Genomic DNA, 57,321 nt, shown 5'->3' on the forward strand with positions numbered 1-57,321 from the left:
CACGGGATAGACGGCGATGGGCTGGGTGGCCGGGAGACCGGTGGGCTCACCGGTGCGCAGGTCGAAGCGCGAGCCGTGCAGCCAGCACTCGATGGTGCAGCCGTCGACCTCGCCCTCCGCGAGCGAGACGTTCTGGTGGCTGCAGGTGTCGTCGACCGCGTGCACGACGCCGTCGTCGGTGCGCACGATCGCGACCCGGTGGCCGTCGATCTCGGCGACCGCCGCCTCGTCGTCGGGCAGCTCGTCGACCCGGCACACCCGGACGAACTGGTCGGTGGTGGGGTCGCTCATCACTCCCCCGCCTGGGCCAGCTCGTGCTCGATGGCCTCCATCAGGGTCTCGACGACCTCGGGCACGCCGATCTTGCCGATGATGTCGGCGAAGAAGCCGCGCACGACCAGGCGGCGCGCCTCCTGCTCGGGGATGCCGCGGGCCATCAGGTAGAACAGCTGCTCGTCGTCGAAACGGCCGGTCGAGGAGGCGTGCCCCGCCCCGGCGATCTCGCCGGTCTCGATCTCCAGGTTGGGGACCGAGTCGGCGCGCGCCCCGTCGGTGAGCAGCAGGTTGCGGTTGAGCTCGTAGGTCTCGATGCCCTCGGCCTCGGCGCGGATCAGCACGTCGCCGACCCACACCGTGTGCGCCGTGTCGCCCTGCAGCGCGCCCTTGTAGGTGACCAGCGAGGTCCCGCGCGGGGCGTTGTGGTCGACGAACGAGCGGTGCTCCAGGTGCTGGCCCGCGTCGGCGAAGTAGACGCCGAGCAGGGTCGCGTCGCCGCCGGCACCGGCGTAGCGGACGTTGCTGTTCAGCCGCACGATCCCGCCGCCGAGGCTCACCGCGATGTGCTTATACGTCGCGTCGCGCCCGACCAGCGCGTCGTGCTGGCCGAGGTGGTTGGCGTCGTCCTCCCAGCGCTGCAGCGACACCACGGTCAGCTGGGCGCCGTCACCGGTGACGACCTCGAGGTTGCCCGTGAGGTCGGCGCTGCCGGTGTGGTCGATGATCACCAGCGCCTGGCTGTTGACGCCCGCCTCGAGCACGACGTGGGAGTTGCTGCGCCGGCCGACGCCGTTGCCGTGCACGTTGATGCGCAGCGGCTCCGCGGCGACGTGGTTGGCCGGGATCTGCACGTGCAGCGCCTCCGGCGTGTTGGCCGAGGCCACCACGGCCGCCCGGTCGGCCGGGGTCAGCACGGTGCCGCGCGGCGCCTGCCCGGGAGCCAGCGGCGTCTGCACCAGCTGCTCGATCGCCGACACGTCGACCGACACCGCCGGGTCGCCCTCGCGGTCGTCGGCGGGCTCGTCGGCGAACAGCCCGCCGAGCCGGTCGACGGGGGTGAAGCGCCACTCCTCCTCGCGCCCGTTGGGCACGGGGAAGTCGGCGACCTCGAAGGAGGTCGCGCGCTCGGCGCGGGACTGTTCGGGCACCGAGCCGGACGCGAGGGCGGCCGGGTCGACGTGGGACTTGCTCTCCGGGGTGAGCAGGGACATCTACAGGTTTTCCTTCCGGGCAGTGGTGGGGACGCGGGGCGGCACGGGAATCAGCCGACCGCGCCCTCCATCTGCAGCTCGATGAGCCGGTTGAGCTCCAGGGCGTACTCCATCGGCAGCTCGCGCGCGATCGGCTCGACGAAGCCGCGCACGATCATCGCCATGGCCTCCTCCTCGGAGAGCCCGCGGCTGCGCAGGTAGAACAGCTGGTCCTCACTCACCTTGGAGACGGTCGCCTCGTGCCCCATCTGCACGTCGTCCTCGCGGACGTCGACGTAGGGGTAGGTGTCGGACCGGCTGATCTGGTCGACCAGCAGCGCGTCGCAGACCACGGACGACTTGCTGTGCTCGGCGCCCTCCAGCACCTGCACGAGCCCGCGGTAGGACGCGCGGCCGCCGCCGCGCGCGACCGACTTCGACACGATCGTCGAGGAGGTGTGGGGGGCGGCGTGCACCATCTTGGCGCCGGCGTCCTGGTGCTGGCCCTCGCCCGCGAACGCGACCGACAGGGTCTCGCCCTTGGCGTGCTCGCCGAGCAGGAAGACGGCGGGGTACTTCATCGTCACCTTGGAGCCGATGTTGCCGTCGATCCACTCCATCGTCGCGCCCTCCTCGCAGGTGGCGCGCTTGGTGACGAGGTTGTAGACGTTGTTCGACCAGTTCTGGATGGTCGTGTAACGCACCCGGGCGTTCTTCTTCACGACGATCTCGACGACCGCCGAGTGCAGCGAGTCGCTCTGGTAGATCGGCGCCGTGCAGCCCTCGACGTAGTGCACGTACGAGCCCTCGTCGGCGATGATCAGCGTCCGCTCGAACTGGCCCATGTTCTCGGTGTTGATGCGGAAGTACGCCTGCAGCGGGATGTCCACGTGCACGCCCTTGGGGACGTAGATGAACGACCCGCCCGACCACACGGCCGTGTTGAGCGCGGCGAACTTGTTGTCACCGCTCGGGATGACCGAGCCGAAGTACTCCTTGAAGAGCTCCTCGTGCTCGCGCAGGCCGGTGTCGGTGTCGACGAAGACGACGCCCTTCTCCTCCAGGTCCTCGCGGATCTGGTGGTAGACGACCTCCGACTCGTACTGCGCCGCGACGCCGGCGATCAGCCGCTGCTTCTCGGCCTCGGGGATGCCGAGCTTGTCGTAGGTGTTCTTGATGTCCTCGGGCAGCTCGTCCCAGGTGGTCGCCTGCTTCTCGGTGGAGCGGACGAAGTACTTGATGTTGTCGAAGTCGATGCCGGACAGGTCGCTGCCCCACGTGGGCATCGGCTTCTTGTCGAACAGGCGCAGCGCCTTGAGCCGGTTCTTCAGCATCCACTCCGGCTCGTTCTTCAGCCGGGAGATGTCGGCGGCGACCTCGTCGGAGAGACCGCGGCGGGCGGAGGCTCCGGCGACGTCGGTGTCGGCCCAGCCGTACTCGTAACGGCCGAGGTCCTTCAGACCGGGGTTGAGCTCTTCGATGGTGCTCATCTGGCGTCCCTTTCTGTCGCGGGGGAGTTCGCTCGAACGGCGCGGTCAGTGGGTGCGTCGTCGCGGGCTTGGGGGGTCAGCGGAACGAAGGTGGTGCAGACGTGGTCGCCCTGCGCCTGCGTGGCAAGTCTCTGCACGTGAACGCCGAGCAGCGCGGAGAACATTTCCGCCTCGGCGTCACAGATCTGGGGGAACTCGGCGGCGACGTCGCGCACCGGGCAGTGTCCCTGGCACAGCTGCACGCCGGCGAGCGGGGTGTCGTCGCCGACGGGGCGGGCCGAGGCGGCGTAGCCCTCGCGGCGCAGCCCGGCGGCCAGCGCCTCGGTGCGCTCGGCGAGCGGGCGGTCGTGGTCCTGCACGTGGCGACCGAGCCGGGTCGCGAGATCGGCCGCGCGGCGCTGCGCGAACGCGGCGACGGCAGCCTCTCCCCCCTGCTCGGCGAGGAAGTGCAGCACCTCGGCGGCGAGGTCGCGGTAGTCGCCGCGCAGGTCGGCGTGCCCGGCCTCGGACAGGACGTACGACCGTGCGGGCCGGCCCCGGCGGCGCACCTGGGCGCCGGCCTTCTCGTGCTCCTCGACCAGCCCCGCCTCAGCCAGGCTCTCCAGGTGGCGGCGCACCGCGGCGGGCGTGAGCCCCAGGCGCTGCGCGAGCTCGCCGGCGGTGACCGGGCCGTGCTCGGAGATGGTCTGCTTCACTCGCTCGCGGGTGCTGTCGGGCGCCGCGGCCAGGTCCTCGCGCGAGCCAGCACGCCCGCCCGGCACCGGCGGTGCCGAGGGCGCGGTGGCGTCCAGCGCAAAAATCACAACATCAGTGTGACCTAATTGTCCGGGGCTCGCATAGTCAGGTGATCCTTACCCGCGAGCGTGCCGCAGCCGCGAGCGAGGTCGTGCCGGTGCCCGCCGCCCCGAGCCCGAGACCCGAGACCCGAGACCGCGGCCGGAGGCCACCCGCTGGGAAGGTCGCGGCGCGGCCTAGAATCCTCGGTCGTGACCGAGACCGTCGTCGTGGCAGGCCTGCGCCATCGCTACGGCGACGTCGTCGCGCTGGACGACATGTCCTGGACGGCCGAGGCCGGCCGCATCACTGCGGTCCTCGGCCCCAACGGCGCCGGCAAGACCACGATGATCGAGATGGCCGAGGGGCTGCGCTGCCCCGACGCCGGCTCCGTGCGGGTGCTCGGCCGCGACCCGTGGCGCGCCGACGCCGAGCACCGCGCCCGCGTCGGCGTGATGCTGCAGGACGGCGGCCTGCCCGGCGGTACCAAGCCGCGCCGGCTGCTCACCCACCTGGCCGCCATGCACCGCCGGCCCGCCGACGTCGACGACCTCGTCGCCCGGCTGGGCATCGACGCCTTCGCCGGCACGGCCGTACGCCGGTTGTCCGGTGGTCAGCGCCAGCGGGTCGCCCTCGCGGCAGCCCTCGTCGGGCGCCCGGAGGTCGTCTTCCTCGACGAGCCCACCGCCGGGCTCGACCCGCACGCCCGGCGCGACGTGTGGCGGCTGCTGGACGAGGTGCGCGACCTCGGCGCCACGCTCGTGGTCTCCACCCACTCCTTCGGCGAGGCCGAGCGGCTGGCCGACAAGGTCGTCGTCGTGGCCCGCGGCCGGGTGGTCGCCGAGGGCACCGTCGACGAGGTGGGCGGGTCCGCCGGGCTGGAGCAGACGTACTTCACCCTCACCGAGGACGTGCGATGAGCCACGTCGCGGCCGCCCCTGCGGCACCGCTGCAGCGCATCCGCGCCCAGGCGGTGTTCGAGACCCGCACGCTGCTGTCCAACGGCGAGCAGCTGCTCGTGTCGCTGGTGCTGCCGGCGCTGGCGCTGGTCGGGCTGGTGCGCGCCTCCTTCCCCGACCTCGGGCCCGAGCCGCGCGTCGACGTGGCGACCCCCGGCGTGCTCGCGCTGGCGGTCGTCTCGACCGCGTTCACCGGGCAGGCCATCGCCACCGCGTTCGACCGGCGCTACGGCCTGCTCCGCCTGCTCGGCGTCACCCCGCTGGGGCCGCGCGGGCTGCTCGCCGGCAAGGCGGCCGCGGTCGGCGCCGTGCTGCTCGTGCAGCTGGCGGTGCTCGGCGCCCTCGGCCTCGCGCTCGGCTGGCGCCCGGCCTGGTCCGGGCTGCCCGGCGCGCTGCTGCTGGTCGCGCTCGGGGCGTACGCCTTCGTCTGCCTCGCGCTGACCCTCGCCGGCGCGGTGCGCGCCGAGGGGGTGCTCGCGCTCGCGAACCTGGTGTGGGTGCTGCTGCTCGTCGGCGGCGGCCTGCTGCTGCCGAGCCGGCTGCTGCCCGCCCCGCTGGAGCAGGTCACCCCGTGGCTGCCCTCCGGCGCGCTCGGCGACGGACTCCGCTCGGCCCTGATGCACGGCGGCCTGCCGGTCGCGGCCACCCTGGTGCTCGCGGCCTGGAGCGTCCTCGGCACGGCGCTCGTGGCGCGGCTGTTCCGCTGGAGCGACTGACCCGGCCGCTGCGCGAACGACCGACCCGGTCGCCGGGTCGCCCGAGGTCGCGACCTACCCTCGTCGGGTGCCCGACTCCCCCGCCAACCCGTGGCTGCGCCGACTGCTGATCGTCAACCTCGTCGCCGAGGTCGGCATCGTGGTCACCGGCGGCCTGGTGCGCCTCACCGGCTCGGGCCTGGGCTGCCCGACCTGGCCGCGCTGCACCGCGGACTCCTTCGTCCCGGTGGCCGGGCAGGAGGAGGGCTTCCGCAAGTTCATCGAGTTCGGCAACCGCACCCTCACCGGCGTCGTGTCGATCGCGGCGCTGCTGGTGATCGTCGCGATCTGGAAGCTGGCGCCCGAGCGAGCAGCGTTGAAGCGCTTGGCCTTCCTGCCGCTGATCGGGGTGGGGCTGCAGGCCGTCGTCGGCGGCATCACCGTGCTCACCGGGCTCAGCCCGACCACCGTCGCGCTGCACTTCCTGGCCTCGATGGTGCTGATCTGGTTGTCGACCTACCTGCTCTACCGGGTGACGCAGGAGGGTGACGAGCCGCCGACCAGCGACGTGCACCCCGCGATCCGCTCCGTCGCCTACGCCGTGAGCGCGGTGCTGGCGGTCGTGCTCGCGCTCGGCACGGTGGTCACCGGCAGCGGCCCGCACTCCGGCGACGCCGACACCCCACGCTTCGGGTTCGACCCGCGCAGCGTGTCCTGGCTGCACGCCGACGCGGTGATGCTGTTCGTCGGCCTGGTCGTCGCGGTGCTCGTGGCGACGCATGCCACCGGGGCCAGCGAGCGAGTACGCCGGGCCTGGCTGGTGGTCCTCGGCCTCACCCTGTTCCAGGGCGGGCTCGGCTACCTGCAGTACTTCACCGGCATCCCGTGGCTGCTCGTGCTGGTGCACATGCTCGCCGCGTCGCTGCTGGTCGTCGCGGTCACCTGGGCGGTCCTCACGCTGCGCAGCCGGGACCTCGTCACGGCCTGACCCGGCCGGCCCCGCACCCGGGCGGCGCTCGCCGCAGATCGTGCGTTGACGTACGGGATGCCGAGCCCGCCCGCGGAATCCTGGGCCTCGCCCGCTCAGATCGTGCGTTGACGCACGAAATGCCGAGCCCGCCCGCGGAATCCCGGGCCTCCCCCGCTCAGATCGTGCGTTGACGTACGAAGTGTGGCCGTGAGTTTGGACCGTGCCGGAGCCGCGCGGGGCTGGGTCAGCCGAGCGGCAGGTGCCACAGCGGGTCGATCGCGACCCCGAGGAAGACCAGCGTCAGGTAGCTGATCGAGAAGTGGAACAGGCGCATGGGGCGCATGCCCGCGCCCTCGGGGTGCCCGGCGGCGCGCTGCAGCCGGTGCGACTCGAGCAGGAAGACGCCGCCGCTCACGACCGCGACGACGGTGTAGACCCAGCCCATCCCGCCGACCGGGATCAGGGCGAGCGAGGTGAGCACGGTGGCCCAGGCGTACAGCACGACCTGGCGGGCGACCTGCTGCCGCTCGGCGACGACGGGCAGCATCGGGACGCCGGCGGCGGCGTAGTCGTCGCGGAAGCGCATCGACAGCGGCCAGTAGTGCGGCGGGGTCCAGAAGAAGACCACGAGGAACAGCACGACCGCCGCCCAGCTGAGCGAGTTCGTGACCGCGGACCAGCCGATCAGCACCGGCATGCAGCCGGCGACCCCGCCCCAGACGATGTTCTGGGACGTGCGGCGCTTGAGCAGCATCGTGTAGAAGCCGACGTACAGCGCGATGGCACCGAGCGAGAGCATCGCCGAGAGCCAGTTGACCAGCAGCCCGAGCCACAGCACCGACGCGACGCCGAGCACCAGCCCGAAGGTCAGCGCGGCCCGGGGGGTGATCGCGCCGGTGACCAGCGGTCGCCCCTCGGTGCGGTGCATGAGCCGGTCGATGTCGCGGTCGAGGTAGCAGTTGAGCGTGTTGGCCGACCCGGCCGACAGGCTGCCGCCGATGAGCGTGGCGAGGATCAGCCACAGGCTCGGCACCCCGCGCTCGGCGAGGAACATCACCGGGAAGGTGGTGACGAGCAGCAGCTCGATGATGCGGGGCTTGGTGAGCGAGACGTAGTCGGCAACCACCTGGCGCGCACTGCGCTGCGGGGCTCCCGGCGACGCGTGCGACGTCCCCGCGGCAGGGATCGGGCGCGGCTCGGTGGCGGTCACGGCATCCTTCGTCACGGCTCGTGTGTGGTGGGACACCCCCGGGAACACCGTCCGGTGGTCGGGTGGTTGTCCCAGTCTAGCCGGGGGCGAACGCCATTCAGCCGCCCCCGGTCCCGGGCCTCGTGCGGCGTGGACCCACGCGACTAGGCTCGGGACCGAATCAATGGCCGACCCTTGAAGGAGCCAGCACTCGTGACCAACGACCAGTCTTCCGCCGGCCGCCGCGACAGCAGCCTCGCCGACCCCATCGTGTCTCGCACCGGTTGGACCGACCTGGACGTCCGCGCGGTCGACACCGTCCGCGTCCTCGCCGCCGACGCCGTGCAGAAGGCCGGCAACGGCCACCCGGGCACCGCGATGAGCCTGGCGCCGTTGGCGTACCTGCTCTACCACAACGTGATGGAGTACGACCCGAACGACCTGGAGTGGTTCGGTCGCGACCGGTTCGTGCTCTCGGCGGGGCACAGCAGCCTGACGCAGTACATCCAGCTCTACCTGTCCGGCATGGACATGGAGCTGTCCGACCTGCAGGCGCTGCGCACGTTCAAGTCCAAGACACCGGGTCACCCCGAGGTCCACCACACCGCGGGCATCGACATCACCACCGGGCCGCTCGGCTCGGGCCTGGCCTCCGCGGTCGGCATGGCCATGGCGCAGCGTCGCCAGCGCGGCATGCTCGACCCCGACGCCGCGCCCGGCGAGAGCCCGTTCGACCACCACGTCTACGTCATCGCCTCCGACGGCGACATCATGGAGGGCGTCTCCTCCGAGGCCAGCTCGCTCGCCGGCCACCAGGAGCTCGGCAACCTCACGCTGATCTACGACGAGAACTACATCTCGATCGAGGACGACACCGACGTGTCGTTCAGCGAGGACGTCGCCAAGCGGTACGAGGCCTACGGCTGGGACGTGCGGATCGTCGACTGGCGCGCCTCCGCCGACGAGAACGGCGGCGGCTACGTCGAGGACGTCGACGCGCTGCTGCAGGCGATCGAGGAGGGCAACAAGGTCCTCGACAAGCCGAGCCTGATCGTGCTGCGCACGATCATCGCCTGGCCCGCCCCCAACAAGATGGACACCGGGAAGGCGCACGGCTCGGCCCTCGGCGACGAGGAGGTCGCCGCGACCAAGAAGATCCTCGGTTTCGACACCGACAAGACCTTCGAGGTAAGCCAGGAGGTCATCGACCACACCCGCTCCACCCGCGGCGAGCGCGGCAAGAAGGTGCACGCCGAGTGGCAGCGCAAGTACGACGCGTGGCGCCAGGCCAACCCCGAGGGCGCCAAGCTGCTCGACCGGCTGCTCGCCCGCGAGCTGCCCGAGGGCTTCGCCGAGGCCTTCCCGACCTTCCCGGCCGACGAGAAGGGCATCGCCACCCGCGCGGCGTCCGGCAAGGTGCTCACCGCCCTCGCCCCGGTCATGCCCGAGCTGTGGGGCGGCTCCGCGGACCTCGCCGAGTCGAACAACACCACCATGGAGGGCGAGCCCAGCTTCGTCCCCAAGGACAAGCAGACCGACATGTGGCAGGGCGGGCCGTACGGCCGCACGCTGCACTTCGGCATCCGCGAGAACGCCATGGGCATGGCGATGAACGGCATCGCGCTGGAGGGCCTCACCAAGGTCTACGGCGGCACCTTCCTGGTGTTCTCCGACTACATGCGCCCGGCCGTGCGCCTCGCCGCGCTGCAGGAGCTGCCGGTCACCTACGTCTGGACCCACGACTCGATCGGCCTGGGCGAGGACGGCCCCACCCACCAGCCGATCGAGCACCTGGCCGCGCTGCGCGCGATCCCGGGCCTGGACGTCGTACGTCCGGCCGACGCCAACGAGACGGCGGTCGCCTGGAAGACGATCCTGCAGTCGGTCGACCACCCGGCGGCGCTCGCGCTGACCCGCCAGGCGGTGCCGACGCTGGACCGCGACGAGTACGCCTCGGCCGACGGCGTCGCGAAGGGCGCCTACGTCCTCGCCGACGCCGAGGGCGAGACCCCCGACGTGATCCTGGTCGCCACCGGGTCCGAGGTGCAGCTCGCCGTCGAGGCGCGGAAGTTGTTGAAGGCCAAGGGCGTTGACGCTCGTGTGGTGTCCATGCCGTGCCGTGAGTGGTTCGTCATGCAGCCCGACGACTACCAGGAGTCCGTGCTGCCGAAGGCCGTGCGCGCTCGGGTCAGCGTCGAGGCGGCGACCGACTTCGGCTGGAGCGACATCATCGGTGACGCCGGCCGCAGCGTCGCGATCGACCACTTCGGCGCCAGCGCCGATGCGGCCACCCTGTTCCAGGAGTTCGGCTTCACCCCCGAGGCGGTCGTGTCGGCCGCCGAGGAGTCCATCGCAGCAGCAGGAGGGAACTGAACATGGCCACGACCAACCCCCGCATCAAGGCGCTCTCCGACGTCGGGGTCTCCATCTGGCTCGACGACCTGAACCGGCCGATGATCACCAGCGGTGACCTGCAGCGGCTCATCGACGAGCAGGACGTCGTCGGCGTGACGACCAACCCGACGATCTTCGCCACCGCGCTGTCCGACGGGACGGCCTACAACGAGCAGGTCGCCGACCTGGCCGCGAACGGCGCCGATGTCGAGCTGGCCGTCTTCGAGCTCACCACCGACGACGTGCGCAACGCGTGCGACGTCATGCGTCCGGTCTACGACGCGACCGACGGCCAGGACGGCCGGGTGTCGATCGAGGTCGACCCGCGGATGGCCAAGGACACCGACGGCACGATCGAGATGGCCCGCCGCCTGTGGCAGCAGGTCGACCGGCCGAACGTGATGATCAAGATCCCCGCGACCGAGGAGGGGCTGCCCGCCATCACCGCGGCGCTGTCCGAGGGCATCAGCGTCAACGTCACGCTGATCTTCAGCCTCGACCGCTACCGCGGCGTGATGAACGCCTTCCTCACCGGTCTGGAGCAGGCCCGCGAGAAGGGCATCGACCTGTCGACCATCCGGTCGGTGGCGTCGTTCTTCGTCTCCCGCGTCGACACCGAGATCGACAAGCGGCTAGACGAGATCGGCACCGACGAGGCCAAGGCCCTCAAGGGCAAGGCCGGCGTGGCGAACGCGCGCCTGGCGTACCAGGCCTTCCAGGAGGTCTTCGCGACCTCGCGCTGGCAGACGCTCGCCGACGACGGCGCTGCTGTGCAGCGTCCGCTGTGGGCCTCGACCGGGGTCAAGAACCCGGACTACTCCGACACGATGTACGTCGTCGACCTGGCCGTCGACGACACGGTCAACACCATGCCGCCGAAGACGCTGCAGGCGCTGGCCGACCACGGCGAGGTCAAGGGCGACCAGGTCACCGACCACTACGACGAGGCCCGCGAGGTGCTCAACGAGCTGGAGCGGGTCGGCGTCAGCTACCGCGACGTGGTCGACCTGCTCGAGGTCGAGGGGCTGCAGAAGTTCGAGGACTCCTGGGGCGAGCTGCTCGGCTCCGTCGAGAGCGAGCTGACCAAGGCCGGCGGTGCGCCGGAGAAGCAGGAGGCGGCGCGGTGACCGAGCCCGACACGATCGGCATCACGGTCACCGCCTCGGGGGCGGCCGCGGACGCGATCGACCGGCACCTGCCCGGCCTGGTCGAGGCCGGCTTCGCCGGCAAGCTGTTCGACCAGGACCCGACGCTGTGGGGCGAGGCCGCCCAGGAGGAGGCCGCCAAGCGGCTGTCCTGGGTGGGCCTGGCCCGCTCGTCGCGCCCGCTGGTCGGTGAGATCTCGGCGCTGCGCGAGGACCTGCGCGGCAAGGGCGTCGACCACGTGGTGCTGTGCGGCATGGGCGGTTCGTCGCTCGCGCCCGAGGTCATCTGCGCGACCGCCGGGGTGCCGCTCACCGTGCTCGACTCCTCCCAGCCCGACATGGTGCGCGCGGCGCTGCGCGACCGGCTCGACTCGACCGTGGTGGTCGTCTCGTCCAAGTCGGGCTCGACGGTCGAGACCGACAGCCAGCGACGGGCGTACGAGCAGGCCTTCCGCGACGCCGGGATCGACCCGGCCGAGCGGATCGTCGTCGTCACCGACCCTGGCAGCCCGCTCGACGGCGAGGCGCGCGAGGCGGGGTACCGGGTGATCAACGCCGACCCCGACGTGGGCGGGCGCTACTCCGCGCTCACCGCGTTCGGTCTGGTCCCGAGCGGGCTCGCGGGCGCCGACATCGAGCGGCTGCTCGACGAGGCCGAGGCGATCACCGACCTGCTCGCCGACGACGACACCAGCAACCCCGGGCTCCGGCTCGGGGCGGCGCTGGGCGGCACCGAGCCGCTGCGCGACAAGATCGTGCTGATCGACGCCGGCACCCAGATCACCGGCTTCGGCGACTGGGCCGAGCAGCTCATCGCCGAGAGCACCGGCAAGGACGGCACGGGTCTGCTGCCCGTCGTCGTGGGTTCGGCGGCCGACGGCCCGCAGACCGACGACGAGACCTGGGTGCTGCTGATGCCCTCGGACGACGACGAGTCCGAAGACAACGCCACGTCCGCCTCGAGCGACGGCACCGGCGGCGAGTCGACCGTCGGGGTCTCCGGCGCGCTCGGCGCCCAGCTGCTGCTGTGGGAGGTCGCGACCGCGGTCGCCGGCCGCCTGCTCGGCATCAACCCGTTCGACCAGCCCGACGTCGAGAGCGCCAAGCAGGCCGCTCGCGACCTGCTGGGCGGCGGGTCCGGCGCGGCCGACGAGCCGGCGTTCGTCGACGGCGACATCCAGGTGCGCGCCGCGGGCGGCGACTGGCTGGGCGACGCGAGCACGGTGTCCGACGCGCTGCGCCGGCTCATCGACCAGCTCGGCCCGACCGGTTACCTCGCGGTCATGGCCTACCTGGACCGGATCGCCGACAGCGCCCTCGCCGACACCCGGGTGCCGCTGGCCACGTCGCTCGGCCGCCCGGTGACGTTCGGCTGGGGACCGCGCTTCCTGCACTCCACCGGGCAGTACCACAAGGGTGGCCGCCCGGAGGGGGTCTACCTGCAGATCACCACCGAGCCACGGGAGGACCTTGCGGTGCCAGGCCGCGACTTCACCTTCGGCGAGTTCGTCTCCGCCCAGGCGGGCGGCGACGCCAAGGTGCTCGCCGACCACGGTCGCCCGGTGCTGCGCCTCCACCTCACCGCGCACGACGCCGGGCTCGCGCAGCTGACCCGCGCGATCTCCGAGGTCAGCGGGAACGGCGCGGGGGCGCGGTGAGCCCGGCACGCGTCGCCAAGGGGATCAACCCGCTCCGGGACGTCGAGGACAAGCGCCTCCCCCGCATCGCGGGGCCGTGCGCCATGGTGCTCTTCGGGGTCACCGGTGACCTGGCGAAGAAGAAGCTCATGCCGGCGATCTACGACCTGTCCAACCGCGGGCTGCTGCCGCCGGGCTTCTCGCTCGTCGGCTTCGCCCGCCGCGACTGGGCCGACCAGGACTTCGGCAAGATCGTCTACGAGGCCGTGCGCGAGCACGCCCGCACGCCGTTCCGCGAGGACGTGTGGCGCAACCTGGCCGAAGGCTTCCGGTTCGTGCCCGGCACGTTCGACGACCCGGCCGCGTTCGACCTGCTCGCCGAGACCGTCAACGAGCTCGGCGAGACGCGCGGCACCGGCGGCAACATCGCGTTCTACCTGTCGATCCCGCCCGGGTTCTTCTCGGTCGTGAGCGAGCAGCTGGAGCGCAGCGGGCTGTCGACGCCCTCGCGCGGCAGCTGGCGGCGGGTGGTCATCGAGAAGCCGTTCGGGCACGACCTGAAGAGCGCCCGCGAGCTGAACGCCATCGTCGAGAAGGTCTTCCCGGCCGACTCGGTGTTCCGGATCGACCACTACCTCGGCAAGGAGACGGTCCAGAACATCCTGGCGCTGCGCTTCGCCAACCAGATGTTCGAGCCGGTGTGGAACTCCCACTACGTCGACCACGTGCAGATCACGATGGCCGAGGACATCGGCATCGCGGGGCGCGCCGGCTACTACGACGGCATCGGCGCCGCGCGTGACGTGATCCAGAACCACCTGCTGCAGCTGCTCGCGCTCACCGCCATGGAGCAGCCCAACTCCTTCGACGCCACCGACCTGCGGATGGAGAAGGAGAAGGTGCTCGCGGCCGTGCGCACGCCCCGCGACTTCGGCAAGGCCACCGCCCGCGGGCAGTACGCCGCCGGCTGGCAGGGCAGCGAACCGGTCATCGGCTACCTGCAGGAGGAGGGCATCAGCCCCACCTCGCGCACCGAGACCTACGCCGCGCTGAAGCTCGAGGTGGCGACGCGTCGCTGGGCGGGGGTGCCGTTCTACCTGCGCACCGGCAAGCGGCTCGGCAAGCGGGTCACCGAGATCGCGGTGATCTTCAAGCGGGCGCCGCAGATGCCGTTCACCGACACCGCCACCGAGGAGCTCGGCCAGAACGCCATCGTCATCCGGGTGCAGCCCGACGAGGGCATCACCATGCGCTTCGGCTCGAAGGTGCCCGGCGCGGGCGCCATGGAGGTGCGCGACGTCACGATGGACTTCGGCTACGGCTCCTCCTTCACCGAGACCAGCCCGGAGGCGTACGAGCGGCTCATCCTCGACGTGCTGCTCGGCGACCCGCCGCTGTTCCCGCGGCACGAGGAGGTCGAGCTGTCCTGGAAGATCCTCGACCCGGTCGAGCGGTTCTGGGCGCGCACCGGGCGGCCGCAGGCCTATCCCGCGGGCACCTGGGGTCCGAAGAGTGCTGACGAGATGATGCGCCGCGACGGCCGCGTCTGGAGGATGCCGTGATCGTCGACCTGCCCAACACCAGCACGCGCGAGGTCGCCAAGCGGCTCGTCACGCTGCGCCACGACATGGGGGCCGTGGCCCTCGGTCGGGTGATGACCCTGGTCGTCGACGTCGAGGAGACCGGGGCCGACGAGGCCATCGAGGCCGCGACCGAGTCGACGCGCCAGTCGCCCAGCCGGATCATCGTGCTGGTGCACGGCACCCGGCGCGGGGTGAACCGGCTCGACGCGCAGATCCGGCTCGGCGGCGACGCGGGGGCGAGCGAGATCGTCGTGCTGCGCATGCACGGCAAGCTCACCGACCACGGCCGGGCCGTGGTCACCCCGCTGGTGCTCGCCGACTCCCCCATCGTCGTGTGGTGGCCCGGTGCGGCCCCCAAGGACGTCGGCGAGTCGCCGCTCGGCGAGCTGTCGCAGCGCCGGATCACCGACGTCCAGACCGCTCGCAACCCGCGCGCGGCCCTGACCCGGATGGCCAAGGCGTACGTCCCCGGTGACACCGACCTGTCGTGGGCGCGGATCACCCGGTGGCGGGCCCTGCTCGCGGCGGCGCTCGACCAGGCGCCGTACGAGTCGGTCACCGACGTCACGGTCAGCGGCGCCAGCGACTCGGTGAGCAGCGACCTGCTCGCCGGCTGGCTCGCAGTGCGGCTGCGCTGCCCGGTGAAGCGGGCCCGCACGGCGGCCGGCTCCGACATCGTGAGCGTGCGGATGGAGCGGGAGTCGGGCCCGATCGACGTGGTGCGCACCTCCCCCACGCTGGCGACGATGAGCCAGCCCGGGCAGCCGGTGCGCCGGGTCAGCCTGCTGCAGCCGACCACGTCGCAGGCGATGGCCGAGGAGCTGCGCCGGCTCGACCGCGACGACTCCTACGAGGAGGCGCTGATCAAGGGCCTGAAGCTGGTGTCGACCACCACGCTGAGCGGCTCCGACGCGGTGCGCACCGACGAGGCGCCCGACGTCGAGGAGGCGCGGCGCGCGGGCGAGAGCGCCCGCCGGGCCGGGGCCCAGCTCACCGGCAGCGCGATGGTCGAGGCCAAGCCCGACGACGCCGCCTCCGAGGAGCAGGTCAAGGAGGCCGCCGCCCGCAAGCTCGACGCCAAGAAGGCCGAGCGCAGCGAGGACCGGCTGCGTGCCCCGCGCACGACGGCCAAGAAGTCCGGTGCCAAGGCGGCCGCGAAGCAGTCGACCGGCAAGAAGGCCGCGGCGAAGCGATCGGCGGCCAAGAAGTCGGCCAGCAAGCGGTCGACGGCGAAGAAGTCGGCCACGCAGAAGACCGCGAAGAAGGCCTCGTCGTGAGCGCCGAGCCGCAGGTGCGCCGCCACCCCGACAAGCAGGCCGCGGCCGGGGCGGCTGCGGCGGCCCTGGTCGAGGCGCTGGCCGCCGCCCAGGCCGAGGGCCGCGAGCCGCAGGTCGCCCTGACCGGTGGCTCGATGGGCTCGGCGATCGTCCAGGCGGTGCTCGACGGGCCGCACGACCAGGTCGACTGGTCGACGGTCACGGTGTGGTGGGGCGACGAGCGCTACCTGCCGGCCGGCGACCCCGACCGCAACGACGTGCAGAACGACGAGGCCGGACTCGACCGCCTCGGGCTCCGGCCCGAGCGGGTGCACCGGGTCGCGGGGCCCGATGCGTCGGCGTCGCTCGAGGAGTCCGCGACGGCGTACGGCCACGAGATGCGGGCCGACGGGTCGGGCGAGTTCGACGTCGTGCTGCTCGGCGTCGGGCCGGACGGGCACGTCGCGTCGCTGTTCCCGCAGCACCCGGCGCAGCGCGTCGGCGACGCGGTCGCGATCCCGGTCACCGACTCCCCCAAGCCGCCGCCCGAGCGGGTGTCGCTGACGTTCGAGGCGCTGAACCGCGCGCGTCAGGTGTGGTTCCTGGTGGCCGGCGACGACAAGGCCGAGGCGGTCGCCGCCGCGCTGCGGCCGGGCGCCGATCGGTGGGACGTGCCCGCCGCGGGCGTGCGCGGCCGGCTCGCCACGACCTGGTGGCTCGACGAGCCTGCGGCGTCCGGCCTCCCGCAGGACTGACCGGCGCACGAGAACGCCCCGGGCACGAAGCCGCAGAACGCGGTTCGTGCCCGGGGCGTGCTCGATCTGCGTCGAGCGGCTGTGCTCGAGGCGCGGGCTACTTGATCAGGCCGCGCTCGCGCAGGGAGGAGAGCGCCTCGTCGAGGATGACGGCGCCCTCCTCGTCGCTGCGCCGCTCCTTCACGTAGGCCAGGTGGGTCTTGTAGGGCTCGACGCGCGGCGGCGCCGGCGGGTTCTCCTTGTCCTGGCCCGCGGGGAAGCCGCAGCGCGGGCAGTCCCACTGCTCCGGCAGGGCCAGACCCGGCTCCTCGGCGAAGCTGGGGCGGGTCTCGTGCCCGTTGGAGCACCAGTACGACACGACGACTCGGGGTGCGGCCTCGCCGCGCTCCGCCTCGCCCATCGGCCCGGCGCCGACACGGCTACCTCGGATGGCGTTCCCTCCGGCCATGCTGGGTTTCGCTCCTTCGATCAGTCACGGTGCCGGACGTGCGGGTCCGGCGTGCGGGCTCAGGACAGGGCCAGTCGGTCCAGCAGACCGAGCCCCACGATCGTCGCGGCCCACAGCAGGCCGACGACGACGGTGATGCGGTTGAGGTTGCGCTCGGCCATCGACGAGCCGCCCAGGTTGCTGGACACCCCGCCGCCGAACATGTCGGACAGGCCCCCGCCCTTGCCCTTGTGCATGAGGATGAGCAGGACCAGGAACAGGCCGCTGATGACCAACAGGGTCTGCAGGGCGATACGAACTGCGTCCACGGGGGGCGCCACCTCACGAGTGCTGAACGGACAGGTTCCGGGGTCACCACCCTTCCGGACGGCAACCGCTACAGGCTACACGCCACGGGCCCCGATCCCGTGGCCGCCGCGCTCAGGCGTCGGCGCCGTGGTGACTGCGGTAGCGGCAGATCGACGCGAACTCGTTCGGGTCGATCGAGGCGCCGCCGACGAGCGCGCCGTCGACGTCGGTCTGGGCCATGATCGCGGCGACGTTCGCGGCCTTGACGCTGCCGCCGTACAGCACGCGCACGCCGTCGGCCAGCTGCTGGTCGTAGCGCTCCGCGAGCCGCGCCCGGATCGCCGCGCAGACCTCCTGCGCGTCCTCGGGCGTCGCGACCTCGCCGGTGCCGATCGCCCAGACCGGCTCGTAGGCGATGACGATCGACCCGGCCTGCTCGGGGGTCAGCCCCTCGATCGCGGCGTCGAGCTGGCCGAGCACGTGCGGCACCTGCTCGCCACTCTGCCGGACCTCCAGCGGCTCCCCCACGCACAGGATCGGCGTCAGGTCGTGCCGGTAGGCCGCCTGCACCTTGTCGCGCACGACCTCGTCGGTCTCGCCGTAGAGCTCACGCCGCTCGCTGTGGCCGACGACGACGTACGTGCAGCCCAGGCGGGCCAGGAACCCGCCGGAGATCTCCCCGGTGTAGGCGCCGGAGTCGTGCTGCGACAGGTCCTGGGCGCCCAGCTTCAGCTGCAGCTTGTCGCCGTCGATCAGCGTCTGCACGGTGCGCAGGTCGGTGAACGGCGGGAGCACGGCCACCTCGACGGCCGAGAAGTCGTGGCGTCCGTCGCGCAGCGTCCAGTCCAGCTTCTGCACCAGGTGCGCGGCCTGGAGGTGGTCCAGGTTCATCTTCCAGTTGCCCGCCATGAGCGGGGTGCGCCCGGAGGTCTTGCTCGCGCTGTCGGCCATCGTCACTTCTCCAGGACGGCAAGACCCGGCAGCGTCTTGCCCTCGAGGTACTCCAGGCTTGCGCCGCCGCCGGTGGAGATGTGGGTGAAGTCGTCCTCGGCGAAGCCGAGCTCGCGCACGGCCGCGGCGGAGTCGCCGCCACCGACCACCGTTGTGGCGCCGGCCTCGGTCGCCGCGACGAGCGCCTCGGCGACCGCCTTGGTGCCGGCGGCGTAGGGAGCCATCTCGAAGGCGCCCATCGGCCCGTTCCAGAAGACCGTCCGGGCGTCCTCGATCTTGCTCGCGAACAGCGCGGCCGACTCGGGGCCGATGTCCAGACCCATCCGGTCGGCCGGGATCTGGTCGGCCGGGACGACCTCGTGGTCGGCGTCGGCGCTGAACGCCGTGGCCGCGACGATGTCGACCGGGAGCACGATCTCGACGCCGCGCTGCTCGGCCTCCTCGAGGTAGCCGCGCACGGTGTCGACCTGGTCCTCCTCCAGCAGGCTGGAGCCGACCTCGTGGCCCTGGGCCTTGAGGAAGGTGAAGACCATGCCGCCGCCGATGAGCAGCCGGTCGGCCGTCGTCAGCAGGTTGGCGATCACGCCGAGCTTGTCGCTCACCTTGGCGCCGCCGAGGGCGACGACGTACGGCCGCTGCGGGTCGGTCAGCCGCTGCAGCACCTCGACCTCGGTGACCACGAGACCACCCGCGGCGTGCGGCAGTCGCTCGGCGACGTCGTACACGCTGGCCTGCTCGCGGTGCACCACGCCGAAGCCGTCGCTGACGAACACGTCGGCGAGGCCGGCGAGCCGGTCGGCGAAGTCGGCGCGCTCCTGCGGGGTCTTGCCGGTCTCGCCGGGCTCGAAGCGCAGGTTCTCCAGCACCGCGACCTGACCGTCCTGCAGGCTGGAGACCACGCTGCGGGCCGACTCGCCGACGGTGTCCTGGGCGACGGTGACCGGGGCCCCGAGCAGCTCGCCCAGGCGCTCGGCCACCGGGCGCAGCGAGAACTGCGGGTCCGGCTTGCCCTTCGGCCGCCCGAGGTGGGCGACCACGACCACGCGCGCCCCGCGCTCGGTCAGCACCTGGATGGTCGGCACCGACGCGCGGATGCGCCCGTCGTCGGTGATCCGGCCGCCGTCCATCGGCACGTTGAGGTCGCTGCGCAGCAGCACGGTCTTGCCGCGCAGGTCCCCCAGGTCGTCGATCGTGCGCAGGGTCACTGCTTCGACCCGACGAAGGCGACGAGGTCGACCAGGCGGTTGGAGTAGCCCCACTCGTTGTCGTACCAGCCGACGACCTTGACCTGGTTGCCGATGACGCGGGTCAGGCCCGCGTCGAAGATGCACGAGTGCGGGTCGGTGACGATGTCGGAGGAGACGATCTCGTCCTCGGTGTACTTCAGGATGCCCTTGAGCGGGCCCTCCGCCGCCTTCTTCATCGCGGCGTTGACCTCCTCGACGGTGGTGTCGCGGGGGGCCTCGAAGGTGAGGTCGGTGGCCGAGCCGGTCGGGACCGGGACGCGCAGCGCGAAGCCGTCGAGCTTGCCCTTCAGCTCGGGCAGCACCAGGCCGATGGCCTTCGCGGCGCCGGTGGAGGTCGGCACGATGTTGATCGCGGCGGCGCGGGCGCGGCGCAGGTCCTTGTGCGGGCCGTCCTGCAGGTTCTGGTCCTGGGTGTAGGCGTGCACCGTGGTCATCAGACCGCGCTCGATGCCCAGCTCGTCGTTGAGCACCTTGGCCATCGGGCCGAGGCAGTTGGTGGTGCAGGAGGCGTTGCTGATGATGGTGTCGGTCGCCGGGTCGAACGCGTCCTCGTTGACGCCCATGACGATGGTGACGTCCTCGTTCTTCGCGGGCGCGGAGATGATGACCCGCTTGGCGCCGCCGTCGATGTGCGCCTTGGCCTTCTCGGCGTCGGTGAACAGACCGGTGGACTCGATCACGATGTCGACGTCGAGCTCGCCCCACGGGAGCTTGCTCGGGTCCTTCTCGGCGAAGCTCTTGATGACCTTGTCGCCGACCTTGATGCCGCCCTCGACGACCTCGACCGGCTCGTCGAGACGACCCAGGATCGTGTCGTACTTCAGCAGGTGGGCCTGCGTCTCGTCGTCGCCGAGGTCGTTGAACGCCACGACCTCGATGTCGGCGTCGGAGGCGAGCACCGCCCGGAAGAAGTTGCGGCCGATGCGGCCGAAGCCGTTGATGCCAACGCGGACAGTCACGATTCAGGGTCCTTCCGAAAGTGGGAGGCCACGCGATCGGGCGCGGCCGGAGCCGTTCCCGAGCCTAGTAGAGCCCCGGCACCGCCCGGCATCCGGCTCAACAGCCGGTAAGCGAGCGTTCACCCCCGCCCCAGCGCGCATGAAACCCGGTTACGTGGCTTTGACCTCAATGCATCGGGGTCAAAGCCACGTAACCCGGTTTCATGCGTTCGGACCCGACAGGCCGGAGCACGGCTCGGCGACGATGCCGGCAGGCCGGAGCGTGCGACGGGCGGCCGGAGCGTGCGACGGGCGGCCGGAGGAGGAGCCGAGGCAGAAAGGAATCAGTCCAGCATCTCGGGGGTGAGGTTGGCGTTGGTGCCGGGGACGCCCTGCTCCTCGGCGCGCTTGTCGGCCATGGCGAGGAGGCGGCGGATGCGTCCGGCGACGGCGTCCTTGGTCATCGGCGGGTCGGCGAGCTGGCCGAGCTCTTCGAGGCTGGCCTGCTTGTGCTCGGTGCGCAGCCGCCCGGCCTCGGCGAGGTGGTCGGGGACCTCGTCGCCGAGGATCTCCAGCGCGCGCTCGACCCGGGAGCCGGCGGCGACGGCGGCGCGGGCGGAGCGGCGCAGGTTGGCGTCGTCGAAGTTCGCGAGCCGGTTGGCGGTGGCGCGCACCTCGCGGCGCATGCGGCGCTCCTCCCACTCCAGCACGGCCTCGTGCGAACCGAGCCGGGTGAGGATCGCACTGATGGCGTCGCCGTCGCGGATCACGACGCGGTCGACCCCGCGCACCTCGCGGGCCTTGGCCTGCACGCCGAGCCGGCGCGCCGCGCCGACGAGGGCGAGGGCGACCTCGGGTCCGGGGCTGGTGACCTCGAGCGAGCTGGACCGGCCCGGCTCGGTGAGCGAACCGTGCGCCAGGAACGCGCCGCGCCAGGCGGCCTCGGCGTCGCAGGCCGCGCCCCGCACGACCTTGGCAGGGAGGCCGCGCACCGGACGTCCGCTGCCGTCGACGAGACCGGTCTGCCGGGCGAGGGTCTCACCCTCGCCGGCGACGCGGACGACGTAGCGGGTGCTCTTGCGGATGCCCGCGCCGGACAGCACCATCAGCTCGCTCTCGTGGCCGTAGACCTCGGCGATGTGGTGACGCAGCCGACGCGCGGCGCTCGCGGTGTCGAGCTCGGCCTCGACGACGATGCGCCCGCCGACGATGTGCAGGCCCCCGGCGAACCGGAGCATGGCGGCGATCTCGGCTTTGCGGCAGCAGGTCTTGGTGATCGGGAACCTGCTCAGCTCGTCCTTGACCTTCGCCGTCATGGCCATGCGGCTCATCCTCTCACTGCGGTGTGGTGGAAGTGCGTCGGCCGGACGACGCGACGAGGCAGCGTAACGCCGTCTCCTGGAAGGTCATTCCATGATGTCGCGGTAGGCCGCGGCGAGCCGGAGGGTGTCGTGCGTGCCGGGGTGGTCGGGGTCGGCGACGGCCGAGAGCGAGACCTCCGCGCCCATCTCCTGGGCCCGGGCGCGCAAACCGTCGAGACCGTCGCCGACGGCGCTCGGGTCGGCGAGGACGACGTCCAGGTGCAGGTCGGCGGCGTGCTCGGTGAGCACCTGCAGGTGGTCGGCGGGCGTGAAGCCTCGGCTCTCGCCGCTGTCGAGCACCATGTTGAGGGTGAGCAGCCGGCGGGCGCGGGTGTGCACGAGCGCCTCGCGCAGCTCGGGCACCAGCAGGTGCGGCATGACCGAGGTGAACCAGGAGCCCGGTCCGAGGATGACCCAGTCGGCGTCGTAGATCGCCTGCACGGCCTCGGCGCACGCGGCCGGCGGGTCGGGGTCGAGGTGGACGCCCAGCACCTGCCCGGGGCTGGTCGCGAGCCGCACCTGGCCGACCACCTGCTCGACCTCGTCGGGGCGCTCGGGGTCGTCGCCGCGCACGGTGCCGCCGATGCGCACCGGCTCGATGGCCATGGGCAGCACCCGGCCCCGCGCCCCCAGCAGCCGCCCGACCAGGTCGAGCCCGGCCACGGGGTCGCCGAGCAGGTCCCACAGCGAGGCGATGATCAGGTTGCCCAGCGCGTGACCGCCGAGCGGCCCGTCGCCCGGGAAGCGGTGCTGCAGGGCGTCGCGCCACTGCAGCCCCCAGTCGGTCGTGCTGCACAGCGCGGCCAGCGCCATGCGCAGGTCGCCCGGCGGGAGGATGTCGAACTCCTCGCGCAGCCGGCCGCTGGAGCCGCCGTCGTCGGCGACGGTCACGACCGCGGTGATGCCGTCGGTGACGTGCTGGAGCGCCTGGAGAGAGGCGTACAGACCGTGGCCGCCGCCGAGCGCGGCCACCTGGAGCCGGCGGGTCATTCGCGCCCCAGATCGCGGTGGACGACCACCGTGCCGATGTCGGGACTCTGGATGCGCCGGCCGAGCTCCTCGGCCATCGCCACCGAGCGGTGCTTGCCGCCGGTGCAGCCGACGGCGAGCGTGACGTAGCTGCGGCCCTCGCGCAGGTAGCCGGCGGTGACCGGCTCGAGCAGGTCCAGGACCCGGTCGACGAACTCCTGGGCGCCCGGCTGCGCGAGCACGAAGTCGGCGACCACGGCGTCCTTGCCGGTGAACGGGCGCAGCGCGGGGTCCCAGTACGGGTTGGGCAGGAACCGCATGTCGAAGACCATGTCGGCGTCGAGGGGCAGGCCGTACTTGAAGCCGAACGACATCACGGCGATGCGCAGCGGCACCCGGTCGTCGCCGCCGACCAGCTGCTGGATCTTGGCGGTGAGCTGGTGCACGTTGAGACCGCTGGTGTCGATCAGCAGGTCGGCGTTGGCGCGCAGGTCGCGCAGCATCTCGCGCTCGCGGATGATGCCGTCGAGCATCCGGCCGTCGTCCTGCAGCGGGTGCGGCCGGCGCACCGACTCGAAGCGGCGCACGAGCGACTCGTCGGTGGCGTCGACGAAGACCAGGGTCGGCAGGTAGCCGTGGTCGCGCAGCCGGTCGAGGCCGTCGCGGAAGTCGGTGAAGAACGCGCGGCTGCGCACGTCGACCACCGCGGCCAGCCGCAGGCCGTCCTCGCCGACGTCGTCGCGCTCGAGCAGCTCGGCCATGGGCACGAGCATCTGCGGGGGGAGGTTGTCGATGACGTACCAGCCGCTGTCCTCGAGCACGTTGGCCACGGTCGAGCGGCCGGCACCGCTCATCCCGGTGACGATGAGCAGCTCGCGGGTGCGCGCCTCGGGCGGCTCGGTCTCGTCCATGTGCGGTGCTCTCCCGGCTGGTTCAGTCGACGATCTCGCCGGTGGTCAGGTTGACCGCCGGGGTGGACTCGGCGTCGCCGTCGTGCAGTGCGGCGTGGATGCTCGCGGCCAGCGTAGGGCCCACGCCGCGCACCTGCGTGATGTCCTCGACGCTCGCGGCCCGCAGCTTCTTGACCGAGCCGAAGTGCTTGAGCAGCGCGGCCTGGCGCGCCTCCCCCAACCCCGGTATGCCGTCGAGGGCCGAGCGGGTCATCGCGCTGGAGCGACGCTGCCGGTGGAAGGTGATCGCGAACCGGTGCGCCTCGTCGCGCACCCGCTGCAGCAGGTAGAGGCCCTCGCTGGTGCGCGGCAGCAGCACCGGGAACTCGTCGTCGGGCAGCCAGACCTCCTCGAGGCGCTTCGCCAGGCCGACCACGGCGACGTCGTCGATGCCGACGGAGTCCAGCACCCGCCGGGCCGCCTGGACCTGGGGGCGACCGCCGTCGACGACGACCAGCTGCGGTGGGTAGGCGAAGCGCCGGGGCCGCCCGGTCGTCTCGTCGATGGGTCCGCTGCGGGTGACCTCGTCGTCGCCCTCGGCGCCGACACCCTCGACGTCGCCCGCCTGGTCGCGGTCGTCGAGGTAGCGACGGAAGCGGCGGCCGAGCACCTCGGCCATCGCCGCGGTGTCGTCGCGCCGGACCGAGCCGTCGGCCTGCACCTCGCCCTGCACGATGAACCGGCGGTACTCCCCCTTGCGGGGCAGGCCGTCCTCGAAGACCACCATCGAGGCCACCACGTTGGTGCCCTGCACGTGGCTGACGTCGAAGCACTCGATGCGCAGCGGCGCCTGGTCCAGGTCGAGGGCCTGCTGCAGCTCCTCGAGCGCCTGGCTGCGCGCGGTGAGGTCGCCCGCCCGCGCCACCTTGTGCCGGGCCAGTGCCTGCTGCGCGTTGCGCTCGACGGTGGCCATCAGGGTGCGCTTGTCGCCGCGCTGCGGCACCCGCAGGTCGACCCGCGCGCCGCGCAGCGCGCCGAGCCAGGCGGCGACGGACTCGGAGTCGGGCGGCAGCACCGGCACGAGCACCTCGCGCGGCACGCCCTCGGGCGACTCGCCGCCGTAGACCTGCTGCAGCAGGTGCTCGATGACCTCGGGCTGCCCGACGTCGCCCTCGGACTGGGTCTCGGCCACCCAGCCGCGCTGGCCGCGCACGCGTCCCCCGCGGACGTGGAACACCTGCACGGCGGCCTCGAGCTCGTCGGAGCTGACGCCGAACACGTCGGCGTCGGTCGCGTCGCCGAGCACCACCGCCGAGCGCTCGAGCGCCTTGTCGAGCGCCTGCAGGTCGTCGCGGCGCCGGGCCGCGGTCTCGAAGTCGAGGTCGGCGCTGGCGGCGCGCATCTGCCGCTCCAGCCGCTTGACGAACTTGGCGGTGGAACCGGCCATGAAGTCGCAGAAGTCCTCGGCGATCTCGCGATGCTCCTGCGGCGTCACCCGCCCGACGCAGGGCGCGGAGCACTTGTCGATGTAGCCGAGCAGGCACGGGCGGCCGACCTGCTCGGCCCGCTTGAACACACCGTTGCTGCAGGTGCGCACCGGGAAGACGCGCAGCAGCTGGTCGAGCGTCTCGCGGATGGCCCAGGCGTGGGCGTACGGCCCGAAGTAGCGGGTGCCCTTGCGCTTGCGACCGCGCATGACCTGGGCCCGCGGGAACTCCTCGCCCATCGTGACGGCGAGGTAGGGATAGGACTTGTCGTCGCGGTACTTGACGTTGAACCGCGGGTCGAACTCCTTGATCCAGGAGTACTCCAGCTGCAGGGCCTCGACCTCGTTGCGCACCACGGTCCACTCGACGCTCGCGCCGGTGAGCACCATCGTGCGGGTGCGCGGGTGCAGGGCCGCCAGGTCCTGGAAGTACGACGACAGCCGGCTGCGCAGGGACTTCGCCTTGCCGACGTAGATGACCCGGCCGTCCTTGTCGCGGAACCGGTAGACGCCGGGATCGACCGGGATCTCCCCCGGCTTCGGGCGGTATGTCGACGGGTCGGCCACGCCCCCACCCTACGAACCGGGTGCGACAGCCGCGCGGCCGCCGGGGATCAGCCGATGCGCAGCGTGGACCCCTCGACGGTCACCTGCTTGGCCGCGAGCGGAGCCTCGGCCGGCCCCTTCTCGACCGCACCCGTCTCGGCGTTGAACACGCTTCCGTGACAAGGGCATTCGATCTTTCCGGCCGCGACCTGGTCGACGAGGCACTGCTCGTGGGTGCAGACCGCGGTGAACGCCTTGAACTGTCCCTGCGTGGGCTGGGTGACGACCACCTTGGCACCCTCGTCGACATAGCCGCCGCCGACCGGGACCTGCGAGGTCTGCACGGTCGCACCGCCACCGCCACCGCTGCCCGAGCCGCCGGCCGCGGGAGCGCTGGAGCCCCCGGCCGGCGCGCTGGAGGTCGCGCCGGACCCACCGTCGGAGCCGCCGCAGGCGGCCAGGCCGGTCGCCGCCGCCAGGGTCGCCCCGCCGGTGAGGACGCGCCGGCGGCTGTGCCCGCCCGCCCCCGGCTGCTGCTCGATGCGCTCGTCGCGTGCTGCGGGAGTCGTGGGCTGCTGGTCCATGGTGCGCTCCTCCGCCGGGGTGCGGTCGGGACGTTCCCGACCCGGTTGTTGAACCATCCAGCGTCCGGGCACACCGCAGGAGTTCCGGGAGCGGCCGATCCCGCGACCTCGTCAGGCCGACCGACGCGTCGACCTGCGGGCCGCCGGCTGCTTGCGGCCGCCGCTGGAGGACCTGCCGCCACTCGCCGACTTCTTCGTCGCGGACGCCTTCGCCCCGCTCTTCGCCGCGCCGCCCGAGGACTTTCCGGAGGAGGCGCGCTGCTGGCTGGGACGGACCCCGCCCGCCCCCTTGGCGAGCACCGGGCCGAGGAACCGGCCGGTGTGGCTCTCGGCCACCTGGGCGACCTGCTCGGGCGTGCCCTCGGCCACGACCGTGCCGCCGCCGTTGCCGCCCTCGGGGCCCATGTCGACGATCCAGTCGGCGCTCTTGATCACGTCGAGGTTGTGCTCGATGACGATGACCGTGTTGCCCTTGTCGACCAGCCCCTGCAGCACGCCGAGCAGCTTGCGGATGTCCTCGAAGTGCAGGCCGGTGGTCGGCTCGTCCAGGACATAGACCGTGCGGCCGGTCGACCGCTTCTGCAGCTCGGCCGCGAGCTTGACCCGCTGCGCCTCACCGCCGGACAGCGTGGGCGCCGGCTGCCCCAGCCGGACGTAGCCGAGGCCGACGTCGACCAGCGTCTTCATGTGCCGGCTGATCGCCGGGACCGCCGCGAAGAACTCGGCGGCCTCCTCGATCGGCATGTCGAGCACGTCGGAGATCGTCTTGCCCTTGAAGTGGACCTCGAGCGTCTCGCGGTTGTAGCGGGCGCCGTGGCACACCTCGCACGGGACGTAGACGTCGGGCAGGAAGTTCATCTCGATCTTGATGGTCCCGTCGCCGCTGCACGCCTCGCAGCGACCGCCCTTGACGTTGAAGGAGAACCGGCCCGGCTGGTAGCCGCGCACCTTGGCCTCGGTGGTCTCGGCGAACAGCCGGCGCACGTGGTCGAAGACCCCGGTGTAGGTCGCCGGGTTGCTGCGCGGCGTGCGGCCGATCGGGCTCTGGTCGACGTGCACCACCTTGTCGAGCTCGTCCAGCCCCTCGACGGTGCGGTGCCGGCCCGGCACGTGCCGGGCGCCGTTGAGCTGGTTGGCGAGCACGCGGTAGAGGACGTCGTTGACCAGCGTCGACTTGCCCGAGCCGGAGACCCCGGTGACGGCGACGAAGCTGCCGAGCGGGAAGCGTACGTCGATGTCGCGCAGGTTGTGCTCGCGCGCTCCGCGCACGGTCACCACGCGGCCGTCCTGCGGACGCCGCACGGTCGGGGTCGGGATCTCCTCGCGCCCGGCGAGGTAGGCGCCGGTGAGCGAGTCGGGCTGCTCGAGCAGGCCCGCGACGGGCCCGGAGTGCACCACCCGGCCACCGTGCTCGCCGGCGCCCGGGCCGATGTCGACGACCCAGTCGGCCGTCGCGATGGTGTCTTCGTCGTGCTCGACCACGATCAGCGTGTTGCCGAGGTCGCGCAGCCGGGTCAGGGTCTCGATCAGCCGGTGGTTGTCTCGCTGGTGCAGCCCGATCGACGGCTCGTCGAGGACGTAGAGCACCCCGACGAGGCCGGAGCCGATCTGCGTGGCGAGCCGGATGCGCTGCGCCTCGCCGCCGGACAGGGTGCCGGCGGGGCGGTCGAGCGAGAGGTAGTCGAGGCCGACGTCGAGCAGGAAGCCCAGCCGCGCGTCGATCTCCTTGATCACCCGCTCGGCGATCTGCTGCTCGCGCGCGGTGAAGTCGACGGTGTCGAGGAAGCCGGCCGCCTCGGCGATCGGCAGCGCGCTCACCTCGGCGATCGACTTGCCGCCGACGGTGACGGCGAGCACCTCGGGCTTGAGCCGCGCGCCGTGGCACACCGGGCACGGGACCTCGCGCATGTAGCCCTCGTAGCGCTCGCGGCTCCAGTCGCTCTCGGTCTCCTCGTGCCGGCGCTTGACGAAGGTGATCACGCCCTCGAAGCCCGTGGAGTAGCTGCGCTCGCGGCCGTAGCGGCTGCGGTAGCGGACGTGGACCTTGTGGTTCTTGCCGTGCAGCAACGCCTCGACGGCCCGGTCGGGCAGCGAGGACCAGGGCTGGTCGAGCGAGAACTTCAGGTCCTCGGCGAGCGCGCCGATGACCCGCTCGTAGTAGTCGTTGAGCCCCTGGCCCTGCGCCCACGGCAGGATCGCGCCCTCGCGGATCGACTTGTCCTGGTCGGGCACGACCAGGTCGGGGTCGACCTCGAGCTCGGTGCCGATGCCGGTGCACGCCGGGCAGGCGCCGAACGGACTGTTGAACGAGAACGAGCGCGGCTCGACGTCGTCGAGGGCGAGCGGGTGCCCGTTGGGGCAGGCGAGCTTCTCGGAGAAGCGTCGCTCCTGCGGACGGTCGGGGTCGTCGGCGGCGGCGTCGACGAACTCGATGACCACGACGCCGGAGGCGAGCCCCAGCGCCGTCTCGACCGAGTCGGTGAGCCGCTGCTTGCCGCTGGCGTCGTCGGGCCCGCGCGCGACGAGCCGGTCGACGACCACGTCGATCGAGTGCTTCTTCTGCTTGGCCAGCTTCGGCGGGTCGGTCAGGGTGACGGTCTCGCCGTCGACCCGGGCGCGGGAGTATCCCTTGCTCTGCAGCTCGGCGAACAGGTCGACGAACTCGCCCTTGCGCTCGCGCACCACGGGCGCGAGCACCTGGAAGCGGGTGCGGTCGGGCAGCTCGAGCAGCTGGTCGACGATCTGCTGCGGGGTCTGCCGGGTGACCGGCTGGCCGCACACCGGGCAGTGCGGGCGGCCCGCGCGCGCGAACAGCAGCCGGAGGTAGTCGTAGACCTCCGTGATGGTGCCGACGGTCGAGCGCGGGTTGCGGTTGGTCGACTTCTGGTCGATCGACACCGCCGGCGACAGGCCCTCGATGAAGTCGACGTCGGGCTTGTCCATCTGCCCGAGGAACTGCCGGGCGTACGCCGACAGGGACTCGACATAACGACGCTGGCCCTCGGCGAAGATCGTGTCGAACGCCAGCGAGGACTTGCCCGAGCCGGACAGGCCGGTGAACACCACGAGGCTGTCGCGGGGCAGGTCGACCGAGATGTTCTTGAGGTTGTGCTCGCGGGCGCCGCGGACCCGCAGGTGGTCGCGCGCGGAGGGGGTCGGTGCAGGGGTGGCAGATGGCACGACGACCATGCTAGGTCCGCCCACCGACAGCCCCTGCCGCCGACCGAGCCACCCCCTCCCTGCGGAGGGGATCGCGCGGCGTGCGCGAGGTCACCGGCCGCGCCTGTTACGCACCTGGCCACCGGCGCGCCTACCCTTTCGGGGTGATTGATCAGACCAATCGGACGCCGATCGAGGACTACGCCGTCATCGGCGACACCGAGACCGCAGCCCTGGTGAGCAAGGACGGCTCGCTGGACTGGCTGTGCATCCCCCGGTTCGACTCCCCCGCCTGCTTCTCCGCCCTGCTCGGCACCCCCGAGAACGGCCGCTGGTTCCTCGGCCCCTGCGAGCCCGCCGCCACCACCACCCGCACCTACCGCGGGAACTCCTCGGTGCTGGAGACCACGCACACGACCGACACCGGTGTCGTGAAGGTCACCGACCTGATGCCGCTCGGCGACAACCGCGCCGACATCGTGCGCGTCGTGGAGTGCCTCGAGGGCGAGGTGCGCATGTGCCACGAGTGGGTCGTGCGCTTCGGCTACGGCAAGGTCCGCCCGTGGGTGCAGCACCACCAGGGCCACGAGCGCGACCAGGAGGTCATCGTCGCGATCGCCGGGCCCGACATGCTCCTCTTCCGCGGCACCCGCCTGCCGCACGCCGAGGACGGCCACCACCGCGACGAGTGGACGATCAAGGCCGGGGAGCGCGAGCAGTTCAGCCTCACCTGGTTCGCGTCGTGGAAGCCGATCCCGCCGCCGCTGAACATCCCCGGCCGCATCGAGGACACCGTCAGCCAGTCGGAGGAGTGGGCCTCGCACTGCCACTACCGCGGGCCGTACGAGGCGCAGGTCGTGCGCTCGCTGCTGGTGCTGCGGCTGCTCACCGACACCCGTCGCGGCGGCATCGTCGCCGCCCCCACCACGAGCCTCCCCGAGGACTTCGGCGGCGAGCGCAACTGGGACTACCGCTACTGCTGGCTGCGCGACGCCTCGCTCACGCTGGAGGCGCTGCTGGCCACCGGCTACACCACCGAGACCAAGCTGTGGCGCGACTGGCTGGTGCGCGCGCTCGCCGGCGACCCGCAGGACATGCAGATCATGTACGCCGTCGACGGCGGCCGCGAGCTGCCCGAGCGGGAGCTGGACCACCTGCCGGGCTACGCCGACTCCCGCCCGGTGCGCGTGGGCAACGGCGCGGTCAACCAGAAGCAGACCGACGTGCTCGGCGAGGTGATGATCGCTCTCGAGATGGCCCGGCAGCGCGGCCTGCCCGAGACCGAGCAGTCCTGGGCGGTGCAGCGCGCGCTGGTCGACTCGCTCGTGTCGCACTGGGACCAGCCCGACAACGGCCTGTGGGAGATCCGCGGCCCGCTGCGCCACTTCACCCACTCCCGGGTCATGGTCTGGGCGGCGTTCGACCGGGCGATCAAGGCGGTCGAGGACCACGGCTACGAGGGCGACGTCGACACCTGGCGCGACATGCGCGACAAGGTGCACGCCGAGGTGCTCGACCGCGGCTTCGACCCCGAGCGGGGCAGCTTCCGGCAGCACTACGACACCTCCGAGGTCGACGCCTCGCTGCTCACCATCCCGATCGTGGGCTTCCTGCCCGGCGACGACCCGCGCGTGCTCGGCACCATCGCCGCGATCGAGGAGGACCTGATGCGCGACGGGCTGCTGCTGCGCTACCGCACGCAGACCGGCGTCGACGGCCTCTCCGGCGACGAGCACCCGTTCCTCGCCTGCTCCTTCTGGCTGGTGTCGGCGTACGCCCTCGCCGGCGAGGTCGACAAGGCCACCGCGCTGATGGACCGGCTCATCGGGCTGTGCAACGAGGTGGGCCTGCTGTCGGAGGAGTACGACACCCACCAGGACCGGATGGCCGGCAACTACCCCCAGGCGTTCAGCCACCTCACCCTCGTCACCGCGGCCGTGCACCTCGCCGAGGCCGAGGGCTTCGCGGCCCCCGTGCCGCTGGAAGGAGTCCACCGATGAGCTACGACGGCAAGGTCACCCCGGGCGGTCCAGCCCAGGTGCGCGAGCTGGACGGGCTGACGCTGCGCAAGCTCGCCGTGTCCGACATGAGCAACAACGCCTACCTGCTGACCTGCACCGCCACCGGCGCCCAGCTGCTGGTCGACGCGGCCGACGACGCTGCCCGTCTCGAGCAGCTCGTGGCCGAGGGCAGCGGCCGGCTCGACGCGATCGCGACGACGCACCGGCACTTCGACCACACCCGGGCGCTCGCCGAGCTGGCCGGGTCGACGGGCGCGAGGACGTACGCCGGGCGGGCCGACGCCGACGACCTGCCGCACCCGACCGACCAGCCGCTCGACCACGGCGACCAGATCTCGTTCGGCGACGTCACGCTCGAGGTCGTCGAGCTGCGCGGCCACACGCCCGGCGGCATCGCCCTGGCCTACCGCGAGCCGTCCGGCGCCGTGCACCTGCTCACCGGCGACAGCCTGTTCCCGGGCGGCGTCGGAGCGACGAATCACTATGACTACCAGTCGTTCCCGCAGCTCATCGACGACGTCGAGGAGCGACTGTTCGGGGCGTACGACGACGACACCTGGGTCTATCCCGGCCACGGCGACGACACGACCCTCGGCGCCGAGCGGCCGCAGCTGGGCGAGTGGCGGGAGCGGGGCTGGTGAACGTCGCGCACGTCGGCGTGCCGGTGTCGGTGCTGTGGCGCGGCCCCGACGTGGCCCGCGCCGTCGACGCGCCCGTGCTGCGCGACGAGCCCGACCACGCCGCGTGGCTCGCGGCGATGGACGCCGACGGCGTCGCCGAGGCCGACAGCCGGTTCGGGCTCGACGGCCGCATCGACTCCCAGGTGCTCGCCGACGAGCCGGTCGTGGTGCTCGCGCAGTCCGACGGCTGGTCGCAGGTGATCGCCCCCTGGCAGCCGAGCCGGCACGACCCGCGCGGCTACCCCGGCTTCGTGCGCACCAGCCACCTCGAGCCCGCTGACCCCGGCGCGGGGTTCGAGCGCACCGTCCCGGCCGCCGAGCAGCGCCCCGACCCGCTCGCCTTCGTCGAGGGCGCCCGGGCCTACCTCGGGCTGCCCTACCTGTGGGGCGGGGTCAGCCCCACCGCGCTGGACTGCTCGGGGCTGGTGCACCTGGTCGCGCGCGAGCTCGGGCTCACCGTGCCCCGTGACGCCGACGACCAGCAGGTCGCGTGCGTCCCGGTCGAGCTGGGCGCCGAGCAGCCGGGCGACCTCTACTTCTTCGCCCACCCCGGCAGGACGATCCACCACGTCGGCATCGCCGTCGGTGCCGGGCGCATGCTGCACGCCCCCGGCACCGGCACCCGCGTCGTCGAGGAGGAGATGTCGCAGGACCGCAAGGACACCCTCGTCGGCGCGGGCCGGCTTCCCGGGCTGCACGCCGGCGCATGACCGAGCCCGCGACGGGCGACCAGCGCCGGGCGCTGCTGCTGGTCCTGGTCGCGGTCGGGTCGGTCCAGCTCGGCGGCGCGCTCGCCGCCACCCTCATCCCCGAGGTCGGGGTCGTCGGCTCGGTGGCGCTGCGCATCGCGATCGGCGCGGCGATCCTGCTCGCGTGGGCCCGGCCCCGGCTGCGCGGGCGCAGCCGCTCCGACTGGGTGTCCGTCGCGACGTACGCCGGCGTCCTGACCCTGATGAACCTCACCTTCTACGCCTCGCTCGAGCGGCTGCCCATCGGCGTCGCGGTGACGATCGAGTTCATCGGGCCGCTCACCCTCGCGCTGGTGCTCTCCCGCCGCGCGGCCGACCTGGTCGGGGTGGCCGCGGCCGCGGCCGGCGTGGTGCTCGTGAGCGGCGCGGTCGACACCTCCTGGTCCGAGCTGGACCTGCTCGGCATCGCCCTGGCACTCACCGCCGGCGCCTGCTGGGCCGGCTACATCCTGGCCAGCCGCCGGGTCGGGGTGCGCTTCGAGCAGATCGACGGCCTGGCGCTCGGGCTCGCGCTGTCGACGCTGGTCATGGTCCCGCTGGGCGCGATCACCGCCGGCGGCAGCCTGCTGCAGGGCGACGTGCTGCTCAAGGGGCTCGGCATCGCGATCCTGTCCTCGGCCCTGCCCTACTCCCTGGAGCTGGTGGCGCTGCGCACGCTGCGCCCCAACGTCTTCGGGATCCTGCTCAGCCTCGAGCCGGCCGCGGCCGCGCTCGCCGGCCTCCTCGTGCTCGGCCAGACCCTGTCGGCCGTGCGCATCGCCGGGATGCTGCTGGTCGTGGCGGCCAGCGCGGTGGTGCTGGGCCGGCGCCCGGCCCCGCCCGCCGCCGAGAGCTGACCGGCCGGGGCGAGCCCGGCGTACGGGCTGCTCCTGCCCCGCGAGCCCCGCGCAGCAGCACGGCTCTGCGCAACCCAGCCCGTACGTACGCCGCGGGGCGGGCAGGCTCCTCGCCTGCCCGCCCCGCGGGTGTCACGTCGTGCGCGCCGGGTCAGCCAGCGGCGTTGATCCGCTCGTCGCGCCGCGTCTTGATCAGGCTCGCGACCGCGGTGATGGCCAGGATGCCGATGATGACCGTCAGCGACAGCCAGATCGGGACCTCCGGGACGGGCAGGCCCTCGCCACCGTTGATGAACGGCAGGTTGTTCTCGTGCAGGGCGTGCAGGATCAGCTTCACGCCGATGAAGGCGAGCAGCACCGACAGGCCCAGGCTCAGGTAGACCAGCTTCTTCAGCAGACCGCCGATGAGGAAGTACAGCTGACGCAGACCCATCAGGGCGAAGATGTTGGCCATCAGCACCAGGAACGGGTCCTGGGTCAGACCGAAGATCGCCGGGATCGAGTCGAGCGCGAACAGCAGGTCGGTGGTGCCGAGCGCCAGGATCACCAGGAACATCGGGGTGTAGACCTTGGCGCCCTTGCTGTCGAGGGTGCGGATCTTGGTGCCGGCGTCCCAGCTGTCGGTGAACGGCAGCCGCTTCTTGGCGAACTTGACGACCGCGTTGTCGCCTTCGTCGTGCTCCTCCTCGTGGGCGGCGTACTCCTTGGCGAGCTTGATCGCCGTGTAGATGAGGAACGCGCCGAAGATGTAGAAGATCCACGCGGCGGCGTTGATCGCCTGGGCACCGATGAGGATGAAGATCGCGCGCAGGATCAGCGCGATGACGATGCCGACGAGCAGGGCGTACTGCTGGTACTGCCGCGGCACGTTGAACTTCGCCATGATGATGAGGAAGACGAAGAGGTTGTCGATCGACAACGAGTACTCCGTCAGCCAGCCGGCGAGGTACTCACCGCCGAGCGTGGCGCCGCCGGCGACCCAGACATAGACACCGAACAGCAGCGCGAGGCTGATGTAGATGCCGAGCGCGAGCCCGGTCTCCCGGTTGCTGGGGACGTGCGGCCGGCGACCCAGCACCACCACGTCGAAGATCAGGATGAGGATCGTCGCCGCGACGACGAGGCCGATGACCCACATCGGCGCGAAGGAATTGGCAAACGCCACGAATGGCACCTTTCGTCTGGAAGGAAGGACACTGCCAGCCGTTCTCGCATCGTACGGCGAGAGCGCGTGCGCATGAGGGAACGGCTGGAGGTCTCTCCCGACCCTTGAGTCACAGGGGTCCGCCCAGCCCGGGCCGAAGCCGTGATGACGAGCTGGGTGCGAGCGGGGATACTCCCCTCCGGCGGCTCAGTCTGCCAGAGAAGCGGGCTCGCGCTGAACTCGGTCCGCGTCGCGAGCCGCGGGGGCGCCGACCAGGCCGCGGCGGTCGGCCCACATCTCGAAGATCGCGGTCGCGAACGGCGGGATCGAGCTGGCCAGGGCCACGAGCAGCACCGTGGCGGACCAGCCGAGGGTGCGGAACACCGCCAGGCAGACCAGGACGTAGGCGACGAAGATCACACCGTGGATCGGGCCGAAGATCTGCACGCCGAGCTCGCCGCTGTCGGTGACGTACTTGAAGAACATGCCGATCAGCAGGCCGAGCCAGCTCAGCGCCTCGGCGAAGGCGACCACGCGGAAGAGGGTCCGGGCACGGGCGGTGGTGAGACTGCTCGGCGACATGCGTCCAGCGTACGACGTCTACGACACAGCGTCGTAGCCGGCCCCACCCGTCGGGCGGGGCGGGGGCCGGCGGCTCAGCGGGTGGCCTCCTCCATCTGGCGCAGCTCCTTCTTGAGGTCGCCGAGCTCGTCGCGCAGTCGCGCGGCCAGCTCGAAGTGCAGGTCGGCCGCGGCCTGGTGCATCTGCTGGGTGAGCTCCTGGATGAGGTTGGCCAGGTCGCTCGCGGGCAGCCCCTCGGTGCGGCCCTGCGCGACGCTGGCGTCGGCCTGCACCAGGCCCGCTCCCCCGCGCCGGCCCTTGCCGCGGGACTGGCTGCGGCCGGAGCCGAGCAGCGAGTCGGTGTCGGCCTCCTCGCGCTGCAGCATGTCGGTGATGTCGGCGATCTTCTTGCGCAGCGGCTGCGGGTCGATGCCGTTGTCGGCGTTGAACTTCAGCTGCTTCTCGCGGCGCCGGTTGGTCTCGTCGATCGCCTCCTGCATCGAGGGGGTGACCGAGTCGGCATACATGTGCACCTGGCCCGACACGTTGCGGGCCGCGCGGCCGATGGTCTGGATGAGCGAGCGCGCCGAGCGCAGGAAGCCCTCCTTGTCGGCGTCGAGGATCGACACCAGCGACACCTCGGGCAGGTCGAGGCCCTCGCGCAGCAGGTTGATGCCGACGAGCACGTCGAACTCGCCCAGCCGCAGCTCGCGCAGCAGCTCCACGCGGCGCAGCGTGTCGACCTCGGAGTGCAGGTAGCGGACGCGGATGTCCTTCTCGAGCAGGTAGTCGGTGAGGTCCTCGGCCATCTTCTTGGTCAGCGTCGTGACCAGCACCCGCTCGTCGCGCTCGGCCCGCTCGCGGATCTCGTGCAGCAGGTCGTCGATCTGCCCCTTGGTGGGCTTCAGCACGACCTCGGGGTCGACCAGGCCGGTGGGGCGGATGACCTGCTCGACGTGGCCGTCGGACTTGGCCAGCTCGTAGTCGCCCGGCGTCGCCGACAGGTAGACGGTCTGGCCGATGCGCTCGAGGAACTCCTCCCACTTCAGCGGCCGGTTGTCCATCGCCGAGGGGAGCCGGAAGCCGTGGTCGACCAGGGTGCGCTTGCGCGACATGTCGCCCTCGTACATCGCGCCGATCTGCGGGACGGTCTGGTGCGACTCGTCGATGACGAGCAGGAAGTCCTCGGGGAAGTAGTCGAGCAGGGTGTTGGGCGCGGTGCCCGGGCCGCGGCCGTCGATGTGGCGGCTGTAGTTCTCGATGCCGGAGCAGGAGCCGATCTGGCGCATCATCTCGATGTCGTAGGTGGTGCGCATCCGCAGCCGCTGGGCCTCGAGCATCTTGCCCTGCTTCTCGAAGGTCGCCAGCTGCTCGTCCAGCTCGCGCTCGATCCCTCCGATGGCCCGCTCCATGCGCTCGGGGCCGGCGACGTAATGGGAGGCGGGGAAGACGTACATCTCCTGCTCCTCGCGCACCACCTCCCCGCTCAGCGGGTGCAGCGTGTAGAGCCGCTCGATCTCGTCGCCGAAGAACTCGATGCGCACCGCGAGCTCCTCGTAGACCGGGATGATCTCGACGGTGTCGCCGCGCACCCGGAACGTCCCGCGGGTGAAGGCCAGGTCGTTGCGGGTGTACTGCATCTGGACGAACCTGCGCAGCAGCTCGTCGCGGTCGATCTGGTCGCCGACGCGCAGCGGGACCATGCGGTCGACGTACTCCTGCGGGGTGCCGAGGCCGTAGATGCACGACACCGACGCGACCACGACGACGTCGCGCCGGGTCAGCAGCGAGTTGGTCGCGCTGTGCCGCAGCCGCTCGACCTCGTCGTTGATCGAGGAGTCCTTCTCGATGTAGGTGTCGGTCTGCGGGACGTAGGCCTCGGGCTGGTAGTAGTCGTAGTAGGAGACGAAGTACTCGACCGCGTTGTTCGGCAGCAGCTCGCGGAACTCGTTGGCCAGCTGCGCCGCCAGGGTCTTGTTGGGCGCCATGACCAGCGTCGGGCGCTGCACCTGCTCGATCAGCCACGCCGTGGTGGCCGACTTGCCGGTGCCGGTGGCGCCGAGCAGCACGACGTCCTGCTCGCCGGCGTTGACCCGGCGGGTCAGCTCGGCGATCGCGGTGGGCTGGTCACCGCTCGGCTCGAACTCGGAGACGACCTCGAACGGCGCGACGCTGCGCTGCAGGTCGGTGGTGGGACGCATGGCTCCACGCTAGACGCAGGCACCGACAACGGTCTCCTCAGCGACAGTCGCCGGGGGGATCACCACTTGGACCAGGGGGCATGCATGCCCGTGCGGTCCTCCGCCTCGGGCGGCCGCGGGGTCGGCTCCGGCCAGATGCGGATCCAGTGCTCCTGGGGCGGGACGCTGTTGTCGTGGGCTTGCTGCTCTCCGCCCTCCCCGCGCACGAGGAGCCGCACCCGAGACCGGCCAGGCCCCTGACCCACCGGGCCGCTCCATCGCTCGTTGATGTCGTCCCGGACAAGGATCGGCCCGGCGAACTCCGCCGAGATCTCCGCCCCGGCGTCCCATCCCGCGTCGAGGTCGCCCGACAGGCGGGTCGCCGGTCGCCTGTCCAGCAGCTGGATGTCGAGATCGACGCGGGCAAACTTCGCGTCCGCCGAGACCGCCACGCCCGTGTCGTCCTCGGTCTGCGCCAACCGTGTCGGTTGCCCGTACGGCTGCCCGCGGTGGGTCAGGTACGTCAGGTCGCCGCCGTCGCCGTGCACGTAGTAGCGAAAGTCGCTGGCCCGCTGGTCCGGTATCCGCATGCCGGCCAAGTTACGTCGCCCGCCACACCCCATCCCGACGTACGGCATCATCGGCCTGGTCGAGAACGGCACGTCCGGGACGGGCAGGAAGGTGGTGCGGGTGGAGGCGACCGAACCGACGACGTCGATCGTCGAGCAGCTGCGCCCGCCCGAGGGGCAGGTCGGCGGGCCGAGCATCGTCACCGAGCTGCGTCGCGCGCTCGTGTCGGGCGCGGTGCGCCCGGGCAGCCCGATCCCGGTCGACGAGGTCGCGAAGGTGTTCGGGGTCAGTCGCATCCCGGTGCGCGAGGCGCTGAAGAACCTTCAGGGAGAAGGGCTTCTGGAGCACCGGCCGCGGATGGGATACACCGTCACCAGCCTCACCAGCGACGAGCTGGCCGAGCTCTACCTCGTGCGCGGGGCGCTGGAGGGTGCGGCGCTGTCGGCGGCCGCGACCCGCGCCACCGAGGCCGACCGCGAGCGGGCCCGGGCCGCGCTGCACGGCCAGGGCTCCGACGCCGACCCGGCCACCGAGACCTTCCAGCGCAGCTCGCGGCACTTCCACGAGGCGCTGCTGGCCCCGTGCCGGATGCCGCGCCTGCTGCACATGGTCGACATCGCCTGGAACCTCACCGAGCCGGTGCAGACCATGATGCGGGTCACCGACGGCGAGCGGGCGGCTCTCGAGCACGACCACGTCGAGCTGCTCGAGGCGTTCCTCGACCGCGACGTCGACCGGTTGCAGCGCCTCGCGACCGAGCACCACCAGCGGCTGACGCAGGCGATCTCGCGCATCCCCATCGACGACCCCGAGTGAGCCCCGGGCGCTGGGCCGGCGCCCGCAGCAGACCCCGTCCTCGCCGTCTCTCGGAGCCCGCCCGCGTATACCCGGATATACCCAGAAATACCTGAGAACACTGGGGATTCGCGCCCCGAGCGGCCCTACCTTTGGGCGATCCGCACCGCGCGGATCGACGCCGCTCTCGCGCAGCGCCGTGGTGGCTAGGAGGAACGAGATGGCCACTGACTCCCCCTTCCGCAGCGACGAGGAGGCGGCCGCGGCCGGCTTCGCGGTGACCCAGGGCGACGGCGGCGCCGGCGCCGGGGTGCTGAAACCGTCGTACGACCCGCGCCTGGCGAACGAGGACCTGGCGCCGCTAGAGAAGCAGGACTGGTCCTGGTACAACATCTTCGCGTTCTGGATGTCCGACGTGCACAGCGTCGGCGGCTACGTCACCGCCGGCTCGCTGTTCGCCCTCGGCCTCACCAGCTGGCAGGTCTTCGTCTGCCTCATCGTCGGTATCACCATCGTGCTGTTCTTCTGCAACCTGGTCGCCAAGCCCAGCCAGCGCACGGGCGTGCCCTACCCCGTCATCTGCCGCACCACCTTCGGCGTGCTCGGCGCCAACATCCCCGCGATCATCCGCGGCCTCATCGCGGTCGCCTGGTACGGCATCCAGACCTACCTCGCGTCGGCCTCCCTGGACATCCTGATCGTGCGCATGTGGCCCGGCCTCGCGCCGTACGCCGACGTCACCCAGCACGGGTTCCTCGGCCTGTCGACGCTCGGCTGGGTCACGTTCGCGCTGCTGTGGGTCGCCCAGGCGTGCGTGTTCTGGACCGGCATGAAGACCATCCGCCGGTTCATCGACTTCGCCGGCCCCGCGGTCTACGTCGTGATGACGGTCCTGTGCGTCTACCTGCTCGCCAAGGCCGACTGGTCGGTGAACCTGTCGCTGTCCGACGCCGAGCTGAGCGGCGGCAAGACCGTGACCACGATGCTGGCCGCGACCGCGCTGGTCGTGAGCTACTTCTCCGGCCCGATGCTCAACTTCGGCGACTTCTCGCGCTACGGCCGCACGTTCGCCGACGTGCGCAAGGGCAACTTCTGGGGTCTGCCGGTGAACTTCCTGTTCTTCTCGCTGCTGACCGTGCTGACCGCCGCCGCGACGCTGCCGGTCTATGGGCGGCTGATCACCGACCCGGTCGAGACCGTCGGCCAGATCGACAACATCTACGCCCTGGTGCTCGCCGCGGTCACCTTCACCACCGCCACGATCGGCATCAACATCGTCGCGAACTTCGTCTCCCCGGCGTTCGACTTCTCCAACGTGGCGCCGCAGAAGATCACCTGGCGGACCGGTGGCATGATCGCCGCCGTGGGCTCGGTGCTGCTGACGCCGTGGAACCTCTACAAGTCGCCGGAGACGATCCACTACACGCTCGACACCCTCGGTGCCTTCATCGGACCGCTGTTCGGCGTGCTCATCGCCCACTACTACGTCGTCCACCAGCAGCAGGTCTGCGTCGACGACCTCTACACGCTCGACGAGCAGGGCGCCTACCACTACAAGCGCGGCTACAACCCGCCGGCGATCTGGGCGACCGGCATCGCGGCCGCGTGCGCGCTGGCGGTGGTCTTCGTGCCCGGCCTGACCCGGTTCGACGACTACAGCTGGTTCGTCGGCTGCGGCATCGGCTTCGTGGCGTACGCCTTCCTCGCCCCGCGCGCCGGCGTGTCCGTCGAGGCGCAGCTCACCGACAAGGAGGTCCGGGTATGAGTCGCAGCGCACCGCGCGTGGTGCTGGTCAACCCCAACACCACCGCTTCCATGACCGAGATCGCGCTGCGGGCCGCGCAGGAGGTGGCCGCTCCCGGCACCGTGCTGGTCGGGCGCACCTCCCCGACCGGACCCGCCTCGATCGAGAGCCACGTCGACGAGTCGCTGTGCGTGCCTGGCCTGCTGCAGGCCGTCGCCGAGGAGACCGACGCCGACGCGTTCGTCGTGGCCTGCTTCGGCGACCCGGGGGTCGAGGCGGTGCGCGAGCTCACCGGGGTGCCGGTCGTCGGCATCGCCGAGGCGGCGATGAAGAGCGCCACCCTGCTCGGTCGCACGTTCAGCGTCGTCACCACCCTGGAGCGCACCATCGGCCGGGCGCGTGACCTGGTGACCCGGCACGGGCTCACCGCCCAGTGCGCCGGGCTGCACGCGTGCGACATCCCGGTGCTGGAGCTGGAGACCGACCCCGACGGCACCTACGACCGGTTGCTCAAGGTGTCGGCGGAGGTGCTGCGGCACGACGACTGCGACGTCCTGGTGCTCGGCTGCGCCGGCATGGCCGACCTGCCCGGGCGGCTGGCCGCCGAGCTCGGCGTGCCCGTGGTCGACGGCGTCGCTGCGGCGACGACGATGGCCGAGGGCCTGGTGCGGCAGGGGTTGGTGCCCCGTCGCGAGGGCGAGCTGGCGCCGCCGGTGCCGAAGGCGTACACCGGGGTGATGGGTCAGGTCGTGCCGGCCGCGGTGCGGCTCAGCACTCCTGGTGACCCTCCCGCCAGTACCCCATGAAGGCCACGGCCGAGCGCGGGACGTCGTAGTCCCCCACCAGGATCCGACGCAGCGTGCGCACCGCTGAGGACTCCCCCGCGATCCACGCGGACAGCGGCGGTACGCCTGCCCCGCGCTCGGTCGTCACCTCCCAGTAGGCGCCCTCGTCGCCGTCGACGAGCACCGTGCTCTCGCCGGCGGTGGTGCCGACGGACGGGTGCCCGTCGAGCCACTCGCGGACCACCTGCTGCTGGGCTGCTCCTCGCTCCCCCTGCCGGACGACCCACTGCACGCGCACGCCGGCGGGGGCCGTGATCTGCTGGATCGACTCGGCGTGCTCGACCTCGAGACACACCAGGCCGCAGGCGTTCTCGGGGAGTCGCTCCACGATCGAGCAGATCGCGGGGGCCGCCGTGTCGTCGCCGACGATGAGCTGGTCGCACTGGTCGGCCAGGTCGTAGCGGAACTCCAGGCCGCCCTCGTTGTCGGGGTGACCGGCGAGCGGGCCGTGGACGAGGATGCGGTCGCCGGGCGTGCCGGAGCGGGCGAACCGCGAGGCCGGCCCGAGGTCGCCGTGGTCGACCAGCTCGACGTCGATCTCGGCCAGCTCGTTGCGGATCGCGCGCACGGTGTACGTCCGGATCGCCGGCCGCGTCTCCTGCGGCATGGCGCGCCAGGCGAGGAACCACTTCTCGCCGCGCGGCATGGTGTCGAGGGTGCCGCCGTCGGTCGGCAGGATCAGCTTGATGCGCTGGTCGTAGCCGTTCGGCGCGAACTCGCGCAGGTCCTCGCCGGTGAAGGTCATCCGCACCAGGTGCGGGGTGACGCGGACCGACTCGGTCACCTCCACGTCGAAGAAGCCGAACGGTCGCTGGGCGGGCTGCGCGGTCATAAGGGAACCCTAACTGAGGCTTACCTTGCCTGCGCAACCCGCTGGGCGTGTCGCGCGCGGCTCAGCGATCGCGGTCGCGCTGTCGGCTCCACTCCAGCGCCTGCGGCAGGTGCTCGGCGAACCACGGCTCCTTGGCCGCGGTGTAGTCGGCGCGAGTGCGCTCGTCGCCGCCCGGGTGGTCCGCGACCGCCTGCTGCTTCAGCGCGGCGTACGCCTCGCGCGCCTGCGGCTCGGCACGCAGCCAGTCGCGGAAGGCGACCGCGACCTCGGCTCCGGGAGAGCCTGCGCGGCGCACGTGCAGGTGCAGGACCCGGCCAGGGTCGGCGTTGCCGTAGAGCACCTTGCGCCACTCGCTCTCGTCGGGAGCCCACGTGTGGACCGTGTCGAGCCGTTCGCGCGGTTGCACGAATCCCGCTGCCAGCACAGCGGACTCGAAGGCGTCCGTCGTCGCGAGGGTCAGGTCGTCGAGCGTCAGCTGCAGGTCGATGACGTCCTTGGCCGCGAGCCCCGGCACCGCGGTGGAGCCGATGTGCTCCAGCCCGTGCACCCGGTCGCGCAGGGACGCGCGCTGCAGCGCCCGGTCGAGGCGGCCGAGCAGGCGTCGCGCGGTGGGCGCCCACCCGGGGTCGGGCTCGGCCAGCGCGGCGGTCGCGGGGCGGCGCACGGCGGTGCGGGTGCGCAGGTTGTGCTCGAACGGCACCAGCCGCTGCGTCCACAACCGCTCGACGTGGTCGGCGAGATCCGCCTGCGTGGAACCGTTCTCGAGCCACACGTCGGCCGCGGCGCGGCGCTGCTCGTCGGTGGCCTGGGCGTCCATCCGGGCCCGGGCGTCGGCCTCGCTCATGCCGCGCGTGCGGACCAGCCGCTCCAGACGTACGTCGGGGTCGGCGGCGACGATCACCGTCAGCTGGTAGTCGACCTCACGGCCGAGCTCGACCAGCAGCGGGATGTCCTGCACGACGATCGCGTCGTCGGGGGCCTCCTGCACCTGCCGGATCGCCTCCTGGGCGACCAGCGGGTGGACGATCGCGTTGAGGTCGGCGCGAGCCGCGTCGTCGCCGAAAACCGTTGCGGCCAGGGCGGGTCGGTCGAGCGCGCCGTCGTCACCGACGACCCCGTCACCGAACCGCTCGCGCACCAGGGCAAGCCCCTGCGTCCCGGGCGCGACCACCTCGCGGGCGATCACGTCGGAGTCGACGAGCACCGCCCCACGCTCGACCAGCAGCTTCGAGACGGTCGACTTGCCCGACCCGATCCCGCCCGACAGACCCACGTGCAGTGCCACACCGCGACCCTAGCCGCGGCAGGAGAGGATGGAGCCATGACTCGACGCATCGTCATCACCGGCGGCGGCACCGGCATCGGCCGGGCCATCGCGACCCGCCTGCTCGCCGAGGAGCCCGAGCTGGTGCTGGTGGGCCGCCGCGAGAGCGTGCTGCAGGAGGCCGCCGACGAGCTGCGCGGCCTCGACGAGACCGCGCAGGTCAGCACGCTCGCGTGCGACCTCGCCGACCCCGACCAGGTGCAGCAGCTCAGCGACACGCTGCACGACGGCCCGCAGATCGACGTGTTCGTGGCCAACGCCGGCGGCAACTACGGCCTCGGCGCCGGCAGCCTGGCGGAGGTGGCCGAGGCGTGGCGGCGCGACTTCGACGGCAACGTGCTGTCGGCGGTGCTGCCCGTGCACGCCCTGCTCGACCACGTCGCCCGCCCCGGCGGCCGGATCGTCGCGATGTCCTCGATCGCCGCGCTGCGCGGCTCGGGCGCGTACGGCGCGGCCAAGGCCGCCGTCAACGCGTGGGTGCTCAGCCTCGCCAGCGAGGTCGCCGCCGACGGGATCACCGTCAACGCGGTCGCCCCCGGCTTCGTGCCCGACACCGACTTCTGGCGGCAGCGCATCGAGGCCGACCCGGGCATCGTCGAGAACCGCACCGCCCCGATCCCGATGGGCCGCCCCGGCACCCCCGACGAGATCGCCGAGGCCGTCGCCTACCTCGCCTCCCCCGACGCCGGCTGGACCACCGGCCAGATCCTGCAGGTCAACGGCGGCACCCTGCTCGGCCGCGGCTGACACGGCACGCGCCGCGCCGACGTCCGGGCGAGCCCTGCAGCTCGTACGACAACGCACGATCTGCGCCGCGCTCCCCCGAGATCCCGGGCCCCCTCCCGCACTTCGTACGACAACGCACGATCTGCGCTGCGCTCGCCCGAGATCCCGGGCCCACCTCCCGCACTTCGTACGACAACGCACGATCTGCGCTGCGCTCGCCCGAGATCCCGGGCCCACCTCCCGCACTTCGTACGACAACGCACGATCTGCGCTGCGCTCGCCCGGTCCTGGGCAGACGAAAGGCCCCGGTCACCTCGCGGTGACCGGGGCCTTCGTGACGCGCCCGTCGCGTCAGTACTCTCGGCTGCCGCTCAGTTGCCCGTGAGCTTCTCGCGCAGCGCCGCCAGCGCCTCGTCGGAGGCCAGGGTGCCCTCCGCGGGAGCCGGGCCGCTGGACGCCGGGGAGGCGTCGGACGAGGAGGAGGACGACGACGAGCGGTCGCCGCCGGAGCTGTAGGACGTCGGGGCGGACGTCTCGCCGGAGGCCGCGGCCTCGGCGTCGTCCTTGCGCGCCTGCTCGATCTGCGCCTGGTGCGCCTCGTAGCGGGCGTGCGCCTCGGCGTACTGCTTCTCCCACTTCTCCCGCTGAGCCTCGTAGCCCTCGAGCCACTCGTTGGTCTCGGGGTCGAAGCCCTCGGGGTACTTGTAGTTGCCCTGCTCGTCGTACTCAGCGGCCATGCCGTAGAGCGTCGGGTCGAACTCGGCAGCACCCGCGGCGTCGTCGTTGGCCTGCTTGAGCGACAGCGAGATGCGGCGACGCTCCAGGTCGATGTCGATGACCTTGACGAACAGCTCACGGCCGACCGTGACGACCTGCTCGGGCAGCTCCACGTGGCGCTCGGCCAGCTCGGAGATGTGCACCAGGCCCTCGATGCCGTCGTCGACGCGCACGAACGCACCGAACGGCACCAGCTTGGTGACCTTGCCCGGCACGACCTGGCCGATGGCGTGGGTGCGGGCGAAGTGCTGCCACGGGTCCTCCTGGGTCGCCTTCAGCGACAGGGAGACACGCTCGCGGTCCATGTCGACGTCGAGCACCTCGACGGTGACCTCCTGGCCCACCTCGACGACCTCGGACGGGTGGTCGATGTGCTTCCAGGACAGCTCGGAGACGTGCACCAGACCGTCGACTCCACCGAGGTCGACGAACGCACCGAAGTTGACGATGCTGCTGACCACACCGGAGCGGACCTGGCCCTTCTGCAGCTCCTTGAGGAAGGTCGTGCGCACCTCGGACTGGGTCTGCTCGAGCCACGCGCGGCGCGAGAGCACCACGTTGTTGCGGTTCTTGTCGAGCTCGATGATCTTGGCCTCGATCTCCTTGCCGACGTACGGCTGGAGGTCGCGGACGCGACGCATCTCGACCAGCGACGCGGGCAGGAAGCCGCGCAGGCCGATGTCGAGGATGAGGCCGCCCTTGACGACCTCGATGACGGTGCCGGTGACGACGCCGTCGTCCTCCTTGATCTGCTCGATGGTGCCCCAGGCGCGCTCGTACTGCGCACGCTTCTTGGACAGGATCAGGCGGCCTTCCTTGTCCTCCTTCTGGAGGACCAGGGCCTCGACGTCGTCGCCGACGGAGACGACCTCGTTGGGGTCGACGTCGTGCTTGATCGACAGCTCGCGCGAGGGGATGACGCCCTCGGTCTTGTAGCCGATGTCGAGCAGGACCTCGTCCCGGTCGACCTTGACGATGACACCCTCGACGATGTCGCCGTCATTGAAGTGCTTGATCGTCGCGTCGATCGCGGCGAGCAGCTCCTCCTCCGAACCGATGTCGTTGACAGCGATCGGGGAAGGGGTGGTGGTGGCAGTCATGTAGTGGATAACTTTCGGTGGACAGTGAGTTGTTCGGACCGAACGCTGAGGTCAGGGCCGTCGCCAGCGGTGACGGCGACCCAGTCAGCACCCGAGGCCGAGGTGGACAGGATGGGACACGCGGCACACGTCCGCGCTCGAACACCCTACCGAGCCGTCCACAGTCCGGTCAAAGCCCGGTCCGGCGGGGCCGGGCGAGCCCGATGAGCGAGGACCCGCAGTGGTACGGCATCGCCCGCCGAGCGGTGGAGCAGCCCGAGTCGATCCTCGCGAACCGCCGGTGGTGGGACGCCGAGGCCTCGGCCTACTACCTCGAACACGGTGACTTCCTCGGGGATTCCGAGCTGGTCTGGGGACCCGAGGGGATCACCGAGCGCGAGCTGCGGCTGCTCGGCGACGTCGCCGGTCGCGACGTGCTGGAGATCGGCGCCGGCGCGGCCCAGGGCAGCCGCTACCTGAGCACGCAGGGCGCGCGCGTCGTCGCCAGCGACCTGTCCGCCGGCATGCTCGGCCAGGCGCGCACCGTCGACCGCGACCGGCGCCTGACCCCGCTCCCCCTCGTGCAGTGCGACGGGGCCGCGCTCCCCTTCGCCGACGCCGCGTTCGACGTCGTCTTCACGGCGTACGGCGTGTTCCCGTTCGTCGCCGACTCGGCGGGTGCGCTGCGCGAGTGCGCGCGGGTGCTGCGCCCGGGCGGGCTGCTGGCGTTCTCGACCACCCACCCGATCCGCTGGGCCTTCCCCGACGACCCCGGCGAGCCGGGACTGCAGGTGCGCTCGTCGTACTTCGACACCCGCCCGTACGTCGAGGAGGACGACGCGGGCCGGGTCACCTACGTCGAGCACCACCGCACGCTGGGCGAGCGGGTGCGCGAGATCGTCGCCGCCGGGCTGCACCTGGTCGACGTCGTGGAGCCGGAGTGGCCCGAGCGCAACGCGGAGGTGTGGGGCGGCTGGAGCCCGACGCGCGGGCGGCTGATCCCGGGCACCGCGATCTTCCTGGCCCGGCGCCCCCGCTGACCCCGCATGAAACCGGGTTACGTGCGTTTGACCCGACTCGATTGGGGTCAAACGCACGTAACCCGGTTTCATGCCCGGAAGGGGGGGCGGGTGGGCCCGGACGTTGCGGGAGCGGGCGGGGGGGTCAGCCGTTGAGGATGCGCTCGGTGGCGGCGGCGCTCAGCGGCGGCGCGCCGTTGGCCTGGTCGCGGAACCAGCCGACGGTCCACTTCAGCGCGTCCTCGATGCCGACCCGCGGGGACCAGCCGAGCACCCGCTGCGCGAGCAGCGTGTCGGGCTGGCGCACCGTCGGGTCGTCGACCGGGCGCTCGATGAAGGTGATCGGCGAGTCGGACTCGGCGATCCGCACGATCCACTCGGCCAGCTCGCGCATCGACAGCTCGTAGGGGTTGCCGATGTTGATCGGGCCGGGGTGGCTGGCGTCGAGCATGCGCAGCACGCCCTCGACCAGGTCGTCGACGTAGCAGATCGAGCGGGTCTGCGACCCGTCGCCGCTCACCGTGACCGGCTCGCCGGCCAGCGCCTGCCGCACGAAGTTGGGGATCGCGCGGCCGTCGTCGGGCCGCATGCGCGGACCGAAGGTGTTGAAGATCCGCACGATGCCGGTGTCGACGCCGTGCGCCTGGCGGTAGGCCAGGGTCAGCGCCTCGGCGTAGCGCTTGGCCTCGTCGTAGACCCCGCGCGGGCCGACCGGGTTGACGTTGCCCCAGTAGGTCTCCGGCTGCGGGTGCACCTCGGGGTCGCCGTAGACCTCGGAGGTCGAGGCGAGCACCAGCCGCGCACCCTTCTCGCGGGCCAGCTCCAGCGCGTGCAGCGTGCCGTGCGAGCCCACGGTGAGGGTCTCGATCGGCATCCGCAGGTAGTCGACGGGCGACGCGGGGCTGGCGAAGTGCAGCACCGCGTCGACCGGCCCGTCGACGGTGAACGGCAGCGAGACGTCGGCCTCGCGCAGCTCGAACGACGGGTCGTGGCGCAGGTGCTCGACGTTGCCCGCCGAACCGGTGCAGAAGTTGTCGAGCGCGACCACCGCGTCACCGCGGCGGAGCAGCTCCTCGCACAGGTGCGAGCCGAGGAAGCCCGCGCCACCCGTGACGACGACCCGGCGGGTCACAGCGCCCCGTCCCCCTGACGACGCTCCACGCGGCCCCCGGCCACCGGCGCGTCCTCGCGGTCGCGGAAGAGTCCGTCGGCCGTGCGGTCCTGGTCGTCGTCGTAGACGGTCGTGTCGTCGTAGTCGTCCTCGTCGTCCCGGCGGTTGCCGCGGGCCTTCAGCGACAGCGCCAGGCCAGCCAGCAGCAGGCCGATGCCGATGATGCCGAGCAGCAGCGGCGCCCAGAAGCGCAGGATCTTCAGCAGCATCGCCTTCGTGGCGTACTCGTCGACGTTGGCCTGCACCGTGTCGTCGGTCATGACCGAGTCGGTGGTGAGCGCGTTGACCGTGCGGGCGCCCGGCTCGTTCCAGCGCAGCTCCTGGCGCTGGTTCTCGACGACCTTGATCATCACGCCGGTCTCGGGCTCGACCCAGATGGTGCGGTCGTTGGCGTAGAGCCGGTCGGCGTCGACGCCGCCGGTGTCCTCGAGGCCGAAGATGCCGCGCGGCACGTCCTGCGTGCGGAACTTGGTCATCGGCACGGTGCCCTGGAACTTGTACGTGTTGAGGCCCTTGACGGTCTCCTCGCCGACGTACTTCATCTGCATCGGCTTGCCGATGGTGCCGTCGTAGTAGTTGTAGGTCTGCTTCTGGGTCTGGAAGGGGAACTTGATCATCAGCCCCTTCTGGAAGTCCTTGGCCTGACCGTTCTGGCTGTTGCCCTCCCACGGGACGGCCTCGCCGGTGGTGCGGTCGATCGCGAACGTCTGGCGGCTGGCGTCCATGGGCGGCGCCTCGCCGTTGTTGTCCGACACCTGACCCTTGCTCATCACCGCGACGTTGCGCCCGGTCTGCTCGGAGGCGCGCTCGCTCTCGTCCGGGTCGCCGATCACCGTGACGGTGGTGGTGAGCTTCCCCGAGCCCGGACGCACGTTGTCGGCGTCGAAGAACGTGGCGCTGTCGTCGACGACGAGCTGGCGGGTGTTCTGGTCGTACGGGACCACGGCCAGCTTGTCGTAGGCGTAGAACTTCAGCAGCAGCGCCATCGTGACGCAGAACGCGCCGATGCCAATGAGAATGGCGGCTTTACGCACGGGAACCTCCAGGGGAAGATCAATACCTACTGGACCGTAGCATCGGTGTGCCGGTTGTGCGCAAGATCACTAGGGCGCGTCTCGAAACGTGTGCATCAGCCCAGCAGCCGAGCCACTGAAGCACTCAACGAGCGGCCCCGGCCCACCCCGACGTAGGGGATCCCGGCGGCGGCTGCGGCCTGCTCGTCGCTCGGCTGGTCGCCGATCATCACGGTGCGCTCGGGGCGCGCCCACGGGGCCGCGCGCAGCGCCGCCAGCAGCAGGCCCGGCTGCGGCTTGCGGCAGTCGCAGGACGCCTCGGCGTGCGGGCAGACGAAGATGCCGTCGAGGTCGCCGCCGGCCCGGCGCAGCCGCCGCAGCAGCGCGCCGTGCACGGCGACCAGCTCCTCGCGGGTGAGCCGGCCCGTGGCCAGGCCGCGCTGGTTGGTCACCAGCACCACGCGTACGCCGGCGGCCCGCAGGTCACGCACGGCGCCGGCCGCGCCGGGCAGCATCCGTAGGTCGGCCGCGCCGGTGACGTAGCGCCCCGGTCGCCGCACGTTGACCGTGCCGTCGCGGTCGAGCAGGACCAGGTCGAGCGGGCGCCCGGCGGGGCCGGGCTCCAGCGGCGGGTGCTCCTCGCCGAGGAGGAACCCGGCGGACGGCTCGCCCGCCCTCACGCGCCGGGCTGGCTGAGGGCGTCGATGCTCTCGCACCAGGCGTGCGCCCACAGCAGGTGGACCTCCTGGATGCGGGCGGTGTGACCGCTCGGGACGACCAGCAGGTGGTCGGTGCGGTCGGCGAGGTCGGCGCCCCGCTCCCCCGTCATCAGCACCGTGGTGATGCCGAGGTCCTTGGCGAGGTCGAGCGCGGCCAGCACGTTGGGGCTGTGCCCGCTGGTGCTCATCGCGAGCAGCACGTCGCCGCGCCGGCCCAGCGCGCCGAGGGCCCGCACGAAGACCTGGTCGAAGCCGTAGTCGTTGCCGACGGCGGTCAGCGAGGAGATCGACTCGGCCAGGGACAGCGCCGGGAGCGGCGGCCGGTCCTGGATGCACTTGCCGACGAACTCGGCGGCGACGTGGCTGGCCATCGCGGCGCTGCCGCCGTTGCCGCACACCAGCAGCGTCGAGCCGCCGGCGAGGGCCTGCACCACGGCGCGGCCCGCCGCCTCGACGTCGGCGGACAGCCCGGGGTCGCTCAGCGCGGCCGCGAGGTCGCGCCAGGCCGCCACCCCGGCGCCCAGGTCGGACCCGACCCGGCTCGTGACCGACTCCTCTCCCGCGTCGGACAACGGGTGCTGCGGGTCTAGCCCCTGGCTCGCCACGTGACGACCCCTTCCTTGCTGAACGTCACTTCCGAGACCGTCAGGCCCAGGTCGATGAGGGTGTTGGCGACCAGGTGCCGCCGCTCGAACTCGCAGATGAAGACCAGGTGCCCGCCGCCGCCGGCGCCGGTCACCTTGCCGCCGAGGGCCCCGGTCGACAGCGCCGCGTCGATCGCGCGGTCGATCTGCGGGGTGGTGATCCGGTCGGACATCTTGCGCTTGTTGGCCCAGGCGTCGCCGAGCAGTCGCCCGAGCGTGTCGACGTCGCCGCGCACCAGCGCCAGCTTCATCTGCTCAGCGAGCTCCTTCTGGGCGCGCAGCCCCGCGAGCGCGTCGGTGTTCCCGGTCTCGTAGTTGCTGACCTGGTCCTCGATGATGTGGTCGCTCACCCGGGTCTGGCCGGTGAAGGCCAGCAGCATGTTGTGCTCCAGCTCGTGCACGGTGCTCGGCCGGATGCGCAGCGGGTTGACCACGACCTGGTCGCCGAGGAACTCGATGAAGTTGAAGCCGCCGAACGCCGCGGCGTACTGGTCCTGGGAGCCGCCGGGGATGCCGAGGTCCTCCCGCTCGAGGCGCAGCGCCAGCTCGGCGATGTCGTACGGCGTGAGGTCGAGCCCGCAGTGCTGGGCGACCAGCCCGATGACCGAGACCATGACCGCGCTGGAGGAGCCCAGGCCCGAGCCGGGCGGGGCGTTGGTGTGGATGAACAGGTCGAAGCCGTCGGAGGGCAGCGCCCCCTCGACCCCGCGCACCCGGTCGATCGCCGCGCGCGGCAGCGCCAGCTGGCCCTCGAGCTCGACCTCGTCGTCGACGTGGAAACCGACGGCCGTGCCGTAGTCGAGCGACTGCACGGTGATCTGGCCGTCGAGGCGGGGCCGCAGGGTGGTGAAGCAGTACTGCGACATCGTGGCCGACAGCACCGCCCCGCCCTCGCGCTGCGGGAACGGCGCCACGTCGGTGCCGCCCCCCGCGAAGCTGATGCGCAGCGGGGCGCGGGCGCGCAGCACGGGCCGGCGCGGGTCCTGCAGCTGCGGCTCGGCAGGGGCCGCTGTCGCCGAGGCGACCGATGATTCGCTCATGCCGCACTAGCCTCCAGGTCGAGAACCGCGACGAAACTTACCCCAGAGTAGTCAAGCCTGGAGCCCATGCCACGGATACGCCAGATCGACCTGCTGCGCTGCGTCGCGGCGGGGCTGGTGCTGCTGTCGCACGTGGGCTTCTGGACCGGCGCCTCGAAGCTGGACACGGTCGGTCCGCTGCTCGCGCGCGGCGACAGCGGTGTCGCCGTCTTCTTCGCGCTGTCGGCCTTCCTGCTGCTGCGCCCGTGGTACGCCGCCCGCATCGACGGCGGGCCGCGCCCCCGGGTGCGGGCGTACGCCGTGCGCCGCGCCGCGCGCATCCTCCCCGCCTACTGGCCCGCGCTGGCCGCGGTGCTGCTGGTCGCGGCCCTCTTCCCCTACGCGACCGGTGGGATCGGCTCGTTCGGCACGGTGCTGTCGCACGTGCTGCTGCTGCAGGGCTACACCGGCGCGGACTACCAGGCGTTCACCCAGTCGTGGAGCCTCACGACCGAGGTGACGTTCTACGCCCTCGTGCCGCTGCTGGGGATCGCGCTGCTCGGACGCTCGCGGGAGGCGGGCGCGTCTCGCCCGCTGGACGTACGCCGGCACCTGGCGCTGCTCGGCGCCGTCGCCGCAGCGGGCGTCGCCCTGCAGGGTGCCGCGGCGGCCTGGTCGGGGCCCGGCGCGCTCACCGTGTCGGTGCTCGGCCACGCCGCCTGGTTCGCGGCCGGCGCGGCCGTGGCGCTGACGGTGACCCTGCGCCGCTCGGGTGCCTGGCCGGCCCCCGCACCCGGCACGGCCGCGACGCTGGTGCTCGCCGCGGGCGTGGTCTACCTGCTCGCCGCCACACCGCTCGCCGGGCCGGTCGGCCTGCAGGCGCCCACCGCGGTCGAGGCCGCCACCAAGGAGGCGCTCTACACCGCGCTCGCGGGGCTGCTGGTGCTGGCCTCGGTGAGCGCGGCCGACTCCGCGTGGTCGCGCTCGGCGGTGGTCGGGTGGCTCGGCGACATCAGCTACGGCGTCTTCCTGTGGCACCTGCTGGCGCTGCAGGTGGTCTACCTGGTGACCGACCGGGAGCTGTTCACCGGGGGTTTCTGGCTGGTGCTCGTGCCGGTGGTCGGGCTCACCGTCGCGGCCGCGTCGCTGTCGGCGCAGCTGCTGGAGCAGCCGATCCTGCGCGCGGCCCACCGCGCCACGCGCTCCAGCCGGCCCAGCCCGTCCAGCCCAGCGCCGCGACCACGAGCGTGAGCGTGCCGAGCAGCTGACCCAGCGCCGCGCCCGCGCTGCGCTCGTCGACCACGCCGAGCGCGGCCAGCGCCAGCCCGGCCAGACCCATGCCGGCGAGCGCGGCGTGCGGACGCCAGCGGCCGGGCACCAGCGTCGCCGCCAGCGCGAGCAGCGCACCGGCCGGGCCGGCCACGAGCCACCCGGCGAGGACGGCCACGACCACCGGGAGCCAACGTCGCGAGGCTCCCTGGAACGGGCGCCGTGCAGAGGCAGCCTGGTCCTCCGCTCCCGTCGCTGCGGTCGCGGCCGTGGCTGCGGTCGCGGCCGTGGCTGCGGTCGCGGCGGGGTCGCGGCGACGGACCGGCCCGCGCGACCGGGTCAGCCAGGCCAGCGCGGCCAGCAGCGCCACCGCCACCGCTCCCCCGGCCAGCCCGACCTGGTGGGAGCGGGTCGGCGCGAACTCGATGCGCACCTGCGTCGCCCCGCCCGCCGGGAGCCGGAAACCCTGCCGCCAGCCGTCGACGGTGACCGGCTCCAGCGTCCGGCCGTCGGCGGTGCTGGCCCGCCACCCGGCATTGGCTCCCTCGGTCAGCGCGAGCACGGTGCTGCCGCCCGCCGCGACCGAGACGGTGCGGGTGCCCGCGCCGCGCTCGGTGACGTCGGTGCCGCGCGGAGCCGGCCCAGGACGTACGTCGGGCGCGGCTGCCGGGGACAGCTCGACCAGGCGCGGCTGCACGAGGTCGCCCGCCGCCGCGGAGATGTCGACGCTCCCCTGCGGGACGTCGGCCGTGCCGCACGCCCGCGCCGTCACCGGGCCACCGGCGCGCAGCTGGTCCGCGGGCGCGTCGAGCGCGAGCGGGACCCGCTGCGTGCCGACCTGCACCGAGCCCGCGGCACCGCACGGCAGCTGCACGCGGCCGCCCGACGGGGTCTGGGCGAGCAGGCGCTGCGCCACCTCGGCGCCCGGGCGCAGGGCGACCTGGACCTGCAGTCGCACCTCGCCGGCCGCCCGGGTCTGGACGCGCCGGGTGCCGGGCTGGTCGGACAGGTCGAGCAGCACCCGGTCGCGCGCCGGGTCGACCGTGCCGGGCAGCCGGATCGCGCCGTCCGCGGTGCGCGTCGGCTGCTGCGCGGGGTCACCGGCCGGAGGCAGGTCGCGGGTGCCCGGCTGCGTGGGCCGCGGGTCCTCCGGCGGCAGCACCGGGCCGTAGGCCTCGGCGACCGTGCGGCCGTTGGAGTAGGCCCGCCAGGGCAGGGAGTCGGTGTGCACCGCCCCGGGCGCGGACGTGCCGGGGCGGACGTCGGCGTACGACCGCGGGTCGAGCAGCCCGGCCGCGAGCAGGTCGGGGATCGCCTCCGGGCCGCCGCTCACGACGCGGGCGGCGCTCGCGTCGTAGGCGGTGACCGGCGGCGTCGGGCCGAGCGTCCAGACGCTGACCGCGCCGTTGACCGGGCCCGGCGTGAAGCCCGGCGACGCGGCGAGGGTGCGACGCACGGCCGCCGCCGAGGGCGCGCCGGTCGAGGTCGCGAGGTCGGCCCGCAGCACCACCCGGGAGATCCCGAGGCGCTGCAGGGTGGGCGCGAGCGTCGGCTGCGGCACCCCGCTCGCGGCCATCGTGTCGACCTCGTCGAGCAGCCGCGTGGCGCCGGGGTGACCGAGCGGCGCCGACGCGCGCAAGACCACCGGCGAGGTCGCGAGCGCCGACAGCGGCTCGTCGGTGGCGCTCCCCCACGTGTAGTGCGCGTTGCGGCTGGCCGGCAGCAGCAGCGTCGCCCCGCCGTCGCGGGCAGCGAGCCGGTCGACGTCGCGCGCGGTCTGCCGCCAGCTGTCCGGGATCTCGGCGTACGCCATCGCGTCCCCGGCGCGCCCGGTCCACAGCGCCATGGGAGACAGCACGACCCCGGCGAGCACGAGAGCGAGCGCGGCTCGCGCGGGGCGGGCCGTCGCCGCGCGTCGCGACGCCGCGGCCGTTCCCGCGCGGGTCAGCAGGTGCCCGACGCCCAGGGCGATCGGGAGCCGCAGCACCGGATCGAGCTTGTGCACGTTGCGCAGCGGCGCGAGGGGCCCGTCGAGCAGCGCCTGCACGCTGCCGGCGACGGGGCCGCCGAACCGGCCCGGGTGCCCGACCGCCATGAGCACGGTGGCGACCACGACGCAGCCGAGCCCCCACCGGGCGGCGCGTCGCACGGCCGCCGGCCGCGCGCGTACGGCCAGGAGGAGACCGGCCACCCCGGCGCCGGCGACGAGGCTGGTCGCGACGATGGCCAGCGGGTCCTGGGCCTGCATCCAGCCGGACTGCCAGACCGGGTGGTCCTCGCGGTCGAGGATGTAGGCGACCCAGTGCGAGGCGCCGCGCAGCGTGTTCGGGGTGCTGGTGACGGCCGTCGTGATCTGCGAGGTCTCGATGAAGTCCAGGAACGGGTAGGAGTAGCGCCCGAGCACCAGCAGCGGCAGCACCCACCAGGCCGACCCGAGCGCCACGCCGCCGGCCCACGGGAGCAGCGCGCGCCGGCCGGCCGCGCCGGAGGCCAGCAGCCAGGCGAGCGGGAGCAGCAGCACCACGGCCGACGCGGTCGCGTTGACGCCGCCGAGGGCGGCGGTCAGCAGCCCGGTCAGCGCGGCGGCGTGCCAGCGCTCCCGCCGCGCGGCGCCTGCGCGGGTCGCCGGGAGCACCGCCAGCACCAGCCACGGCGCGACGGCGAGGGGCCAGGCCTCGGCCGAGATCTCGCTGAGCACGGTCAGCACCCGCGGCGAGAGGGCGTACGCCGTCGCGGCCACGAGCGCGGCGACCGGCCCGGCGAGCCCGAGCCGGCGCACCAGCAGCAGGGCCCCGGCGAACGCGGTGACGACCAGCAGCGACCACCACAGCCGCTGCGCCGCCCAGCCGGGCAGCCCGAGCGACTGGGCGACGCCGAGCACCGGCCCCATCGGGAAGAGGTAGCCGTAGGCCTGGTTCTGCAGCTCGCCGAGGCCGGCGTGGTCGTTCCAGGCGGTGAGCGAGCGGGCGAGGTAGCGCCACGGCGAGACCGTGAGATCGACCTTGGTGTCGGGCTGCACCCGGCCGGGGGCGATCAGCCACGGCACGAGCGCCAGCGCGGCGCCGACCAGGAGGGCTCGGACCCGCTCGACGCGCTCGACGCGCCCGGGCTGCGCGGCGCGCTCGGCCGGGCTCGCCGCTCGGCCAGGGGTGTCGCCGGCGTCGGCCGAGGTCATCGGCGGCGCAGCACGAGCAGCAGGTTCCAGGTCACGACCTCGCGCAGCCCGGGCACCCGCAGCAGGTGCCGGGCGGGGTCGGGCAGGTAGCGCGGCCGGGCCGCGAGGACCTCACCGGCGGTCGTGCCGGCCGCCCAGTCGAGCCCCTGCCGCACGCTCACCCGGAACAGGGTGTGGTCGACGAGGTTCTTCGGCGGGTGGCCCTCCTTGCGCTCGTAGCGGCGCGCCGCGCGCTCTCCGCCGAGCCAGTGCCACGGCGAGGTCTCGTGCCCGCCCCACGGCGAGAGCCAGTTGGTGTAGCTGAGGAACAGCAGCCCGCCCGGCCGCAGCACGCGCAGCATCTCGTCGCCGACGGCCTCGGGGTGCGGCACGTGCTCCCACAGGTTGCTGCTGTGCACCACGTCGACGCTGCCGTCGGCGAACGGCAGCGCCGCTGCCGAGGCGACCACGCCCCGGTCGTGCACCGACGCGACCGACGGGTCGTGGTCGAGCGGGACGTAGCGTGCGCCGGCGGCCCGGAACGCCTGGGCGAACTCGGCGGGCCCGGCGCCCACGTCGAGCACGGTGCGCCGCTCGAGCGCGGTCCACTCCTGCAGCAGCTCGACGGAGTCGCGCGCGAGCGCGCCGTAGAACCTCTCCGGCTCGGTCTGCTCGACGAGGAACTCGCGGAACAGCCGCACCGATCGTCCGATGCCGCGCTGCATGCCCCTCATCCTCGCCGACGCGCGTGCAGCTGCAGCGTCGGGCGTAGGCGTGGCGCGCCGAGCCGCGCCGCCGCGGCCACCGGTGTGGTGGCGAGCGCGGCGGCCAGACCGGGCCGGCTGGACAGCACCCCGCCGGGCCGGGGCCGCCCGCTCAGCCGGCGCACCAGGCTGGCCCCCTCGGTCATCAGGCTGTCCAGGGGCGGGCGCGTGATGCGTACGTCCACCAGGCCGGCCGCCTGCGCCGCGCGGCGCAGGCTCTCGGCCGTGAAGAAGCGCACGTGGGTGGGGTCCTCGAGCATCCACCAGGCGGACCCGAACCAGTCCAGCGGATAGCTGTCGCCGGCCGGGGTGAGGAAGCGCACCGCCCCGCCGGGCGCGGCGAGGTCGCGCGCGACCGCGAGCGTGCGCAGCGGGTCGGTGACGTGCTCCAGCACGTGGATGCCGTAGACGAGGTCGGCCGCGAAGCCGGTGTCGGGCAGCTCCTCGGCGAACCCGGCGTGCAGCTCGCCCCGGTCGCGCACGGCCGGGTCGACGCCGACCTGCAG

At 72.5% G+C, this 57,321-nt stretch carries 49 protein-coding genes and 1 pseudogene (2 of these 50 only partly in view); 19 read left to right on the top strand and 31 right to left on the bottom strand.

The genetic code is table 11. The features are described 5' to 3' along the window. The 4 genes in view from FB554_RS06955 to FB554_RS06970 are tightly spaced (at most 50 nt apart) and all read right to left on the bottom strand, a layout consistent with a single transcriptional unit that may run on beyond the window. Nucleotides 1-291 carry the 5' portion of a non-heme iron oxygenase ferredoxin subunit gene (locus FB554_RS06955; protein ID WP_142005301.1) on the bottom strand. 57 nt of this gene lie to the left of the window's left edge, so the window shows 291 of its 348 coding nt (coding positions 1-291); the start codon lies at nucleotides 289-291; the stop codon falls past the left edge of the window. Further along, complete coding sequence (gene sufD / locus FB554_RS06960) at nucleotides 291-1,487, bottom strand: Fe-S cluster assembly protein SufD (protein ID WP_142005302.1); 1,197 nt, start codon at nucleotides 1,485-1,487, stop codon at nucleotides 291-293. Before sufD ends, FB554_RS06955 begins: the two co-directional genes overlap by 1 nt. A 50-nt stretch (nucleotides 1,488-1,537) precedes the next feature. Continuing rightward, nucleotides 1,538-2,956 carry a Fe-S cluster assembly protein SufB gene (gene sufB, locus FB554_RS06965; RefSeq protein ID WP_142005303.1) on the bottom strand — a complete coding sequence of 473 codons (1,419 nt, stop codon included), beginning with the start codon at nucleotides 2,954-2,956 and terminating at the stop codon, nucleotides 1,538-1,540. Further along, the gene (locus FB554_RS06970; protein WP_236022319.1) at nucleotides 2,953-3,759 is read right to left on the bottom strand and encodes a helix-turn-helix transcriptional regulator; all 807 of its coding nucleotides are present in this window, start codon (nucleotides 3,757-3,759) and stop codon (nucleotides 2,953-2,955) included. The genes sufB and FB554_RS06970 overlap by 4 nt, the downstream gene beginning before the upstream one ends. Nucleotides 3,760-3,942: 183 nt before the next feature. Between FB554_RS06970 and FB554_RS06975 the strand changes: the two genes are divergently transcribed. From FB554_RS06975 to FB554_RS06985, 3 genes are all read left to right on the top strand, one after another. Then, nucleotides 3,943-4,650 (top strand): ABC transporter ATP-binding protein, encoded by a 708-nt coding sequence (locus FB554_RS06975; RefSeq protein WP_236022320.1) that lies wholly within the window; start codon nucleotides 3,943-3,945, stop codon nucleotides 4,648-4,650. Further along, nucleotides 4,647-5,405, top strand: a complete 759-nt coding sequence (locus tag FB554_RS06980) for an ABC transporter permease (RefSeq protein ID WP_142005304.1) — start codon at nucleotides 4,647-4,649, stop codon at nucleotides 5,403-5,405. The genes FB554_RS06975 and FB554_RS06980 overlap by 4 nt, the downstream gene beginning before the upstream one ends. 67 nt (nucleotides 5,406-5,472) lie before the next feature. Further along, nucleotides 5,473-6,372, top strand: coding sequence for a COX15/CtaA family protein (locus FB554_RS06985; protein WP_142005305.1), 900 nt, complete (start codon nucleotides 5,473-5,475; stop codon nucleotides 6,370-6,372). A 226-nt stretch (nucleotides 6,373-6,598) separates the two neighbouring features. Here the strand turns inward: FB554_RS06985 and FB554_RS06990 are convergent, their stop codons facing one another. Then, nucleotides 6,599-7,564 carry a heme o synthase gene (locus tag FB554_RS06990; RefSeq protein ID WP_142005306.1) on the bottom strand — a complete coding sequence of 322 codons (966 nt, stop codon included), beginning with the start codon at nucleotides 7,562-7,564 and terminating at the stop codon, nucleotides 6,599-6,601. A 192-nt stretch (nucleotides 7,565-7,756) separates the two neighbouring features. Here FB554_RS06990 and tkt point away from each other — a divergent pair, with 192 nt between their 5' ends. From tkt to pgl, 6 genes are read left to right on the top strand one after another with little or no spacing between them, the layout of a single operon-like run. Continuing rightward, nucleotides 7,757-9,916, top strand: coding sequence for a transketolase (gene tkt / locus FB554_RS06995; RefSeq protein WP_142005307.1), 2,160 nt, complete (start codon nucleotides 7,757-7,759; stop codon nucleotides 9,914-9,916). Nucleotides 9,917-9,918: 2 nt separating this feature from the next. After that, a complete protein-coding gene (gene tal / locus FB554_RS07000; RefSeq protein ID WP_142005308.1) occupies nucleotides 9,919-11,064 on the top strand; it encodes a transaldolase in 1,146 nt (381 codons plus the stop codon). Beyond that, nucleotides 11,061-12,740 (top strand): glucose-6-phosphate isomerase, encoded by a 1,680-nt coding sequence (locus FB554_RS07005; protein WP_236022321.1) that lies wholly within the window; start codon nucleotides 11,061-11,063, stop codon nucleotides 12,738-12,740. Before tal ends, FB554_RS07005 begins: the two co-directional genes overlap by 4 nt. Continuing rightward, a complete protein-coding gene (gene zwf, locus FB554_RS07010; protein ID WP_142005309.1) occupies nucleotides 12,737-14,281 on the top strand; it encodes a glucose-6-phosphate dehydrogenase in 1,545 nt (514 codons plus the stop codon). Before FB554_RS07005 ends, zwf begins: the two co-directional genes overlap by 4 nt. After that, a complete protein-coding gene (locus FB554_RS07015; protein ID WP_142005310.1) occupies nucleotides 14,278-15,579 on the top strand; it encodes a glucose-6-phosphate dehydrogenase assembly protein OpcA in 1,302 nt (433 codons plus the stop codon). Before zwf ends, FB554_RS07015 begins: the two co-directional genes overlap by 4 nt. Beyond that, the gene (gene pgl, locus FB554_RS07020; RefSeq protein ID WP_142005311.1) at nucleotides 15,576-16,313 is read left to right on the top strand and encodes a 6-phosphogluconolactonase; all 738 of its coding nucleotides are present in this window, start codon (nucleotides 15,576-15,578) and stop codon (nucleotides 16,311-16,313) included. Before FB554_RS07015 ends, pgl begins: the two co-directional genes overlap by 4 nt. Nucleotides 16,314-16,410: 97 nt before the next feature. Here the strand turns inward: pgl and FB554_RS07025 are convergent, their stop codons facing one another. The 11 genes from FB554_RS07025 to uvrA form a co-directional block, all read right to left on the bottom strand. After that, nucleotides 16,411-16,761 carry an RNA polymerase-binding protein RbpA gene (locus FB554_RS07025; protein ID WP_142005312.1) on the bottom strand — a complete coding sequence of 117 codons (351 nt, stop codon included), beginning with the start codon at nucleotides 16,759-16,761 and terminating at the stop codon, nucleotides 16,411-16,413. 59 nt (nucleotides 16,762-16,820) lie between these two features. Further along, nucleotides 16,821-17,069 carry a preprotein translocase subunit SecG gene (gene secG / locus FB554_RS07030; RefSeq protein WP_142005313.1) on the bottom strand — a complete coding sequence of 83 codons (249 nt, stop codon included), beginning with the start codon at nucleotides 17,067-17,069 and terminating at the stop codon, nucleotides 16,821-16,823. A 112-nt stretch (nucleotides 17,070-17,181) separates the two neighbouring features. Then, on the bottom strand, nucleotides 17,182-18,000 hold the full coding sequence (gene tpiA, locus FB554_RS07035; RefSeq protein ID WP_142005314.1) for a triose-phosphate isomerase: 819 nt from the start codon (nucleotides 17,998-18,000) through the stop codon (nucleotides 17,182-17,184). A 2-nt stretch (nucleotides 18,001-18,002) separates the two neighbouring features. Further along, complete coding sequence (locus FB554_RS07040; RefSeq protein ID WP_142007481.1) at nucleotides 18,003-19,199, bottom strand: phosphoglycerate kinase; 1,197 nt, start codon at nucleotides 19,197-19,199, stop codon at nucleotides 18,003-18,005. 2 nt (nucleotides 19,200-19,201) lie between these two features. Beyond that, nucleotides 19,202-20,206, bottom strand: coding sequence for a type I glyceraldehyde-3-phosphate dehydrogenase (gap, locus tag FB554_RS07045; RefSeq protein WP_142005315.1), 1,005 nt, complete (start codon nucleotides 20,204-20,206; stop codon nucleotides 19,202-19,204). Between the two features lie 323 nt (nucleotides 20,207-20,529). Then, nucleotides 20,530-21,507 carry a DNA-binding protein WhiA gene (whiA, locus tag FB554_RS07050; RefSeq protein ID WP_142005316.1) on the bottom strand — a complete coding sequence of 326 codons (978 nt, stop codon included), beginning with the start codon at nucleotides 21,505-21,507 and terminating at the stop codon, nucleotides 20,530-20,532. Nucleotides 21,508-21,591: 84 nt separating this feature from the next. Then, nucleotides 21,592-22,536: a gluconeogenesis factor YvcK family protein gene (locus FB554_RS07055; RefSeq protein ID WP_142005317.1), complete on the bottom strand. Its 945-nt coding sequence runs from the start codon at nucleotides 22,534-22,536 to the stop codon at nucleotides 21,592-21,594. Continuing rightward, nucleotides 22,533-23,426, bottom strand: a complete 894-nt coding sequence (gene rapZ, locus FB554_RS07060) for an RNase adapter RapZ (protein ID WP_142005318.1) — start codon at nucleotides 23,424-23,426, stop codon at nucleotides 22,533-22,535. The genes FB554_RS07055 and rapZ overlap by 4 nt, the downstream gene beginning before the upstream one ends. Before the next feature lie 22 nt (nucleotides 23,427-23,448). Next, entirely contained in the window at nucleotides 23,449-25,458 is a 2,010-nt protein-coding gene (gene uvrC / locus FB554_RS07065) for an excinuclease ABC subunit UvrC (RefSeq protein WP_142005319.1), read from the bottom strand. Nucleotides 25,459-25,505: 47 nt separating this feature from the next. Then, a complete protein-coding gene (locus FB554_RS07070; RefSeq protein ID WP_142005320.1) occupies nucleotides 25,506-26,021 on the bottom strand; it encodes a Rieske (2Fe-2S) protein in 516 nt (171 codons plus the stop codon). A gap of 111 nt (nucleotides 26,022-26,132) precedes the next feature. Beyond that, entirely contained in the window at nucleotides 26,133-29,210 is a 3,078-nt protein-coding gene (gene uvrA / locus FB554_RS07075) for an excinuclease ABC subunit UvrA (RefSeq protein ID WP_142005321.1), read from the bottom strand. 137 nt (nucleotides 29,211-29,347) lie between these two features. On the opposite strand from uvrA, the gene FB554_RS07080 reads away from it, so the two are divergent. From FB554_RS07080 to FB554_RS07095, 4 genes are read left to right on the top strand one after another with little or no spacing between them, the layout of a single operon-like run. Beyond that, on the top strand, nucleotides 29,348-31,180 hold the full coding sequence (locus FB554_RS07080) for a glycoside hydrolase family 15 protein (RefSeq protein ID WP_142007482.1): 1,833 nt from the start codon (nucleotides 29,348-29,350) through the stop codon (nucleotides 31,178-31,180). Next, a complete protein-coding gene (locus FB554_RS07085; protein ID WP_142005322.1) occupies nucleotides 31,177-31,842 on the top strand; it encodes an MBL fold metallo-hydrolase in 666 nt (221 codons plus the stop codon). The genes FB554_RS07080 and FB554_RS07085 overlap by 4 nt, the downstream gene beginning before the upstream one ends. Further along, a complete protein-coding gene (locus tag FB554_RS07090; RefSeq protein WP_276488821.1) occupies nucleotides 31,839-32,591 on the top strand; it encodes a C40 family peptidase in 753 nt (250 codons plus the stop codon). Before FB554_RS07085 ends, FB554_RS07090 begins: the two co-directional genes overlap by 4 nt. Then, on the top strand, nucleotides 32,588-33,466 hold the full coding sequence (locus tag FB554_RS07095; RefSeq protein WP_142005323.1) for an EamA family transporter: 879 nt from the start codon (nucleotides 32,588-32,590) through the stop codon (nucleotides 33,464-33,466). The genes FB554_RS07090 and FB554_RS07095 overlap by 4 nt, the downstream gene beginning before the upstream one ends. Nucleotides 33,467-33,617: 151 nt before the next feature. Here FB554_RS07095 and FB554_RS07100 read toward each other — a convergent pair whose 3' ends face one another. From FB554_RS07100 to FB554_RS07115, 4 genes are all read right to left on the bottom strand, one after another. Beyond that, the gene (locus tag FB554_RS07100) at nucleotides 33,618-34,604 is read right to left on the bottom strand and encodes a TerC family protein (protein ID WP_142007484.1); all 987 of its coding nucleotides are present in this window, start codon (nucleotides 34,602-34,604) and stop codon (nucleotides 33,618-33,620) included. 213 nt (nucleotides 34,605-34,817) lie between these two features. Beyond that, nucleotides 34,818-35,192, bottom strand: a complete 375-nt coding sequence (locus FB554_RS07105) for a DUF3817 domain-containing protein (protein WP_142005324.1) — start codon at nucleotides 35,190-35,192, stop codon at nucleotides 34,818-34,820. 74 nt (nucleotides 35,193-35,266) lie between these two features. After that, nucleotides 35,267-37,372: an excinuclease ABC subunit UvrB gene (uvrB, locus tag FB554_RS07110; protein ID WP_142005325.1), complete on the bottom strand. Its 2,106-nt coding sequence runs from the start codon at nucleotides 37,370-37,372 to the stop codon at nucleotides 35,267-35,269. A 59-nt stretch (nucleotides 37,373-37,431) separates the two neighbouring features. After that, nucleotides 37,432-37,941 (bottom strand): hypothetical protein, encoded by a 510-nt coding sequence (locus FB554_RS07115; protein WP_142005326.1) that lies wholly within the window; start codon nucleotides 37,939-37,941, stop codon nucleotides 37,432-37,434. Between FB554_RS07115 and FB554_RS07120 the strand changes: the two genes are divergently transcribed. From FB554_RS07120 to FB554_RS07130, 3 genes are all read left to right on the top strand, one after another. Next, nucleotides 37,940-38,737 (top strand): GntR family transcriptional regulator, encoded by a 798-nt coding sequence (locus FB554_RS07120; protein WP_142005327.1) that lies wholly within the window; start codon nucleotides 37,940-37,942, stop codon nucleotides 38,735-38,737. The genes FB554_RS07115 and FB554_RS07120 overlap by 2 nt on opposite strands. 199 nt (nucleotides 38,738-38,936) lie before the next feature. Beyond that, nucleotides 38,937-40,481, top strand: coding sequence for an NCS1 family nucleobase:cation symporter-1 (locus tag FB554_RS07125; RefSeq protein ID WP_142005328.1), 1,545 nt, complete (start codon nucleotides 38,937-38,939; stop codon nucleotides 40,479-40,481). Further along, nucleotides 40,478-41,266, top strand: coding sequence for an aspartate/glutamate racemase family protein (locus tag FB554_RS07130; RefSeq protein ID WP_142005329.1), 789 nt, complete (start codon nucleotides 40,478-40,480; stop codon nucleotides 41,264-41,266). Before FB554_RS07125 ends, FB554_RS07130 begins: the two co-directional genes overlap by 4 nt. On the opposite strand, the gene FB554_RS07135 is transcribed toward FB554_RS07130, so the two are convergent. Continuing rightward, nucleotides 41,229-42,137, bottom strand: coding sequence for a siderophore-interacting protein (locus tag FB554_RS07135; protein ID WP_142005330.1), 909 nt, complete (start codon nucleotides 42,135-42,137; stop codon nucleotides 41,229-41,231). The two genes, FB554_RS07130 and FB554_RS07135, sit on opposite strands and share 38 nt — an antisense overlap. A gap of 61 nt (nucleotides 42,138-42,198) precedes the next feature. Then, nucleotides 42,199-43,422 carry a dephospho-CoA kinase gene (coaE, locus tag FB554_RS07140; protein ID WP_211344548.1) on the bottom strand — a complete coding sequence of 408 codons (1,224 nt, stop codon included), beginning with the start codon at nucleotides 43,420-43,422 and terminating at the stop codon, nucleotides 42,199-42,201. Between the two features lie 36 nt (nucleotides 43,423-43,458). Between coaE and FB554_RS07145 the strand changes: the two genes are divergently transcribed. Continuing rightward, nucleotides 43,459-44,208 carry an SDR family NAD(P)-dependent oxidoreductase gene (locus FB554_RS07145; RefSeq protein WP_142005331.1) on the top strand — a complete coding sequence of 250 codons (750 nt, stop codon included), beginning with the start codon at nucleotides 43,459-43,461 and terminating at the stop codon, nucleotides 44,206-44,208. Nucleotides 44,209-44,558: 350 nt separating this feature from the next. On the opposite strand, the gene rpsA is transcribed toward FB554_RS07145, so the two are convergent. After that, entirely contained in the window at nucleotides 44,559-46,064 is a 1,506-nt protein-coding gene (gene rpsA / locus FB554_RS07150; protein WP_142005332.1) for a 30S ribosomal protein S1, read from the bottom strand. Between the two features lie 203 nt (nucleotides 46,065-46,267). Here rpsA and FB554_RS07155 point away from each other — a divergent pair, with 203 nt between their 5' ends. Next, complete coding sequence (locus FB554_RS07155; protein ID WP_142005333.1) at nucleotides 46,268-47,083, top strand: class I SAM-dependent methyltransferase; 816 nt, start codon at nucleotides 46,268-46,270, stop codon at nucleotides 47,081-47,083. Nucleotides 47,084-47,207: 124 nt separating this feature from the next. Here FB554_RS07155 and FB554_RS07160 read toward each other — a convergent pair whose 3' ends face one another. The 5 genes from FB554_RS07160 to FB554_RS07180 all read right to left on the bottom strand — a co-directional run bounded on the left by FB554_RS07160 (nucleotide 47,208) and on the right by FB554_RS07180 (nucleotide 51,649). After that, nucleotides 47,208-48,194: a UDP-glucuronic acid decarboxylase family protein gene (locus FB554_RS07160; RefSeq protein ID WP_142005334.1), complete on the bottom strand. Its 987-nt coding sequence runs from the start codon at nucleotides 48,192-48,194 to the stop codon at nucleotides 47,208-47,210. Beyond that, the gene (pgfA, locus tag FB554_RS07165; protein WP_142005335.1) at nucleotides 48,191-49,267 is read right to left on the bottom strand and encodes a cell envelope lipid trafficking protein PgfA; all 1,077 of its coding nucleotides are present in this window, start codon (nucleotides 49,265-49,267) and stop codon (nucleotides 48,191-48,193) included. Before pgfA ends, FB554_RS07160 begins: the two co-directional genes overlap by 4 nt. 95 nt (nucleotides 49,268-49,362) lie before the next feature. After that, complete coding sequence (locus FB554_RS07170) at nucleotides 49,363-49,926, bottom strand: D-glycero-alpha-D-manno-heptose-1,7-bisphosphate 7-phosphatase (RefSeq protein WP_170206804.1); 564 nt, start codon at nucleotides 49,924-49,926, stop codon at nucleotides 49,363-49,365. After that, on the bottom strand, nucleotides 49,923-50,570 hold the full coding sequence (locus FB554_RS07175) for a D-sedoheptulose-7-phosphate isomerase (RefSeq protein WP_236022323.1): 648 nt from the start codon (nucleotides 50,568-50,570) through the stop codon (nucleotides 49,923-49,925). The genes FB554_RS07170 and FB554_RS07175 overlap by 4 nt, the downstream gene beginning before the upstream one ends. Then, a complete protein-coding gene (locus tag FB554_RS07180; protein ID WP_142005337.1) occupies nucleotides 50,552-51,649 on the bottom strand; it encodes a GHMP family kinase ATP-binding protein in 1,098 nt (365 codons plus the stop codon). Before FB554_RS07180 ends, FB554_RS07175 begins: the two co-directional genes overlap by 19 nt. 66 nt (nucleotides 51,650-51,715) lie before the next feature. Between FB554_RS07180 and FB554_RS17590 the strand changes: the two genes are divergently transcribed. Further along, on the top strand, nucleotides 51,716-52,879 hold the full coding sequence (locus tag FB554_RS17590; protein WP_142005338.1) for an acyltransferase family protein: 1,164 nt from the start codon (nucleotides 51,716-51,718) through the stop codon (nucleotides 52,877-52,879). 1,174 nt (nucleotides 52,880-54,053) lie between these two features. On the opposite strand, the pseudogene FB554_RS17925 reads toward FB554_RS17590, so the two are convergent. From FB554_RS17925 to FB554_RS07200, 3 genes and pseudogenes are all read right to left on the bottom strand, one after another. After that, nucleotides 54,054-56,072: pseudogene (locus tag FB554_RS17925) on the bottom strand (alpha-(1->3)-arabinofuranosyltransferase domain-containing protein); the annotation flags it as partial. After that, nucleotides 56,069-56,776, bottom strand: coding sequence for a class I SAM-dependent methyltransferase (locus FB554_RS07195; protein WP_236022324.1), 708 nt, complete (start codon nucleotides 56,774-56,776; stop codon nucleotides 56,069-56,071). The gene FB554_RS07195 and the pseudogene FB554_RS17925, both read right to left, overlap by 4 nt. Before the next feature lie 5 nt (nucleotides 56,777-56,781). Beyond that, on the bottom strand, nucleotides 56,782-57,321 hold the 3' portion of the coding sequence (locus FB554_RS07200) for a class I SAM-dependent methyltransferase (RefSeq protein WP_142005341.1). Its footprint extends 315 nt past the window's final position; only the last 540 of its 855 coding nucleotides appear in the window; the start codon falls outside the window, past its right edge; its stop codon occupies nucleotides 56,782-56,784.

This window comes from Barrientosiimonas humi (assembly GCF_006716095.1).
Lineage (GTDB): Bacteria > Actinomycetota > Actinomycetes > Actinomycetales > Dermatophilaceae > Barrientosiimonas > Barrientosiimonas humi.

Coding starts and splice junctions, on each gene's coding strand:
- tpiA (WP_142005314.1), bottom strand. CDS start 18,000: ATGGCCGACAGCGCGAGCAAGACCTCCGGGCGCACCCCGCTCATGGCG.
- tal (WP_142005308.1), top strand. CDS start 9,919: ATGGCCACGACCAACCCCCGCATCAAGGCGCTCTCCGACGTCGGGGTC.
- FB554_RS07125 (WP_142005328.1), top strand. CDS start 38,937: ATGGCCACTGACTCCCCCTTCCGCAGCGACGAGGAGGCGGCCGCGGCC.
- FB554_RS07105 (WP_142005324.1), bottom strand. CDS start 35,192: ATGTCGCCGAGCAGTCTCACCACCGCCCGTGCCCGGACCCTCTTCCGC.
- whiA (WP_142005316.1), bottom strand. CDS start 21,507: ATGGCCATGACGGCGAAGGTCAAGGACGAGCTGAGCAGGTTCCCGATC.
- FB554_RS07055 (WP_142005317.1), bottom strand. CDS start 22,536: ATGACCCGCCGGCTCCAGGTGGCCGCGCTCGGCGGCGGCCACGGTCTG.
- uvrB (WP_142005325.1), bottom strand. CDS start 37,372: ATGCGTCCCACCACCGACCTGCAGCGCAGCGTCGCGCCGTTCGAGGTC.
- rpsA (WP_142005332.1), bottom strand. CDS start 46,064: ATGACTGCCACCACCACCCCTTCCCCGATCGCTGTCAACGACATCGGT.
- FB554_RS07135 (WP_142005330.1), bottom strand. CDS start 42,137: ATGACCGCGCAGCCCGCCCAGCGACCGTTCGGCTTCTTCGACGTGGAG.
- FB554_RS07145 (WP_142005331.1), top strand. CDS start 43,459: ATGACTCGACGCATCGTCATCACCGGCGGCGGCACCGGCATCGGCCGG.
- FB554_RS07130 (WP_142005329.1), top strand. CDS start 40,478: ATGAGTCGCAGCGCACCGCGCGTGGTGCTGGTCAACCCCAACACCACC.
- FB554_RS07095 (WP_142005323.1), top strand. CDS start 32,588: ATGACCGAGCCCGCGACGGGCGACCAGCGCCGGGCGCTGCTGCTGGTC.
- FB554_RS07070 (WP_142005320.1), bottom strand. CDS start 26,021: ATGGACCAGCAGCCCACGACTCCCGCAGCACGCGACGAGCGCATCGAG.
- FB554_RS06980 (WP_142005304.1), top strand. CDS start 4,647: ATGAGCCACGTCGCGGCCGCCCCTGCGGCACCGCTGCAGCGCATCCGC.
- FB554_RS07100 (WP_142007484.1), bottom strand. CDS start 34,604: ATGTGGGTCATCGGCCTCGTCGTCGCGGCGACGATCCTCATCCTGATC.
- uvrA (WP_142005321.1), bottom strand. CDS start 29,210: ATGGTCGTCGTGCCATCTGCCACCCCTGCACCGACCCCCTCCGCGCGC.
- sufD (WP_142005302.1), bottom strand. CDS start 1,487: ATGTCCCTGCTCACCCCGGAGAGCAAGTCCCACGTCGACCCGGCCGCC.
- FB554_RS07115 (WP_142005326.1), bottom strand. CDS start 37,941: ATGCGGATACCGGACCAGCGGGCCAGCGACTTTCGCTACTACGTGCAC.
- FB554_RS07155 (WP_142005333.1), top strand. CDS start 46,268: ATGAGCGAGGACCCGCAGTGGTACGGCATCGCCCGCCGAGCGGTGGAG.
- FB554_RS07025 (WP_142005312.1), bottom strand. CDS start 16,761: ATGGCCGGAGGGAACGCCATCCGAGGTAGCCGTGTCGGCGCCGGGCCG.
- FB554_RS17590 (WP_142005338.1), top strand. CDS start 51,716: ATGCCACGGATACGCCAGATCGACCTGCTGCGCTGCGTCGCGGCGGGG.
- FB554_RS07085 (WP_142005322.1), top strand. CDS start 31,177: ATGAGCTACGACGGCAAGGTCACCCCGGGCGGTCCAGCCCAGGTGCGC.
- FB554_RS07120 (WP_142005327.1), top strand. CDS start 37,940: ATGCCGGCCAAGTTACGTCGCCCGCCACACCCCATCCCGACGTACGGC.
- sufB (WP_142005303.1), bottom strand. CDS start 2,956: ATGAGCACCATCGAAGAGCTCAACCCCGGTCTGAAGGACCTCGGCCGT.
- rapZ (WP_142005318.1), bottom strand. CDS start 23,426: ATGGACGAGACCGAGCCGCCCGAGGCGCGCACCCGCGAGCTGCTCATC.
- FB554_RS07195 (WP_236022324.1), bottom strand. CDS start 56,776: ATGCAGCGCGGCATCGGACGATCGGTGCGGCTGTTCCGCGAGTTCCTC.
- FB554_RS07180 (WP_142005337.1), bottom strand. CDS start 51,649: ATGAGCGAATCATCGGTCGCCTCGGCGACAGCGGCCCCTGCCGAGCCG.